Raw genomic sequence first — 57671 nt, 5'->3', positions numbered from 1 at the left:
GCAGTACCTTTGTCTTGGTTAACTACCTGCATGATTGGCTTACGTGCACTTGCGCTGTCATCACGTGATACTTGAACTTTATCAGTCAGTGACGCGATATCGTCAGCAAGCGCTTGTAGCTTAGTTGCGGTTTCGCTGCCATCAAGGCTAAGAACAAGTTGAACATCTGTTTTTAGGTTTTCTAGGTATGCTTTAAGCTGCTGCTTCATCGCTTGGTCTAACATAATCGTGCCTTCCCGAATTTGTATAAAATCTGTTTCGTGATGCGCTCTTTTGCGCTGATGGAGTTAGTTTGCCGTGATCGCTAAGATTGGTAAATTCGAACGTTTCTATCACTTTGGTAGGTAAAACCTATCAGAGAGATTTATCCAAACTTAGGGATAAAAACAAAAAGCCACACCGAATAACGATGTGGCTTTACAGTTAGGGCGGTACACCGAGCCCTTTAGGAGCGCGGACTCAATGTACCTTTAACTAGGTTCTAATTAATTAGAGCTTAGATTTTACCTACTAGGTCTAGAGATGGTGCTAGAGTCTCTTCACCTTCTTTCCATTTAGCTGGGCAAACTTCACCTGGGTTGTTTGCAACGTACTGTGCAGCTTTTACTTTACGTAGTAGGTCTTCAGCGTCACGACCGATACCTTCAGCAGTGATTTCCATCGCTTGGATAACACCTTGTGGGTCGATTAGGAACGTAGCACGGTCTGCTAGGCCTTGACCTTCACGCATTACGTTGAAGTTGTTAGTGATAGTGCCTGTTTGGTCGCCTACCATGAAGTATTCAATAGTGCCGATCTTGTCTGAAGTATCGTGCCACGCTTTGTGTGAGAAGTGAGTATCTGTTGATACTGAGTAAACTTCTACACCACGAGACTGAAGCTCTGCGTATTTTTCTTGTAGGTCAACAAGCTCTGTTGGACATACGAAAGTAAAATCAGCTGGGTAGAAGAAGAATACTGCCCACTTACCTTTCACATCTTGCTCTGTGATTTCTACGAATTCGCCGTTTTTGAATGCTGTTGCGTTGAATGGTTTGATTTCTGTGTTGATCATGATTTTACTCTCTTTCTAATCTAGTGTTTGTGAACGCTGCCTTGCGTCGATGGAGATATATTGCCCCGACAGGCTTAATAGGTAAATTTGAACGTTTCTATTGCTCTGATAGGAGATAACTATCAAGGTTAATAGGAGGCAGTTATCAAACAGAAAAAGAGCAATGGTGTATTAGAGGTGCGCTGTAGCAGTTTAAACACGGTTACGCTAAAGTGAGTCCCACTATTGACCGCAACCTCCCTACTCCAACAGTTATGATTTCGGTTCCGCTAAACAGCTTTGTTCACCGCGTTGCAGATAAAGCGCAAGTCATTCAGCTTATGACGGAGCAAGGCTGCCAGATAAAGCGCATTCGTCGCTCTAGACATTGGTTACTCAGCGGAGAAGAAGAGGCGTTACGGCAACTAAAGAGCCAGTTAACCACCGAAGATACGCGATGGATTGTAACCGCGATCGATAAAACACTGCCGACACCTGTGGTTGACCTTGCGGCTCTGATTGCGGATTCACCCAATATCACGCTAAACCAATTGGTCGCCCAATCTGGCTGCACGGTTTCTGAGGCAAGACTTGCCATCGATGAGTTTGAAGATTTGTAGTTTTCAAGCATAAAAAACGCCAGTCACTCGACTGGCGTTTTTGTTAGAAGTACAGATTCGTCCGCGTTAAAAACCAAATTGATAGGTGGTTTTATAGCGATACTCTTCACCCGGAAGCAGAATACAACTTGGCTGCTGCCATTCAGGGTGATTAGGCGAGTCAGGCAAAAACTGAGTCTCTAACGCGAGCCCTGAATAGTCTGCGTACTCTTGACCGTCTCTCGCGGGCGTTCCTGCCAACCAATTCCCTGTGTAGAGCTGCATTGCTGGCTTATCGGTCATCACCGACAAGCTCACTTGCTGGTCTTGACTAACTAGAGTGGCTACAGGGCTTTGAGTATCACGCTTCGGGTCAAGCCAGTAGCTGTGATCATAGCCTTTCGCTGGCTGCTGTTGCTCATCCGCAAGAAGATCTTGGTTAACACTCTTAGCATGTCGAAAATCGAACCCGGTTCCTTGTACCGTCTCTAACTCACCAAGAGGAATACCGATCTCACTGGTTGGTAAGTAATAATCAGCATTGATAGTCAGTTGGTGATAACGCGCATCTAACTCGCCAGCCGCACCATTAAGATTAAAATAGGCGTGATTAGTCAAGTTCACTGGCGTGGCTTGATCGGTATGAGCGATATATTCGATATCGAATTTACCATCATCATTTAGCTGATAACGAACTGATACCTCGACATTGCCTGGGAAACCTTGGTCACCATCGGCTGAATGCAAACTAAACATCACGCTACTGGTACTTTGTTCGACGATGTTCCAACGTAATTTATCAAACCCTGAAACACCGCCATGCAAGCAGTTACCCGCTTGGTTAGTCACTAGTTGATAGTCACGGCCATTGATATGGAAACGACCATTGGCAATACGGTTTGCATAACGACCAACTGTTACCCCCATGTAACTTTGTTGGCACTCGAAGTCAGACATGGACCCTACACCCAATACAACTTCACGATGCTCCCCGCATGCCAAGGGTAGCCGACAACTGAGCCAACTAGCCCCGATGTCCATCAACACAATGCTAACCCCCGATGCATTGGTCAATTCCACAACCTGAGCAGGCTTACCATCGTAGGCTGGCTGCTCAGTCATTGTTTGAAAAAGAGGATGAGTCATTGCGTTCATTACTCCACAATGCCTGCGCCATCTTTTGCTTGGCAGACGTAAATGGACTCTTTCAGCCCTGTTGCTGCTTGATACTTTTCTTCGACAGCTGCTTTCACCTTCTCGACTAGCGCCGGCGGCATCACAGAAACAATACAGCCACCAAAACCACCACCTGTCATACGCACGCCGCCTTGTTCGCCGATCACCTGTTTGACGATATCAACTAGGGTATCAATCTCAGGCACGGTGATTTCAAAATCATCACGCATTGAAGCATGAGACAGAGCCATTAATTCACCCATACGCTGCATATCATGCTTACGCAGTGCCTCTGCAGCTTCAACCGTACGATCATTTTCGCTGATCACGTGACGAGCACGTTTAGCGACCATCGCATCTAACTCATTAACTTTATTATTGAACTGCTCAATAGTGACATCACGCAATGCTTTTACGCCAAAGATGCGAGCCGCTTCTTCACATTGCTCGCGGCGAGTGTTGTATTCACTGTCAACCAAACCACGTTTCTTGTTTGAGTTGATGATAACAACGGCCATATCCTCAGGCATGGATACAGCCGTCGTTTCCAAACTGCGACAATCTAAAAGCATTGCATGATTCTCTTGCCCTTCTGCTGAAATCATCTGATCCATGATTCCACAGTTACAGCCAACAAATTCATTTTCCGCTTGCTGACCATTTAGTGCGATTTCCGCTTGGCTGATTTCTAAGTTGAACAGTACTTTAAAGGTTTGACCAATCACGACTTCCAACGCAGCGGATGAGCTTAAACCGGCGCCTTGAGGTACATTACCGCTTACTGCGATATCGGCACCACTAAACTGATAGCCGCGGGCAAGAAGGCACTTCACGACACCGCGAATGTAGTTCGCCCACATTTTGTCTTGCTGGAAGGTGATTTCTTCCGTGATGTCGAACTGATCGATTTCATTAGCGTAATCTACCGACACAACGCGCACGATGTTGTCATCACGCTTAGTCGCAGCTACAACTGTCTGATAGTTAATGGCACATGGTAGGACAAAACCATCGTTGTAATCGGTGTGCTCACCAATCAGGTTAACTCGACCCGGCGCTTGAATGATGTGGCTCGGCGCGTAGCCCAGCACCTGTGCAAAAGAAGTTTTAACGTTTTGGATTAGATCAGACATAGGTAATTCTCAGCTTCAATTTTTAGTTAGATTCCCAACTCGTTCGTTCCTCACTCTCGAGAATGACACTTCACTAATAATTAAGTTTGTCATTCCAGAATCGAGGAACGAGATGTCAGGAATCTCGAATTTGTAATTATTCGCTCTCAGAGCAATGACAGAGGTTATTGTTCTTTGTAATGCACATCGCTCAAGTCACGCAGACGCTGCGCCGCTTGTTCTGCGGTTAGGTCACGTTGAGATTCAGCCAACATTTCATAACCAACCATAAACTTACGCACTGATGCGCTGCGTAGTAGTGGTGGGTAGAACAACGCGTGCAGCTGCCAATGTTCTATATCAGTACCTTGCTCAAAGAACGGCGCGTAGTGCCAACCCATTGAGTAAGGGAAAGAGCATTGGAATAGGTTGTCGTAACGGCTAGTCAGCTTTTTGATTGCAACAGCAAGGTCATCACGTTGCTCATCCGTCAGTTCACTCATGCGGCGAATATGCGTTTTTGGCAAGAGCATGGTTTCGAATGGCCACGCAGCCCAATAAGGAACTACGGCAATCCAATGCTCAGTTTCCACTACTGTCCGTGAGCCGTCTTTCATCTCTGCTTGAACATAGTCGACAAGAAGATTTGAGCCTTGCTGTTCAAAGTACTCTTTGAGACACTTTTCTTTGCGCTCAATTTCGTTCGGTAAGAAGCTGTTAGCCCAGATTTGACCGTGTGGATGAGGTTGTGAGCACCCCATGGTCTCACCCTTATTTTCAAACGCTTGAACCCAAACGTAGTCTTTACCTAGCTCTTCAATTTGCTCGTCCCAGGTATCAATCACACCGCGGATCTGTTCAACCGGCAGCTCTGGTAGCGTTTTACTGTGGTCTGGAGAAAAGCAGATCACGCGACTTAAACCACGTACCCCTTCAGTTCTAAACAAAGGATTGTCTGATTGTGGTGCTTCTGGCGAGTCGGGCATCAGTGCCGCGAAGTCGTTTTTAAATACGTAAGTACCTTGGTAATCAGGGTTTACATCACCAGAAATACGCTCATTAGTTGGACAAAGGAAACACTTGTCGTCATAACTTGGTAACTCATCAATGGCTGGTTTCTCGTCAGCACCGCTCCAAGGGCGTTTTGCGCGGTGAGGAGATACCAGAATCCACTGACCTGTTAGTGGGTTATAACGGCGGTGCGGGTGATCTACTGGGTTAAATACAACATTCGACATCTTAGTTACTCAACTTTTTGCTTTGGTGCGATACCAAAATTCATCAATCTGCTTCAAGAGATTCCCTACTCCGCTCGTCCCTCGCTCTAGGGAATGACAATGTGTGCATTTCACTCTAAGTTGTCATTCCAGAGCCAAGTTACAAGATATCTGGAATCTCAAATTCATTAGTATCCGTGCGGGTTGTTTGACTGCCACTTCCACGTATCTGCCGTCATTTCCGCAACGCTGCGAGTGGCCTTCCAACCAAGGTCTCGCTCCGCTTTATCTGTGCTTGCCCAGCATTCGGCAATATCCCCAGGGCGACGCGGACACATTTCGTAGGCAATAGGTGCACCGCAAGCTTTACCAAAGGCATCGACCATTTCTAAAACAGTTGAGCCTTTGCCTGTGCCTAAGTTGTAAATATGCAGGCCAGCCTTTTCACCCACGGTCTTTAGTGCCGCAATATGCCCATCGGCAAGATCCATTACGTGGATATAATCGCGAACTCCGGTACCATCAGGAGTTGGGTAATCATTACCAAATACAGATAAAGACTCACGGCGACCTACCGCGACTTGAGCAATAAACGGCATCAGGTTATTGGGAATACCTTGCGGATCTTCGCCCATGGTGCCTGATGGGTGTGCGCCGACCGGATTGAAGTAGCGCAGTAAGGTAATGCTCCAATCGTTTTCTGCATTGAATAAATCGCTCAAGCACTCTTCGACCATGTACTTGCTGCGACCATATGGGTTGGTCGTTTGGCCCGTCGGTGAATCTTCTGTAATCGGCACAACCTCTGGATCGCCATACACGGTAGCGGAAGAACTAAAGACAATACTTTTCACCCCGGCTTTACGCATCGAGCGTGCTAGCACTAAAGTGCCGTTGACATTGTTATCGTAATATTCGAGAGGTTTAGCGACAGATTCCCCTACCGCTTTTAACCCAGCAAAATGAATGACCGCTTTAATCTCATGTAGATTGAACACCTCATCTAAGAAGGTTTCGTCACGAATGTCGCCTAAGTAAAATAGTGGCTTTGTCCCTGTTAGCGCTTCGATACGATCTAACACCGCGTCTTTTGCATTACATAAGTTATCAATGATGATCGGCTCCATCCCCGCCTCGATCATCTGCACGCAGGTATGACTGCCGATGTATCCCATTCCGCCTGTAACAAGAACTTTCACGTATCGATCTCCTACTCAAAAAGTATTTTTATGATCATTTCAGTGCCGCGTATTCACACCACTCTCTCAATGACAAAAAGTCTATCAGCCACGGCAGGGGAAGATCCGTGATCAATTTCTCGTTATGTAAACGTTTCCACAAAATTCTCACGCTCAGGCGATTTAAAGCTTATAAATGACATCGGTTTAGTAAAACAAACTTTAAAGCACTCAAAAAGCTCATAATTTCACCAATAAAGGCTCAATTGCGAGGAAAAACGGTTCATTGATACGGATTTTTACTAAAAAATGGTGATTACTGCGTTGGATTGATTACAATGAGAGGCAATAAAATAATGCCCAGTTTTAGAGCACGTATAGGGATATAAGAATTAATGGCAACACTTAAAGATATTGCAGGTGAGGCAGGCGTTTCTTTAGCGACGGTATCACGTGTACTGAACGACGATCCGACTCTCAGTGTAAAAGAAGAGACAAAGCATCGAATCCTAGAGATTGCCGAAAAGCTCGAATACAAAACCAGCAGCTCAAAAAAAGCCACCTTAGCGCGAAAGCAAAACCACCACTTCTTGGCACTGTACAACTACAAGCAAGAAGCAGAAGTTAACGATCCATACTACTTGTCGATTCGTCACGGTATTGAAACTCAGTGTGACAAGCTAGGTATTGAACTGACCAACTGCTATGACAACGATATTCAGTTGGGCGACAGTAAGATCTCTGGTGTGCTCTTGGTTGGTCGCAGTAACCCTAGGACATTAACTGACGTTAAAAAGCTGACCGATAACATTTGCTATGTTGACTTCAGTGACAACGACTCAATCTACGATTCTGTCGACATTGACCTCTCTCGTATCAGCAAAGAGATCACTGACTTTTTCATTAATCAGGGCTATCAACGTATCGGATTTATTGGTGGTCAAGATGCAGTTAACACACCTGACATTCGTGAGGTTGCCTTTGCTGAATATGGTCAGCTAAAAGGGGTTGTATCACTCGGTGATATCTATCGTGGTGAATTCACTAGCTCATCAGGCTATGACTTAGCAAAGGAAATGCTATCTAAACCTGATTATCCAAGCGCACTATTTATCGCCTCTGATTCGATTGCTATCGGTGTGCTTAGAGCGATTCACGAACACGGTTTAAATATCCCACAAGATATCTCTTTGATTAGTGTTAATGATATTCCAACGGCTAAATTTACCTTCCCGTCTTTATCTACAGTGCGTATCCACTCTGAAATGATGGGTGTCCAAGGGGTGAATTTATTGGTTGAAAAATCACGTGATGGGCGAGCTCTGCCATTACAAGTTTACGTTCCAAGTAAATTAAAGTTACGTGATACAACCAAACACTAAAAACTGACTAAATTAATAACATAAGGCACTGATTACAGTGCCTTTTTATTTCCCTCCTCACATCTTTTCCTAGATAAACCACTATTACTCACCTCTTTTCCTGTTCACTTATCACTCTTTTAATTAGATCACACCTTTCACTCGTAGGCTGCTTCAAAGCGTGATCAAGTTAAAGTAAAACGTTTTCACTAATTTTATTTAGTAAAACTTTTACTAATATATTTCCCAGATGCTCATAGAGCTGCATTTTGATTAGAACGTCGGCATCGCTAGCCGAGGGAGAATAAACGTGAACAACTGGGAAAACTTCCTTCATCTACATGAGAACCGTATGGCACCACGTGCTTACTTCTTCTCATACGACTCAGTTAAGACTGCCCAAACATTCCAGCGTGAGCTAAGTAGCCACTTTATGCTGTTGAGCGGCCAATGGAACTTCAACTTCTTCACTAACCCAATGTTGGTTCCTGAAGAGTTTTACTCACAAAAAATGGAACAGTGGGGACAAATTACTGTTCCTAATATGTGGCAAATGGAAGGCCACGGTGACCTTCAATACACAGACGAAGGTTTCCCATTCCCAATTGACGTCCCTTTTGTCCCATCGGATAACCCTACTGGTGCGTACCAACGTACTTTTACTCTGGGTGAAAACTGGAACGACAAGCAAACCATCATCAAATTTGACGGTGTCGAGACTTACTTTGAAGTGTATGTAAACGGCGAATACGTTGGCTTTAGTAAAGGCAGCCGCCTAACCGCAGAATTCGATATCTCTAAACATGTCCTGCAAGGTGACAACCTTCTTTCTGTGCGCGTAATGCAGTGGGCTGATTCTACTTACATTGAAGACCAAGATATGTGGTGGACTGCGGGTATTTTCCGTGATGTTTACCTCGTTGGTAAAGAGCAAGTTCACGTCCAAGACCTGACAGTTCGCACTGATTTCGCCGACGATTACCTTGCAGCAACCCTTTCTTGCCAAGTAGAACTTGAAAACTTAACCAGCTTACAAGCTTCGGGCTATGCCCTTGATTACGCCCTAATGGATAAAGGTCAGGTTGTTGCAAAAGGCTCATGTAGCAACCTGACTATCGACGACAAAGCGCAGACTCGCTTTGAGATTGAAATGGACAGCCCAGTTCACTGGACAGCAGAAAACCCATACCTTTACCAACTGGTTGTAACGTTAAAAGACAACCTAGGTAAAACTCTTGAAGTGATCCCACAACGCGTTGGTTTCCGCGATATTAAAGTTCGCGACGGCCTGTTCTACATCAACAACCAATATGTGATGCTACATGGGGTAAACCGCCACGATAACGATCATCTTAAAGGTCGCGCTGTCGGCATGGATCGCGTTGAAAAAGATATCGTGCTGATGAAACAACACAACATCAACTCAGTACGTACTGCGCACTACCCTAATGATCCTCGCTTCTACGAACTGTGTGACATTTATGGCCTATTCGTCATGGCGGAAACCGATGTCGAAACTCATGGTTTCGCTAACGTTGGCGATCTAAGCCGCATCACTAATGATGCAGCGTGGGAAGCCGTCTTCGTCGACCGCGCCGAGCGTCACGTTCATGCACAGAAAAACCATCCTTCGATCATCATGTGGTCATTAGGTAACGAGTCTGGCTACGGCTGTAATATCCGCTCTATGTACGATGCGACGAAAGCGATCGACGATACGCGCCTAGTGCACTACGAAGAAGATCGTGACGCAGAAGTAGTTGATGTAATTTCAACTATGTATTCACGTGCTCAGCTGATGAATCACTTTGGTGAGTTCCCACATGAAAAACCGCGCATCATCTGTGAATATGCACACGCGATGGGCAATGGCCCTGGCGGTCTAACTGAATACCAAAATGTGTTCTACAAGCATGATTCTATTCAGGGGCACTACGTTTGGGAATGGTGTGACCATGGCATTCTTGCTCGTGATGAGAAGGGCGAAAGCTTCTACAAATACGGCGGTGACTACGGTGATTATCCGAACAACTACAACTTCTGTATGGATGGTTTGATCTACCCAGATCAAACTCCGGGCCCAGGTCTAAAAGAATACAAACAAGTGATCGCACCGGTGAAAATCCGCGCGATTGATGAGCAAGCGGGTAAATTCATCGTTGAGAACAAACTATGGTTTACCAACCTCAATGATTACACCATCACTGCTGATATTCGTGCAGAAGGTGAAACACTCCGCACGGTTCAGTTCAAAGTAGCAGAGCTTGCAGCCAACTCTGAGCGTGAAATTGAAATCGCGATTCCTGAGCTTGATGAGCGTGAAGTCTTCATCAACTTCACGGTACGCAAAGATTCTCGCACGCTTTACAGCGCAGCGAACCACGACATTGCGCTGTACCAATACCAGCTAAAAGAAAACACTGCGACTGAGGCTGCGTTTAGCAACCATAACGTTACGCCTCTGAACGTAGAAGAGAGCCGTCTAGATTACCTAATCTCAGGTAACAACTTCGCGCTTAACTTCTCGAAGGTAAACGGCAAGCTGACCTCTTGGATTGTGAATGGCGAAGAGCTGATTAAGTCACAGCCGAAGCTGAACTTCTTCAAACCAATGATCGACAACCACAAACAAGAGCATGAAGGTCTGTGGGAGCCAGCGCACCTGCAAATCATGCAAGAGCACTTCCGCACACTAAATGTTGAGCAAGTAGATGGCAAAGTCGAGATCACGACCACCAGCATTATTGCTCCACCAGTGTTTGATTTCGGCATGCGCTGTGAATACCGCTACCAAATCAATGCTGAAGGGCAATTGAATGTTGAGCTTAGCGGCGAGCGTTACGGTGACTACCCTCATGTCATTCCAGTAATTGGCTTAGACCTGGGCATCAACGGTGACTTCGACCAAGTGAAATACTATGGCCGTGGTCCTGAAGAGAACTACCAAGACAGCAAACAAGCCAACATGATTGATGTTTACCAAAGCACAGTTGCTGACATGTTTGAGAACTACCCGTTCCCACAAAACAACGGTAACCGCCAACATGTTCGCTGGGCCGCACTTACCAACCGCAACGGCACCGGTTTATTGGTTAAACCTCAACAAGAAATCAACTTCAGCGCTTGGTTCTACACCAACCAAAACCTACACCAAGCACAGCATACGATTGAGCTAGAAAAGAGTGGTTACATCACGCTCAACCTCGACCACAAATTGATGGGGCTAGGTTCTAACTCTTGGGGTAGCGAAGTGCTTGATTCATACCGCGTCTACATGGACGAGTTCCGCTATGGACTAACCCTAATGCCACTTCAAGCGGGTGACTGCAGTGCTCAAATGATGGCGCAACACCGCTTCGAACAAGGTTTCTTTACTTCAACTACAGCAAATGAGGCTTAACCCATGATCGTGTTAGAGAGCTTAGAGCAATTCAAAGTGGTTTACCGCGATGGCCGTAAATGGAACCGCTGCGTGGAAGCAATCGGCAACATCGCCAACATCAAAGATGGCGTGATGCATTCGATTGGAGACTCACTGGTGTACATGATTGAAGACGGCACTGCTCGTCATAGAGAAACCTTTGAAGGTAATCGTCGCTACTTCGATGTGCATTACTACCTAGAAGGTCGTGAAACCGTAGAGTTTGCTGACAAATCTCAACTAGAGCTTGTCGATGCTTACAGCGATGAAACCGACCGTGAATACTTAACTGGTAACGGCGAAATGCGTGAACTGCATGAAGGCCAAGTGGCGATTTTCGACAACAGCAAAGCTTACCGTTTCCATGGTGATAACCGCGTACGCAAGGTCGTTCTGAAAGTCACCATTGAAGACGGTTACTTCCTAAATAAATAAACACAACACACTGGGTCAGTATTGCTGACCCAGCCAATAACTACTACAACCGGAGGCATCAAGGTCACAAAAGCATTCATCGGCTCTGGATTCTATCGCGGCTTCGCATACTATGCGCGCAGGATGACAGAACGCTCAATAGCACTGTGACTTGATGTTCGAAGGGAATTGACGTGATTCATCGGAGGACACTATGTCTGAATCTATGCGCGGTAAGTTAGGCAAATTCGCCCTACTTTCCATGACATTTGCAGCGGTATTCAACGTTCGCAACATCGTAAATAACAATATCGAACTGGGTTTAAGCTCGGCACCTATCTTTTTGCTTGCAACCCTTGTCTACTTCATCCCGTTCGTTTTTATCATTGCGGAGTTTGTTTCAGCAAACAAAAACTCAGAGTCAGGAATGTATGACTGGTTGAAGAAGCCGCTTGGCTCTAAAGCCGCATACCTTGGCTCATTCCTATACTGGTTCGTAAACCTTTTCTGGTTCGTATCACTACTACCTAACGTCATTGCTTACGCCTCATACGCAATGCTTGGCTACGAATACGCCTTCTCACCTATGGTAACGTCGGCAATCTCTATCGCTCTGTTTGCGGCGGCAACTCATATCTCAACCAAAGGCGCATCTTGGTTAGGTAAGATCTCTGAAATTGTTGCTTACGGCGTATTTGCCCTATTCGCGATCTACGTTATTGGCGCTCTAATGGCACTAGGTGGTAACCATGAGCCAGTACAGCCAATCACACTTGAAGCCATGTCACCAACCATCAACTGGGCAACGCTAGGTATCATGTGTTGGATCTTCCAAGCGGCTGGCGGTGCTGAAACTGCAGCGGCTTACCTAAATGATGTTAAGGGTGGCCACAAGTCGTTCATCAAGGTCATCATCGGCGCTGGTATTGCCATCGGTGCAATGTACGCCGTTGGCTCACTACTTGTGAACGTATTCGTCGCACGTGAAGACCTAACCTACGCTGGTGGTATGGTTGAAATCTTTACTGGTATGGCGCAGTACTTCAACATCTCTGAATCACTGGTTGGCCGCTTCGTAGGTATCATTCTATTCGTTGCGATGTTCGGCTCAATGATGATGTGGACAGCAGCACCAGTAAAAATCCACTTCTCTGAAATTCCAAAAGGCGTATACGGCGAGAAAACAACGGAGCTTAACGAACACGGCGTTCCTGTTCGCGCAGCTTGGTGGCAATTCGCGTTCGTATTCGTCATGCTTATCGTTAACGGTTTCGGTTCAGAATCAGTCCAAGACATGATGAACACGGCAATTAACCTGACTGCGGGTACCGCCATGCTACCGCCAATCTTCATCATGGTTGCGTACTTTGTCTTCCGTCTGAAACATGATGAGACGCCACGTGATTTCCGCATGGGTACACGCAAGCAAGGCATGGGTGTGGTATCAGTACTGATCACTATCTTCGTCGTCAGTATGACAGCATCGGCATTCCCAACCGGCGTAGACCTAGTTAGAGCCTTCTTCATCAATGTATTTATGACTGCGGTATTCTCTGGTCTAGCTTGGTGGTGGATCTCTCGCTTTGAGAAGAAACAGGCAAACAAAGAAGTTAAGTTACAGGCAGCTAAACAAGCTTAATGTCTATTGACCTAGCAACTCGCTTATAAACCATTAATAAAACAAAAAGCCCTTACCATTTTGGTAAGGGCTTTTTAATGTCACGTTAAGCGCAATATTGACTCATAGGCAAGCGAGTCGCTGCTTCATCCGCAATGGCTTGGTTCTAGATAATGTTCCATCCAGTTAACTTGTCTTCATTCGGCGCGCCTTTTTTAAAATCATATTGGGACATGAAAACACTACCAGACATGACCTCAACTACCGCTTCCTGAGGGATCCCCTTCTGCTTTGCCCACTCGCGCTGAGTTCGATAAGGTCGATGGATTCTCGCGCGATCAAAGACATCATTGACGTCAAAAAAATCACTGGCTCTCATGCCTCCAAGACTGGTATCTATCTTATATAAGTTAGTGTTTAGCACTTGTTGAGCAAAAACAGGATCGAGAGTACTCAACATCCCATAGCTTCCTGTTGAGACAAACTGGCTATGTTCCTTCACATTCATTCCTGGATTTGGGCGGTGAGCCGCAAAGGAATTCTTAACATGCTCGATCACCGTCACATCACCGCTATCATTCCAGGGCTGAAAACCTGTTCGTTTGATCTCCTCAGGAGTACGTCTATCCCATCGATATACGTAGCGAGGTAGCGACTTGCCTCTGGCTTTACGCGCAACTATCCGTTTTATTCGGCCAAAATCATCTGTAAATAGCATTTTTTCCCCGTAAATAACTAAGCAAATTTTTCGATATTATTGATTTTTATTATATTTCGGCATCTTAACCTTTATTTTATAAATTCCATAGTCTTCAGTAGTGCTAAATATGACCTCGTTGACTTTTTCGACTATCCATATTCTCTGTGTCACTCAACGCTAATTAACAAATCGAAGACCAACCATTCCTGCAAGGAATCTCACTAATCTCGTTCCAATCTAAAACAAACTGACAGGTAAAGTTTTACTAAATACAGATCACAACTTAACTAGCAATAGATTATAAACACCGCCGCATGACGATAAGATAGCGCCATCTAGTCGATAAAGCCGATCATTAGCCAATAGAGCACACCCCCAATAGAATCAGCCAGATCGCCTAGGATTATTCATCCATACTTAAGAAGTGATTGAAATGAGATTACATTTTACTAAAACTCTTTTATCGGGGTTAATTTTTGCTGCTATTAATGTCCATGCTGCGGAAAACGAAGCGAACCATAGCGAGACACAAACTCCCAAGTCAGATACTGAACTAAGTGTCGATTTTTATGGAGAACTTGGCGTGGGTGGCCACGTTGCCTTAGAAGGTGATAACAAAGGCCGCTACTCCGACGGTACTTACATTGAAGGCGGTCTTGCCCTTCAATACGGAAATTGGTTTGGCCTTGCGTATATGGAAGGTTGGACAGTACAAGCCGATGATGAAGGTAATGCGTGGGCGACAGGCCACGGCTGGGGCGGCTTTGAAGGTGGCTTCAACCGTTTTTACGCAGGCTACCGCACAGATGGCAACACAGAATTTATGCTCGGCCGCATGGACTCATCTTTAGATGATATTCAATGGTGGGGTGACTCAACCGTTGAATACGGCTATGTAATTTCCAATACCCGCGATGTGTTCTTCGGCGCAAAGATCCAAAATCTAGAAGGTAAATTCCGCTACAGCATTTCGGCTGCGCCAGAATCTGATTTCTCAGAAGATGATTCTTGGGTCAATTTCGGCAAATACGATCGTTTTGCCGATCAATGGGTCGACAAAAACGCCATGGTCAACGGCTATGTTCAGTATGACCTAACTCAAGACCTAACCCTATTAGGCGGCGCAGAAGTTCGCAATAACGATGGTGGCGAGCTGTTGCTGATTGGTGCGGAATACAAAAACGTCGCGGCTCGCGTATGGCACGACACAGATAAAGGCAACCAAGTTTCTGATGGCAGTGAATCAGGCTTTATGACCAGTACATGGTATGAAGCAGCGCCTGGCGTCTACCTATCTGCAGCCTACAACTACGCCAACTTCCAATCTGACAAAGCTGAAGACGAAATCACCTCTTACATCAACGCCGGAGTTTGGTGGGAATACGGCAACGGCACTTGGGCAACCGCCTTTGATAGCCGCTTCGCAGTCGGTGACGACAACGTGACTGGCGATGCACAAGTTTTCGCAATGCAATACTACTACTGGTAAACCGAGGATTAACCACATGACTTTACGTAAAACGCTTATCGCTTTAGCCGTTGGCTCTGTCGCTACTTTTTCTGGTTTCAGCTTTGCATCTTCTGCTGACATGCCACTACAAGCGGATCAATTTAAAAATGTAATTGATCGTACCGGCTCTCCAGAATACATGCGCGACTATGATTTCGATGACCACCAACGTTTTAATCCATTCTTTGACAAAGGCGCATGGCATGGTCATCTGCTGCCTGACTCTAATGAAGGTATGGGTGGCTTCCCGGGCACGGCCCTACTGACCGAAGAATACATCAACTTTATGGCCAACAACTTTGACCGCTTAAGTGTGTTTAAAGATGGCAAGAAAGTGGAATTTACTATGGAAGCTTACAGTCTTCCGGGCGCTTTGGTACAAAAGCTCACTTCAGACGATGTAACGGTTGAGATGACACTTCGTTTTGCCACCAACCGCACCTCACTACTGGAAACCAAAATAAGCTCTGATAGCCCTGTTGAGTTAGTTTGGGATGGCGAACTGCTTGAGAAATACCACGCGAAAGAAGGCAAGCCTCAATCAGACAAGACCATTGATGAAAAGTACCCTGAGTACAATCGAACTCTGCAAACAACAGACAATGGCCTAACCGTCACCTTTGGCAAGGTTCGTTCAACTTGGGATCTACTGACCTCGGGTGAGTCTGAATACCAAATCCACAAATCGATCAAAGCAGACACTAAGATTGATGGTCACCGCTTTGTATCCAAAGCAAAGATTGATGGCTCCACAACTATCTACACCACTTATAGCCATGTACTGACTGCTGAAGAGAACAAAGCAGAACAAGCTAAAATCAGCGATATTCTTGCCAATCCACAAACATATCTACATGCCTCACAACAACGCTGGGAAAACTACCTCGAAAAAGGCCTAACCAACCCGCACGCGACACCAGAGCAAGAGCGTGTTGCGGTAAAATCGATGGAAACATTGAATGGCAACTGGCGTGGCGTCGCAGGTGCGATGAAGTTTGACTCTGTTACCCCGTCAGTTACCGCGCGTTGGTTCTCCGGTAACCAAACTTGGCCATGGGATACGTGGAAACAAGCTTACGCGATGGCGCACTTTAACCCTGATGTCGCTAAAGACAATATTCGCGCTATGTTTGCTTACCAGATCCAAGCCGATGATGCCGTGCGCCCTTGGGATGAAGGCTATGTGCCAGACCTGCTAGCGTACAACCTTAGCCCTGAACGCGGCGGGGACGGTGGTAACTGGAACGAGCGCAACACCAAGCCAAGCCTGGCCGCTTGGGCGGTAATGGAAGTCTACAAGACAACCGGTGATAAAGCGTGGATTGAAGAGATGTATCCAAAGCTAGTCGCATACCATAACTGGTGGTTACGTAACCGTGACAACAATGGCAACGGTGTTCCAGAGTACGGCGCAGCGGTCGATAAAGCCCATAACACACCAGAGGGTGAGATGTACTTTACCGTAGTTCGTGGCGACAAGCATGAGACTGTCATCGGCAAGAAAGCACTGGCTAAGGTGATGGAAGAAGGTAACTACGATTACATCGAAAGCCCAGCGCAAACCGCCGCCTCTTGGGAATCAGGACGTGACGACGCCGCTGTGTTTGGTTTTATCGACAAAGATCAGCTCGATGCTTATGTCGCTAACGGTGGCAAACGCAGTGACTGGGATGTTGAGTTCGCCCAAAACCGCTCTGAAGACGGGACGCTATTAGGTTACTCGCTCCTACAAGAGTCGGTTGACCAAGCAAGCTACATGTACAGCGATAACCAGTACCTTTCTCAAATGGCTGAGATGCTAGGTAAAAAAGACGAAGCCAAAGAGTTTCACGCCAAAGCCGATCACTTAGCGAACTACATCAATACCTGTATGTTCGATGAGAGTACCGGTTTCTTCTACGATATCCGTATTGAAGATAAACCACTAGCAAACGGCTGTGCAGGTAAACCAATTGTAGAACGCGGTATGGGACCTGAAGGCTGGTCACCACTGTTTAATGGTGCTGCGACGCAAGCTCACGCTGATTCTGTAGTGAAAGTGATGAAAGACACCAAACAGTTCAATACTCACGTACCACTAGGTACAGCTGCGTTATCTAACCCAGCGTTTGGCCCAGATATCTACTGGCGTGGCCGCGTTTGGGTTGACCAATTCTACTTCGGCCTAAAAGGGATGGACCGTTACGGATACCGTGAAGATGCTATCGAGATGGCAACGGCGTTCTTTAGCAATGCAGATGGTCTAGTACAAGATGGCCCAATTCGTGAGAACTACAATCCACTGACTGGCGCTCAGCAAGGTGCACCTAACTTCTCATGGAGTGCCGCTCACCTATACATGCTGTACAACGACTTCTTTACTGATGGTAAGTGAGCAAAAAACTAAAGCATAATTAGATTAAGGGGGACCTCATGAGCCCCCTTATTATTTGGTCAATGGATTAGCTTTAGTTGTTACCGCACTACTTTATTGTCGAAATTCAAACTATCTCTAGAAAGTCACCTAAACTGATTAAAGGTTAATATAAACAGCTAGATACTATATGAAGGAACACACTTCTCCATTCACGGCTTTACTCATGTTGAGCTTAGTTGGGTTAATTGTGTTTTCGTTCAACCTTTTTATACCTAGGCAGGAACTACTTCTGCTCTACGACAGCAAACGTCTCTTTATCATTTTCGTACTGTCGCTTTCTATGCTTATTTCTTGCTTTTTTTCTAGACATACCGCCACTGCTATCAGTAATGAATACCAAAGCCTGAAAACGCATAATCGTATTTTGCTACTCACCTTTATAACCTTCACACTCATAGCCACGACTATAGGGAAATACCAACCAGCAGCAGCACTGCAATTGTTGTACGTACTAGGGCTTTCCATTCTCCTTGTGCAGTTTAAACAAATCATCTACTCACAAAAGCTCAGAGTGTTGCAATACTTTATGTGGATTAGCGTGTTTCTACTATGTAGTGTTTTGGCTGGCTACTGGACTTGGTTAGCCCATGGTTTACCAGTTAATATCCACTCCATGTTTGGTTTCGCCAATGCGCGGTTTATAAATCAAATACATGTTTGGTTAGTCATCCCCACCGCCTATTTAGCTCTAATTCGAATACGCCGAAACCAGAGTTCATGGTTACTGCGTTTGTTATTGGTTTTGTGCTTTACCGTCATTGTGGCAACAGATGCAAGAGGAGAGGCGATTTCAGTGATTGGCGCTTTCTTGTTAATGATGCTCTTTGACCGCTCCAATCGCCGTCTGTGGTGGCGATTACTATGGCAAGGTGTCATTGCAGGTATCGCAATCAAACTGCTCTTTTTATCCCCTATTCCGAGCTTTATTTTAGATATCCCTGCAGAGTGGCACACAATTCGAACTGGCAGTTCTGGACGAGTTCAAATATGGTTTGAGACTTGGGAAATGAGTTCATTCTGGGGGCTAGGTGCTGACGCATTTGTTTGTGATAGCGATACATTTGGTCGCCCACATAATTTCCTATTGAACATACTGGTTCATTGGGGCGCAATTCCTGCGTTAGCCTTTATTGGCGCTGGCTTATCCATTGTGAGTCAGCTCACCAGAGTCAAGAAACGTTCAACACTGGTATTCGGTGTTTCACTTTTGTCTGGATTAGCTTATAGCTTAGTATCCGGCGTTTTAGATTCGCCTCTCAGTCAGTTAATTGCAGCTATATCTTTTGCTCTCTACTGGGCTCATGTTGCTCGAGATCAACAAACGAATCGACTCACCCAAACACCGACCCTCGCTCATCGAATCATTTTATGTGGGATAGCTATTTTAGTATTGTGCTCTATCAGCTATAGAGCCTACGAGCGATTCGAAAACTATCCCGCTGTCGAGGAGGGAGATGTACCGAAGACACAATTCTGGCTTGGCTATAACTGTCTAGAACGCCCATGGGAACCTTAAGCTTTAGCGGTCACTTTACAACGCTTGATACTAAATTCCGTAACCAGCGATTCTTTTCCTCATGCTGAAAAGCCTTGAGGTAGATTAGATTAATATCAAAGTCAGACACTTCTACAGGTGGTGTTACTGCTTTCAGAGCATGATTGTACATCTCCATCTCAGCGAAGCGTTTCGGTACAATGCATGCCAATTCCCGACCTATCAACAACCGACGAATAGTCAAAAAATTTCGCGACGCGACTCCTACCCGCCTTTCATAACCGTGCTTAGCGAGTTCCTTATCTACCTTAGTCTGCAAACTACCGTCAGGGCTTACTAAAGCGTGCTCAATACTGACAAACTCGGCCAGTGAAACAGGTTCAGAAAATCGCACGACTTCTGGGTCAAAAAGACATAAGTGCTGCTCTGTGTAGAGATGTTCGGATGAGAAGCGGCGATTCAAACTATCAATGCTACCAATGACCACATCAATTTGTTCTTTGTCGACTATCTCATGGTAATTACCTCGATTAACATTGTAGAAACTAACTTGTGCATACGGCGCTTGACGCTTAAGCTCGTCAAATAAAGCAGGAGCAAATAACTGCTCCGCATAATCCGTCAAACCTATCTTGCAGACACCGTGATAATCCTTTTCTGAGAATTGTCTCTTCTGCAATAAATCATTCTTAATCGATGAAAGTAACGTGTTAATGATTGGAGCCAGCTCATGTGCTCTTTGCGTAGGTTCCATTTTAACCCCAACTCTTTCAAAAAGAGGATCATCGAACAAAGTGCGCATGCGCTGAAGTGTATGACTCATTGCTGATTGGCTAATAAAACACTTTTCAGCAGCAAGGCTAACACTGCTGTTTTCGTACAAAGCTTGAAATGCCACCAGCAAATTCAAGTCGACCCCTTTCCAGTTAAACTCTTTCACCATCCCATCCTATTTAATTCATAATATTTATTAAAACTATTAATTTGAGTCATTTTAGTTGATTCATTACATTATGGGCAGTATTTGTTAATCGAGTAACGTGACCATGTTGTCCATTTTTAAAACCTTTTTCTTATTAGGCTGGATTAGCTTTGGCGGCCCGGCAGCGCATATTGGCTACTTTCGGAATACCTTTGTTGAAAAACTAAAGTGGCTTGATGATAAAGAATACGCGCAAATTGTTGCGTTGAGTCAGTTCTTACCGGGACCTGGCTCAAGCCAAGTCGGCTTTGCTTTAGGTTATAAACGCGGTGGCTTAACTGGCGCCTGTATGGCGTTTATCGGCTTTACGCTACCATCAGTCCTGATTATGCTAGCTCTGGCAATTTTGAGCAGCCAAGTGACCGAAACCACACTGTTTCAAAACATCGTCCACGGATTAAAGCTACTAGCCGTTATTGTTGTCGCTGACGCAGCATGGGGAATGTACAAAAACTTCTGTAAAGAGAAGCTTTCGGTGAGCTTATGTCTTGTTACCGCCGTAGCGCTACTTATTGTGCCAAGCATTAGCACTCAGATTATAGTGTTGCTGTTTGCTGCTCTTATTGGAATGAAATTTTTTGGCGAAAAACAGCAGGACTACACAGGCAAATTTGAACCGTCGATTTTACCTTTGGCTTTGTTTGCTCTGCTGTTGATTGGTCTGCCTTTTGCTGCTGCCACTTTGCCAGTGTTAGGGCTGTTTAACGACTTTTTTCAAGCCGGTAGCCTTGTGTTTGGTGGCGGCCATGTTGTACTTCCGCTGTTACAAAACATTGTCGGCGACCAACTGAGTCAAGATGCCTTTTTAACTGGCTACGCAGCTGCTCAAGCCGTTCCAGGCCCAATGTTTACCTTTGCTACCTATATTGGCTACGAGCTCATGCCTCAGTCACCAATTGTTGGTGCGCTTGTGGCGACAATTGCAGTATTCCTACCGGGGTTCTTGCTATTACTTGGGGTTTTGAAGAACTGGCAATCACTGGCTAAGAACCCAAAAGTATCTGGGGCAGTAAATGGTGTAAACGCAGCTGTTGTTGGCCTCTTGGTCGCAGCATTGTACCAGCCAGTCTTTACTAGCGCAGTCACCAGCGCATGGGACATTTCTTTCGTCCTAATTGGTTTTTACCTTCTAAAGCAGCTAAAGCTTCCTATCATTTGGATGGTCGTGTTTTTTATGGCTGTTGGTATTGCTGGCGGTCACATCGCTTAATAACAAAACGCAATAGATCAAATTCAACACATAAAAAAGGGAGAGCATACGTTCTCCCTTTTTACTATTAGTTATCTGATGTTTCGCCTTCTCTAACTAAAGCTAACGCTCGCTCTAAATTCTCATTTGCCACTTTGTAGTAAGTGCTTTTGGTATCAATCGCTTGTTGAAGATAAGGAATAGCTTGATCCGGTTTGCCTTGTAGGATCAAAAAGTAGCCGACATTGTTGAGCGCTTCTGGCTTATCCATATGACGAGAGAACACATTTATTGCTCGAGTAATTTCGCCTTTTCCCAAGTAAATTAACGCTAGGTTATTAAGCGCTTTATCATTACCAGGATCTTTATCCAACGCCTCTAAAGTGAATCTTTGTGCTTTACGGTAATCACCAGACATGTAAAACGAATAACCAACATTGGTTAGTGTTTTTGCCGAATTCGGTTCAATACTAAGGGCCTGTTTATAGAATGCCTGAGCAAGTGAATGATCTTTTCCTAAATCAGCAATCACTCCCATTCCCATGTATGCAAACTCTGGAGACTGATTATCGCTTTTTAGCTCAGCGACATCTTTAGAAGACTCTAGGTCTTTACTTACCAAAGTCTCACTATTACCAAATCGAATTTGATCCGCATTGATCGCACGTAAAAAGTAACTCTTTCCTTGATTGATATCTCCATTCTTACTGTAAATGGAACCTAGCTGCTCTAACACTTGAACATTATTCGGATTCTCTTCTAGTGCCAATGAATAAGCCTTATCCGCTAGCGGTAGATTGCTACGAGCTTGGTGAATTCGGCCAATATTGTACAAAGAGCGATCTCTAAATTGACCATTTTCAAAAGAAAGTGATCGGATGTATTCATATAACGCGAGATCCACATTCCCTGCACTGAGTGCCGTATCACCGCGCATTATTGCTTCTTTTTCTGTTTTCGGCGGTTCTTCAGAAGAAAGCGTATCTATCGGCTTCCCATCATATAAGGAGGTATCAAGACTTGGTTCCTGCGACGCGCACGCCGCTAATAACAGCGCACTTAGAGTAACGGTGACAACTTTTAATCCTTTCATAACCTGTCCTTAATTTCCCATAGTCGAGGTGAATAGCAACATTGAGGGCCCAATCGCAACAATAAAAAAGCAAGGCCAAATAAAAATCAACAGTGGAAAAATCATTTTCGTTGGAATCTTAGCTGCAATTTCTTCGATTTCCTGATTGCGTTTATCACGATAGTCTTCAGTGTATTCACGTAGCGTCTGAGACAAGCTCCCACCAATACGTGACGCATGCGCAAGCATAGTGACAAGGCCTGCAATTTCTGACAAACCAGTGCGCTTAATCAAATCATTAAAGGCATCTGACATCTCAACACCAGCACTAATTTTGACGCACACCGTATCTAACTCATCCGCAAAATCCGGGTGTGAAATTGTCAACTCATCAGCGACACGTCTCAATGCCGCATTAAAACCTAAACCTGATTCAGTACATACCACCAGCAAATCTAGTGCATCTGGAATACCACTGCGAATTCTTGACTGTCTTTTATCCACCATCATACTCAAGACAACGTTTGGGCAATATAGACCAAAAGCGACACTACCGATCATCGCAATATTGCGCATCGACATCTCAGGAGCAAAAAAATAGATACCCGCCGCCATCAGAAAACCGACGACCATTGAGACTCCTTTCATCGCATAAAAAAACGTCAGTGCACTGGCATCGTGATAGCCAGCGTGCATCAACTTCACGCGAATGCTCTCACTCTCTTTCGAGTTGGATGATTTCATCGCTGGAGCTAAGGATTCTAAGGACTTCTCTAGCCGGCTACCTTTTTTTAGCGTATCCGCACGTGTTGCATCCTTTAAGCGGGCTAAGCGACTTTTTAGCGGCGATTTAGAGCTCAAAAGTAACAGTGAAATGGTAAATATAATCAACACTGTCGCTATCAATACAATAACTAGGAAAAACGCCTGCTCATCAATCTCAAAAGATGCGACCAAATCAAATATTGAGTCCATATCACACCTCGAAATTGATGATTTTTCGAATCCACAATGAGCCTATAAATAGACTCACCACTCCACCACTCACTAGCTTCATCCCTCTAGGGTCAGTATAAAGCGGTTCAACATAACCAGGGTTAATCACGCTAAGGAATAGGAATAACACGAATGGAGAAAGTACTAAGATCCAAGCTGACAAGCGACTCTCTGCTGAGAGTGTTTTTATCTTTCGCTGTAATTTAAACCTCGAGCGTAATACTTTAGACACCTTCTCTAAGTTCTCAGACAAATTCCCCCCGGTTTCCTTTTGCAAAATCACCGCACTGGAAAACGCTAACATAGAGACCGTCGGTGTGCGCTCTGCCATCTGCATGATTGCCATGCGCATGTCGTATCCATAATTGAGAAGGTTAAACATGTTTTTAAACTCCACACCAATTGGCGCAGGCATTTCTAAACCGACTTCATTAAATGCTTGTGTCACGGGCTGACCAGCTTGAAGCATACGGCGCATGATGTCTAAGGCTTCCGGGAGTTGCTCTTCAAACGCAGCTAAGCGATCTGAAATTTTCTTACCTAGCCAAAAATACAAGCAAACCCATACACCAACAATTGCCGCTAACCCGATATAAAAAGGCTGACCAATAAGCAACACCGTTAAAAAACCACACAACGATAAACTGCTAGTCACAAGAAGCGTTTGGGTTAAACTCCAGTCGTAGCCGGAAAGCTCAATCAATTTTTTCAGTGATGAGAAGGCTTCAATTTTCACCAACCTTCTATCCCATGGAGTTAAACTTTTTAAATAGTGCTCTTGAAGTAGCGAAAGTGCCTCTTCATCCAGTTTGGATTGAGATTCTTTCAGTCGCTCAGAGAGTTCTTTATGCTTAGCTTTACTACCGGCAGCAGGAAGAATTAACGCCTGTGAAATAAACACCACGGCGAAAAATAACAAAATAAAAAAGAGCGTTGCATCCTGCTGCATAATCCCCTCCTTTATGAGAGTGACTCATTAAAAATTTCAAATGGCAGATGAAGTCCTTTTTTCGACAGGTGGTCATGGCATTGCGGCACGACACCCGTGGCGGTAAAGTAACCCATCACATTACCTTCTTCATCCATTCCTTTTCGGTGAAACTTAAAGATCTCAGACATGGTAATAATCTCGCCTTCCATGCCATTTATCTCACAAATACTCACCATTCTCCGTTTACCATCCTCTTGGCGCTCCATCTGTACAACTAAATGAATCGCTGAGGCAATTTGAGAGCGGAGGTTTTTCGCTGACATATTCCAACCAGCCATTGCAAACATATTCTCTACCCTAGAGAGAGCATCACGTGGCGTATTAGCGTGAATAGTCGCCAACGAACCATCATGACCGGTATTCATTGCTGCCAACATATCAACAGCTTCTGCTCCACGCACCTCACCCAGTACAATTCTGTCTGGACGCATACGCAGCGAGTTTTTGACCAAGTCACGTTGAGTGATTTCACCTTTGCCTTCAAGGTTCGCGGGGCGGGTTTCAAGCCTAACGACATGGGGTTGCTGAAGTTGCAGCTCCGCCGAGTCTTCTATCGTGACAATTCGGTCATCTGAAGGAATAAAGTTAGAGAAGATATTTAGGGTCGTGGTTTTTCCTGAGCCCGTACCGCCTGAAATAAGCACATTCATCGCCCCAGTAACGGCGGCTTCAACAAATTTAGCCATCTCTGGAGAGAGCGAGTTAAAATTCAGCAAGTTATCCATGTTGAGCTTTTCAACGGCAAAACGACGAATCGACACTGAAGAACCATCAAGTGCTAGCGGCGGAATAATTGCATTCACACGTGAGCCGTCAATAAGGCGAGCATCTACCATAGGTGAAGCTTCATCAACACGTCGACCAACTTGGCTAACAATACGGTCAAGGATATTCCGTAAATGACGTTCATCAAGAAACGTATAAGGCGTCAGTTCAAGTTTACCTCTTCGTTCAACAAATACATGCTTGGGTCCATTAACCAATATGTCGGACACCGTCGCATCATTGAGTAGTGGCTCTAGTGGCCCCAAACCAAAAACTTCGTCTTCGATTTGTTGAATCACGCGCTTACGCCCATCAGCACTCAGAGCGTGGGTTTGATCATCGGCCATTAATTGAATAATGGCATCATGGAGCTCTTTCTTCGCTCGTTCATTGTCTAAACTAGCCAAAAGCCCTAAGTCCAATGTTTCAAGAAGCCTTTGGTGGTAATAGTGTTTGACCGAAAGCTCTAGTTCAAGCTGCTTCTTCGCCTCTTCGACCGCATGCCCCTTTGCTTCAGCCTCTAGACGTTTACGCTCCTGAAAAGATCCAGCGGCTTCGTTGGGTATTTTAACATTAGAGGGAGCAGTCGATGCGACTGAGGCTGCTTGCTGCTCTTGTTCTTTATCGGCTTCGGCGACTTTCTGTTGAAGTTCTGGGTTTATATTTTTCCTTTTGAAGAACATGAAAGCTCCCTCATTATTTCAGACTCGCTACGAGAACATTCTCTTAAACCAACCTTTCTTCTCTTCAGGTTCAGGAAGTAAAGAATCCGCTAAACTTTGTACTGATTTGGACATGGAGCTATTTTTCTTAGCTTGAATAAATGGCCGTCCTAAATTAGCGCTTTCAATCGCCACTTTAAATTCATTGGGTACAATATGAATCTTGATGCTACCAACCGTGTCTTTAATATCTTTTAGCTTAATGGACTGACGCTTTTCATACCTATTTACAATTACCTCCATTTGATCCTTAGCGATACCAAATTCAAACGTCAACGCTTTGAGCACTTGAGTGGTATTTTTTACCGCTACCAAGCTTTGCTGTGTGACTAAGAAGACTTTAGTCGCGGGCGAAATTACCGAACCAAATTGACGGTCTAATCCTCGAGACAAGTCAATGATGACGAATGGATATCGCTCACGTAAGACTGGAATCAGCTTATTAAGTTGATTCACTTTCTCGAAGTTCTCGTGACTGTTCTCCCTTTTAAAGCCAAGGATATGTAAACCCGTATCGTGTTTAGTCACTAAGCTGCCTAACGAGACATCATCGAGATCAGCGACATTGGCAATCGCATCTGCAATCCCATACGTACATTGCACATTAAGATAATCTTCAATCACTCCAAATTGCATATCAAGATCAACCAGCAGTACATCATCAGGCTGACGCTTAGCAAGCGTGATAGCTGTATTCAGCGCAATAAGCGACGCCCCAGCCCCACCTTTGGTATTCATGAATACGATTAACTCGCCTAAATTACGAGTCGCGACTTTCTCTTCCGCAATATTGCGTAATAAAGGAATAAGCTCATCAAGCACTGCTTTATCAGATATAAAATCCATTGCTCCAATACGTAAAGCAATTTTCAACGCACCATTGTCGTTTTCATTTCCAAATACAATCAATGAAGCTTCATGAGCAGACTCCTGGGACTCTGGCGCTTCATATTGCTGTAGCTCAACAATTTTCTGCGCCCAATTAGGCCCAGTTTCGACAAAAATCAAATCAGGCGGTGAAAAATGGGCTAAATTGGCAACAACTAAACCATGAAATGAGATCATCTCAAAGTTCACGCTCTGACACTTAGACAGCTCGTGGCTAATGTGAAGGTGAAACGCATCAGATGAGTAAAAAACCCAAATAGTTAAATTGGTCTTCAATCTAATAGGACTATCTCCATTCGGTGTTAGCTTAACCGCCTCTCCCATATACTTTCTCCTAGCAATCCATGCTAATCGAGTTAAGGACACTTAGGTCTATAGCCTTTAACCTAGTGAATCCGGTTAAGACTTTGAAAACTGACCGACTACCTCATCAAGCCCTTCACATACAATTACATGATTTCTTCTATATTTTTCATTTTGATATGTTTAATTGTAGGAAATACCAAGCAATATGTCAGAATTACAACCTAGCGATTTGTCCGTTGGCAAATTAGCCCTTTAGATACAAGGGCTCCCCTCTTTTCCCTTCAATATCATTGCCCAAATTGTTCCAATATTTGACTATCTGTACCGGCCAGCTCTGAGTCTTTCTTACCTGTATAAGTTTGATAAACCCCTTCCATTCGCTCACCACTCCCTGCTGGGATTACGTCTAGATTGTCTATCGTAGCGTTAGGGTTGTAAGTTTGCTCAGTTTTCAGCTTAGCGACATGAGAACCTAACTCTTCTGCATTGTTAACACACCCCACCAACAATAGAGACAAGGTGGGCAGCGCAGCTATCCTAATGACTTTGTTCATGTTGCCTCCTACAAGCTATGTCCAAATGTGCCTTCAGTGCCACCTTTTGAGTTGTCTACGAATGAACCGACTTCCTGTTCAGATTTCTGTTCACTCGCTGGTGCAATGTAAGCACCACGTCCCAATAGGTAGTACTCAAAATCATTTGGTTCAACAAATGACTCTGTTGGTAAGGTAATACGCCTACGATCAATGGGTTTCGCAAGCCTTGGAGTAACAAGGATGACAAGTTCAGTTTCACCAGAAATGTACTCTTGGCTATTGAACATTTGCCCCAAGACAGGGATGTCACTGAAACCAGGCATTTCTTCAACTACATCTCGGACATTCTCACTAAGTAAACCGGCTATACCGATAGTCTGGCCATCGGCGAGTTCAAGGGTTGATGAAGCACTACGACGAGTAATTGGAGGGATAACGTATGTACCGTTAGTTGCGCCAGGATTCAATGTCAATGTGGTGGATGTTGCTAGTTCACTAACATCAACAGCTAAATTAAGATTGATTTTTTTATCGGACAACACAGTTGGGATGAACTTAAGGCCAACACCATACTCTTTGTACTCGATAGTGATACCATCTTCACTCGGCACAGGAATAGGAAACTCACCACCAGCTAGAAACTCGGCTTTCGCACCACTTAATGCGGTCAGGTTTGGCTCCGCTAGAACTTTTGCCGTACCATTTTGTTTGGCAATATCTAAAGCGAAAGTAAACAAAGTATTACTATCAATGAAGGTGCCAAGCAAGCCTGTACTCTCAACTCCTGGTGCATTAAAAATCGGCCCGATGACATTATTTACATCATCTATCACGCCGCCAGCTGAGGTTCCTCCCCAACTGAACTCACCACCGCTAGTTTGGAAGAAATGAAAATTTGCATCAAACTTCCTCACCAATGTACGCTGAACTTCAGCAACGGTCACTTCCAACATAACTTGTTGAGCACCACCAATCGTGAGTAAATTAATGACCCCAGTACTGTTGACTTGATTACTCAATGAAGACTTTCCTTTGTCGGCTTCTTTCCCTGCAGAGTATGTTTCAGCTACTCTCAAAGCGATATTCATGACTGATTGAGAGCTCACCTGGCCACTAAGAATTAAACGATGTTGGGCGCTATGAACCTTTATCTCTTCATCAGGAAGAAACTCAAAAAGTTTGGCTTTAAGACTGTTGAGATCATGAGTCACTTCAATGTTGATCGATTCAATCAATTGGCCTCTACTGTCCCAAGCCATCAAGTTAGTTGAACCAAGCTTCTTACCAATCAAAAAGACTTCATCCGACTTCAACATAACAATATCGAGCACATCCGGATCACCTAAAGACACTCGCTTCGCTTTACCTGCAAGCGTTACGTGGGTCGATTTATGATGAGGAACTGTCACTATCTTTCCTGATTGTGTCGCTGCAAAACTGATACCACTGCTCAATAACAAAATGATCATTGCAGATATTATATTTCTCATAGCTCACCTCAATCCTTGACTCGGATATTGCTAGACTGTGTACCTTTGATAATCGTTACACTTGGTGCAACATATCTCTTAACGACTTTCTCTTCTTCATGCGGATTTCTCAGTGTTAATTGGATATTGCCGCGACTTTGAGCAGAAAGCAGCTTCTCGGCTTGTCTCGGCGTTACTTCAAGGGTCACCGCACGAACAATTACAGGCTTATTCTCCTTACTCCTTGCCGTCTGATCGACCGCAAGTACTTTGATCTCTTTTAAAACCGTTGAGGTTGAAGCGGAGTTTTTGCCATATTTAACCGTGTTGAGAATATCGACCTTATTACCAGGTAATAGAAAACCCGCTACACCGATGACATCATTGACTCGTATTGTAACTGCACGCTTATTTTCAGGTATTAATGAGGCCAAGGTAGAGCCTTCTCCAGAGGAAGATAGCCTATTGGGATGAATAATTTCCCCCGGATAAATAGTCGTTGCTGCGACTTGACCTACAAGTTCCTCAGCCTTGGTAAATTGCAGTTCATCACGCCAGTCTTTTTCTAACAACCGACTCGTCACATGCTGCTCTTCAATCACGCTTCCCGCAAAGATCTCTTGTGCTGCGACAATCACCGGTTCACGCTCTACGACTTCAACCTCAACCTGTGGTTGTAACTGCCTGTCCATCCATTGCTTAGCAAAGAATACAGCCCCTAAACCAAATACAATGGAGAGTAGTAATAATAATATGACTTGATTCCGACTCATCGAGCACCTCCTCCCTTGCCATCAGCAGTAAAGTATACTTCCCACGCACGGTTGACGATTTCAGGAGAGATAACAGGCTCGACTTCTTCAAAGACGATGATATCTCGGCTGATCCCTACAATATCTTTAGGAAGACACGGGTAAAAGCCCACGTCATGCTGACGATGTAAGTCAAATAAGGTATTGAAACATCCCTCTGCGAGAGACAAATTTTTAGAACTAGAAATAATATTCCAGAGCTCTCTATACTCTTGCTCTAGAAGAGGCCCAAATTGGATCTTGTAGCCTAATCGACGCAAAAAAGCAGGGTCACTGATCTTTTCCGGATCCAAATTCGTAGAAAAAGCCAGTGTCAAAATGAAAGGAATTGAGATTTGCTGTCCGTTGGGTAAATTCAAGTAATCGTAAAAGTACTCCATTGGTACAATCCAGCGATTGAGAAGGGTATCGACAGGCATAGGTTGTCGTCCCAAATCATCGATAATGAAGATACCGTTATTCGCCATCATTTGTAGCGGCGCCATCCAAACTTTGTTGTGTTCACTATGATTAACCTCAAGCATCTCCATTGTGAGCTCACCACCCACTTGAATACTCGGTCGTTCACACAATGCCCAGCGGCGATCAAAATGCTCTTTGAAAGTGATCGATTGAATATCATCACTACGCACTTTCTTATGGTGCTGGGGAGAAAAGACTTTGATGATATTGCCCATAGCAAAGACTGCATACGGGATATATACCGAAGTATTCAAAGAGTTAAGTATTTTAGTCGCTACAAATGTCTTACCTGACCCCGCACTCCCGTAAAGCAACAATGCTCGTCCAGAATTAATCGCAGGCCCTAAGACACCGACCATTCTTTGTGCGCCTAATACATCGGAAAGTGCATACTCCACATCGTCACGATTGACCATTTGCGCACGCACATCTTGAGCCTGCACCATTTCTGCATATTGAGTGAGCGAAACAGGAACAGGGCCAAGGTACGCATCTTTCACAAACGCCGCATCCGCTTCTTGTAGACCAGATTCTGATAAACCGTAACGAACATGACCTGTAGATTGAACTGAAAACGTAGAAGACGCAGCCTGAAACACTTCGACTAATGATTTGGATCTTAACCCCGCAATGACATCCTCTATCAGATGACTGTTAATACAGAGAAGTTTGGTTAACTGGAGAATATCGGACTTAGGGTAGGCGGCAATATGTTTAATAACTAGGTTTTCAACAACCGCTTTAGGAACACCCAACTCATCAAACGATGTAGGAACTGGTGGCTCTGGAGCTTGCGGTGTAAGCTCGGTTCTATGCCGAACCGCTGAGTTTGCCTGAACCATGTTGACTCCTTGTCACTAATTCAGAAAGTAAAAATAGAGAGCTAAACCGATCACAACAACAGGGGCAAAAGGCATCCGATAGTGCTGTTCAATTTGTTTAGGCGTCCGTAGCACCTTCGTACCACTTGATCCAAACTGAGCTAGCATTGAATACTTATTAACTATTGTTCTAAGTTGATCTGGTGAATCCGCCAGCCTTAATACCGCATAAAAAAGACCGACAATAACGCTCGACACTGCAATCCAATAAACTGAGCCGAGTATATGTTCGCTTCCAACCCAAAAGCCGATTACACCCAAAAGTTTAACGTCCCCTGGGGCCATGACTCTTAAAAAGTAAAGAAGCAATGCGACAATAAAGCAAGTAATACCAGTGATAAGTGAATAAAAGAGAAGAGAAAAATCTTGATCGATTATAGTTATATCGACAAAGATCAAAACAAATATAACCAATAAGAGGTAGTTGGGAATTCTATGCTCTTTCGCATCAGAAACTGCTACAGCAAACAATACCACCCATACAATAATATCCATCTAGCAGTCCTTGCATATACTAATCACTATTCCTTAGTTAAATATAGTTGCAAATTCATTAGTTAGTATTCCCCTAAATGCAATAAATAGCCCAGCAAAACCCACTACTATTAACCCCGCCCCCACGACATATTCCACTACAGTAAGGCCATCTTCATCTCTAAAGAAACTGAATACACCATCCATACAGTACTCCTACATAGCTCAAGCCCATGAACATATTCATGGGCTTGTATTGTTAAACTATCTAAGTGTTAATACTAGTTAACTATTAAACACATTTGCTAGCTCATTTGTTAGAGTGTTAGAAAATGTTCCGAAAATCCCAGCTAATCCCGCTACCAGTAAACCTGCACCAACAACGTACTCAACGACTGTCAATCCTTCTTCGTCCTTCATAAATTTCGAAATATTCTTAATTAGCGTACTCATGATTGTCTCCTTCCAAAGTTCAGTAAGCTGTAACGCTTATTGATAATTTAGAGGGAATTAGTGAAGAGATGTTAGGATTATTATGTCTACATTTAGCACTTTTTTGCCATCAAGGATGCGCACTAAAACACAAGAAAGTATGATTAAAAGTCAAAAAAATGCTTCCTCATAGCTGAAAATTAAATAACCACAGTGTATAAATCACCTAGCAACATATATTTACATCAAATACAAACTCGCAATCCTTAAAAGCAAAAACAACTTAACAAAGTCTTATAATTGATACTTGACATCAATAAGATCAAGCGTAATTGTGATGAGTATCAATATTTTCACTGTGTGAATTAGAAATCCACTCAATACTCAACTTGGTCAATAAAACAAACTCGTACTAAGCTCAACGGTAATACCTCCCTCGCAACAAGAACAAAGACAATGAAAGGTAATAACATTGGATGTACTACATAAAGGCTATTGGATAGGACAGTCTGTCACTTACGTCTCAAAAGATATCGTGAGGGACATTGAGCGCTACTTCCATATACTGGATTATGGGTATGATGTATCAGTATTGAGTGAGCCCGACATCCACTTTTGTTTTTTCTTTTATGAAGAGCCATTTAGCTCACTGTTTCTCACTGCCGCAAAACTATGCCAAAACCTTGATAAACATATTATTATCATCCATAAGCATGTACTTCCCGCTGAAATAGAAAACTTAGACATTGTTTTTTCAACATTTAGCCTTAGTGAAGGGGACGCGCGCTTATGGTCAGATGAACTGAATAAACAGGTCTACTACCACTTTACGAAACACCAAGAGATCCTTGATATTAATAGACTCACCAACCAGCATAGTCATAAGCATATCAGTAAGGATCTGGTCGAAATGCTGAGATATATAGAGAAGAACCTATCGCGCACAATAAGAGAAGAAGATGTGGCTGAATACTGTCACTATTCAGTGACCTATTTTTCCAAATTCTTTCATAAGACTATCGGCGTCAGCTTTCGTGATTACCTAACCCTCAAAAGAATTAATTTAGCCAAACAGCTACTTACAAACTATCGTAAAGAAAAGATCTCCTTTATCGCTTTTCAGTGCGGCTACAACGATGTCTCATACTTTTCTCGTATCTTCAAAAAGAAAACCGGAATTACTCCAGCGGTTTACCGCCAACTTCACTAACTGCACAGCAGTCACAAGATGATTGGAAACTCGTGATATTTGCTTCCCTACAGTTTAACTCACATGCTAGAGTTAACATTCCATTAACAAGAAAAATAACTATAATTTTGCCAATAACACGGAGTTAGAGAATGATTCAGCCTAACGAGTTAAGCAAACCAACCTGTGCTCTCCCACCACCAAACGAGATGATCTTAAAATGGGCAGCGGAGCGTCCCAATGAGGTTTATCTTAAACAAATTATCAACCGTAAGTTTGTTGAGTACACATTTAGTGATGTGGCTGAACAAGCATTAAAGCTAGTTAGCGCACTGAATGAACTCGGTGTTCAACCTGGCGATAAAGTCGCTTTGGTTTCAAAAAACTGTGCCGAGTGGTTTATCTGCGACCTTGCCATGATGCTTGGCGACTTCGTCAGTGTACCTATTTTCCCGACCGCTGGGGCAGATACAATTGAATACTGCTTAACGCATAGTGAAAGTAAAGTACTCATTGGCGGTAAACTTGACGATGCAGCAGCGACGCAACAAGTCATCGATGATAAGCCAGACCTGATTACTATCTCACTATCGTATGACACTGCACCAAACTGTAAGTATCAGTTCAACCAGTTGATCGATGCTCACGAGCCAAGCACTCATCGCCCAGAGCATTACGATGATAAATTGATGTCATTGGTTTACACGTCTGGTACTTCCGGTCTACCAAAAGGCGCAATGCTTACATATGGCGCATTTAGCTGGTCAGTTCAAAAGTTGATTGAGCATATCGGTATCCAAGAAAATGATCGCCTATTTTCTTACTTACCACTGGCTCACATCACGGAGCGAGTTTACATCTTTGGTTCTTCGATTATGGGCGGCGTTCAAACTGCCTTTCCAGAATCTCTAGATACCTTTATCGAAGATGTGAAAATGCAAAGGCCGACGCTGTTTATTTCAGTACCTCGCCTATGGACACTGTTTCAGCAGCGTATTCAAGACAAGCTGCCGCAGAAAAAACTCAATATCTTACTAAAGATCCCATTTGTTAATTCATTGATTAAGAAGAAATTAGCCGATGGTTTAGGCCTTGACCAAGCGCGAGTGCTCGGCTGTGGTTCGGCGCCAGTGTCACCCGCACTACTCGACTGGTACCACAGTGTTGGGTTAAATATTACCGAAGCATGGGGAATGACAGAGTCATTTGCTTATAGCACGCTAAACTACCCTTTCCGAGCAGATAAGATTGGCAGTGTCGGTAATGCGGGACCAGGTATTGAGCTGAAAATCGCCGATGACGAAGAGATCATGGTACGTGGTAAAGGTCTATTCTCTGGCTACTACAAAAATGATATCGCAACTCAGGAGTCATTTGATTCAGAAGGATGGCTGCACACTGGCGATATTGGCTTCATTGATAACGACGGCTACCTAACTATCCAAGGCCGTAAAAAGGACACGTTCAAAACCGCTAAAGGTAAGTTTGTTGCTCCAGTGCCTATCGAGAAAAAACTCTTTGAGTACAGCCGTGTCGAGATGATGTGTTTGATTGGCCTAGGCCTACCTGCACCTATACTTCTTGTTGTGCCACACGACTTTCCTAACTTTGATCGTAAGAGATACGCAAGGACTACAGAAAAGGTGGTTGCTCGAATGAACGCTGAGCTTGAGTCTCATGAGCAGATCAAAGGAGTATTGATGATCAAAGAACCGTGGAGTATTGAGAACGGCATTCTTACACCAACACTAAAAATCAAGCGTCATGTACTTGAGCAGAAGTATCATGATGTTGGCCAAAGCTGGCCAAAAGGAAAATTGGTGATTTGGGAAGACTGACTTTGTCGTACAAATCGATGTAATAACTAAGGGAGAGCTAGACTCTCCTTTTGTTCATCATGATTACAACAAATACCTTAGTTCTTTGAGGAGTTATAGCTTAAATAGTGCAAGATCTTAGCTTCTACTCGAAGCCTACTGATGTTATCGAGAATAAAGCCAGAAAAGAGACAGGAAATAGCAATCACACCAAGAGCACTAGAGAGGACAGCCGTAGGCAAGCGCTCGACAAGACCTGTTCTCCAAAATTCAGCGACAACTGGCAAGCCTAAGCTCAAACAAAGCAATATAGATATTGCAGCGATGGTCGAAAAGAATTGAAGCGGTTTTACATCCCTTAGCAAGAAAAAAATAAAATTGAGAATTTTTGCACCATCACTAAAGGTTTTTAACTTGCTAGAGGTTCCTTCTGGTCTGCTTTTGTAATTGGTAGGAACTTCTTTAATAGACATACTATGATGAAGTGCATGTACTGTTAACTCAGTTTCAATTTCAAACCCATGGCTAAATATCGGTATTGTTTTCACAAACCTCTTACTCATTACTCGATAGCCTGAAAACACATCATTTAACTTGGTGCCAAAAAACATGCTTATCAGTTTAGTAAACAGCTTATTGCCTAGAATATGTCCTTTAGGATATGCGTCTAAAGAGATCGTCCGTGTTCCAACAACCATATCTAGATTGTTTGAAATCAGCTCTTTAAGCAATATAGGGGCTGCGGCTGCGTCATAAGTGTTATCACCGTCTGCCATTATATAGACATCAGCATCAACGTCAGAGAACATTCTGCGCACAACCTTCCCTTTACCTTGCCGCTCTTCTTTATATACATGAGCACCAGAATTTATCGCTTCAGTAACCGTTCCATCAGTTGAGTTGTTATCATAAACATAAACAGTCGCATTAGGTAAGGCGGCTTTAAACGCGATAACAGTTTCACCTACCGCGCCTTCTTCGTTATAGCAAGGGAGTAATATCGCGATCTTTAGTTCATTACTCATAGACTCTCCTTGTCCACTTTATACAGCCTTATGCCGTGTTCACTTGTATTAACCAGATTCATCCATTCAGGAGCGTTTTCCCTTTTTAACCTATTAATGAATCCATCGGCAGCGCTGTTGTTTGAAATGGCTAAACTCGCGCCATCTTCTCCAAACATGACAAAATCGACGCTTTTACTCATTAGCTGTGATTTTACATAAGACATATCATTCGAAGAAAGGACCTCGATAACGAACGTATTCCCATCTATGTTCCTGTGGTATGGCGCCGAGATGATCTTATTCTGCGTCAACACAAGTGCAGGAGCGCCGTAGGGTATCGGCGCTAATATCACCGCATTTTTAATCTTCATATCGGAAAGCAACTCGACTTTAGAAAGCATAGCCACTTTTTTCTTATTCTCGCTTTGATTCTCCCCTGAAAGTGGCAGTCCCTTAAAAAAAAGAAGAGCCATAAACCAAGGCATAAAAGCCACCATAAACACGATTCGTAAAAATTGATTAGGAAATCGATTCATTAAATAAACACAAAACGCCGATTGAATAGGTATTGAGAAGAGAAATGAGGCAAATATCATTCTAGATTGCCAGAATAGAGGCATGATTAAGCTAAGAAGGAGTGCAAAATAGAGAGTAATCACTTTGCTGTCGTTCTTAAGAAAAAATGGCGCTATCAATGCAGGAATCATAAAGATCACAAAGTTTTTCTCAGAAAAAAAACTAAACTCACGTATGTAATCAAGCATCGGCTTAGCTTCCGTAACATGATTCAGCCAATATAGCTTCAACAGCTCTGGGTAATTGTGGAAAACACCTTTAATCAAATATGGAAACGTGAATAACACAGGAAGAAAAACAGTAGATAATGCAATCAAGCGTATGACTTTATTACTCTTACGATAATTACATCGAGTAAATAGCCTTAACGATGCAAAACAATAAGCAGCCCCAGATGCGAGTACACAAAGGTATACAATAGAAATAGCGTCGTAATGCACCTCGAAATACTCATTCAGGGGTCGATTTAAAAGGATAAATATTGAGACTAGTGCGGTTGAGCTAAGACAAGTAATGCCTGCATATTTCAACGTATGAAGGCGACTAAAGTAACCTTGAAAAACCATGATGATCATTATGATCGCTATAATGGGAAGATTCTCCATTCCAACCCAAAACGAGAGTGCTATTAACCCACCTTGAATCGCTGCCTTTGCATATTGCCGCCTATCTTCTCGCTCAAAAGGCACCAATGCGATAACCCATGCTAATAAACAAAGCTGAATATTGTGGTGATCTATTGCTCCAGGATGGAACTTACTCACTACAGGAGAGAGCAAGACCATAACCATCGCAAGCTTAGAAGCATCGTCACCAGACAGTTTTCTCGTAATACAGCCAATCGCAGCCACTATTCCTACTAAATACAAAGCTGGAACAAAGGTTATAGTCAAAGCATTTGCGACGCTGCTGCTAAAGTAGCTATCGGTAATCAGGTAAAAGAATGCCAACGGAATATCAGGCACTCTAGACCAGTGCATGATGAGACCGGCATCTGGATTAAAGGCTTCAATTGGCTTCAAGTACCAATTTCCATTCTCAATCCATGACTTAAACTGGTAATAGCGCATATAGTCGTCATTATCTGACAACTCTAGAATATTTAGAGTCTCCCAATGGATAAACGCTTGCATCGCACTAAACGTAAACGCGAGAAGTAAAGCACTAACCCAAACGAAAAAAACACTGTTAGATTTCTGTCCTTTCACCTAAATTCATCCATGAATTAAACCAGCTACTGAATTTTAGTATGGTACAAAGATCGTTGATTTGTTTATGATTTTAATTTTTTGTTCTAAGAATCCTATCGCTAATATAATCATGAACAGCGCTTCACTTCTAATGTATATTTCTAATTCACGCAGGCGATAGAGGTAAATGCGGAGTAATAACGGTAGTATTAACTACTATTCGATTTCAAAATACTGATAAGGCGAGGGCCACACATGGATGCACGGCTGCACCACTTACCGGGATTACGCTACTTTGAAGTAGCTGCTAGACTAAATAGCTATAGCAGGGCAGCAGAAGAGCTATTTATAAGCCAAGCAGCGGTAAGCCAGAAGATCCGACAACTTGAAGATGGTTTAGGTTGTAAACTCTTTGTCCGTGAAGGGCGAGAGATGCGCCTTACCGAGCAAGGTAAAACCTTGTTCAAGCATGTATCCACTGGCTTTGAAAGTATTGTTAGTGGTTTAAACCAAATTCAAAGTGAACCTGTCGAAGGGCTTCTATGCGTCAGTTCCACGCCTTCATTTGCTTCTCGATGGCTGCTGCCTAGGTTATGGAAGTTCTCCACTCAGCATCCTAATATCCCAATTCGTATTATCACCAGTTGTGATGCACCTAACCTCAAACAAGGTGATGCCGACCTTGCAATCTGGCAAGGCCAAGAGCTCGAGTTAAACAACAATCTAAAGCTACATAAAGAGTTCCTATTCGAAGAAACCATCTACCCATTCTGCTCACCAAACCTGGCTGAAACCATTGAATTATCAAGCCCAGAGCAATTACTGAAGACTTGGCTCATTCATTATGAATCTGGCGGCTATCCTTGGCAAAGCTGGTTCGCTCAAGCGGGGGTGGCTATGAACAAAGAATCGGTTCAATGGATGGATGTCAGTACGTTCGATCATGCGATGAACGCGGTTATGGCAGGTCATGGCGCCTGTTTAGCTTCAGACTCACTCGCTAATGATTATGTTGAACGGGGGTTACTCATCAAACCTTTTGAGATTGGTATGACACCTGGCATTCAATTCAACCTCTTTTATGATGATGAGTCCCCTCGTCGTCAACGCATTGCGGCCTTTACTAATTGGCTTCATAGCGAAATTGCTGAGTAACATTACCACTCATTAGTTATCCCAGAAGTGACGAATGCTTTCTTGATGAGCCTGATCTTTAGTGAGACCCACATCCTTTAGTAGATGCTCTGGTAACTCGCTCAGCTGTTTACGAGTGGAAAAATTGCGCCACCAGCACTTCAGCTTAGTTAAGATTTTTTTATCCCAAAAGCTTGGACCAGATAATCTTTCTTTACAGCCATACTCTAAAGTTTCCATAGTTAATCTCCTTCCTTGCATTTAATAACTAAATAATTAACCATTAACCTATCTTGCTCAAACGATACAAATTGACCTTCAGTTAAGGAAAACTAAAGTGAAAGATCGACTTCCACCTTTGCAAGGAATCTACTACTTCTATACTGCGGCAAAACTGGGCAGCTTTAAGTTAGCCGCTCAAGAACTGTTCGTGACGGCTGCTGCTATTAGTCAACAGGTTCGTCAGCTTGAAGACTTTTTAGGGGCAGAGCTATTCCTCAGGCAGCACCGAAAAGTGACGCTAACCATGGAAGGGGAAATCCTGTTCGATCAGGCTCAAAGAGGGTTTGAGCACTTACACCGAGGCATACGACAAATAAACCAAGACCCGAACCCGAGTCAATTGTCTATTTCAACACTGCCTTCCTTTGCTCAGCACTGGCTGGTACCTAGAATTGGCCACTTTCGACAGCAAAACCCTGACTTAGAGCTTATGATCGAACCTACCAGTGAGCTAGCCGATTTCCAGAACTCTAATCTCGATGTGTGTATTCGATACGGACCTGGCGACTATGCGAACATTGCCTCGCAATTACTCATTGAAGAGCTGCTCTACCCGGTTTGTCATCCCATTTATCAGGAACAACACAGTATCTATGAGTTAAGTGATCTTACTGGAGCGGATTTAATCGAAGATTACTGGCGTGATCTAGATTGGGGAATATGGCTTAATAATGTCGGTCATAAAGCTTCAAAACCCACTCTAAAATACAATGGCTCCCATTTTGTCTTAGAAGGTGCGCTCGCAGTACAAGGGGTTGCTTTAGCTAAGCACACGTTGGCTCAGCGCTATATTGAGGAAGGTAAACTCGTAAGGATCGGTAACCTAGCGCAAAGAACCGACTACAATTATTTCCTATGCGCACCTAGAGCCTATTTTAAAAGAGAGAAGATCAAACGCTTCTGTGAATGGATTTTTGCTCAAGCTGAAGAGTATAGAAACCTCGATGAATTAGGTTTAGAGATTATTGATGGTCGCAGCCGTAGGTGAGTTAGGTATCTATCAAAACGAGTCGAAGACTTTAGATTCCTTACTCGCTCCTTCGTTACTCTATCGAGTGACCTTAATAGTGAACTTTCTCTCTCGAAAAGCGGAACTCCTTTATTCTTCCAAAAAAAAGCCCCAGTCTCACGACTGGGGCTTTCAAAGCTATCTAGCTAACGTAAAGAATTACTTCTTAGCGTTACGCTCTTTAACTTCTGCGATTACTTGCTCAGCAACGTTTGCTGGACATGGTGCGTATTGACCGAACTCCATAGAGAACTGACCACGACCAGAAGTGATAGTACGTAGGTGACCGATGTAACCAAACATTTCTGATAGAGGAACGTCAGCTTTAATACGAACGCCTGTAGTACCAGCTTGTTGGTCTTTGATCATACCACGACGACGGTTAAGGTCACCGATTACATCACCAACGTTGTCTTCTGGAGTGAATACGTCAACGTTCATGATTGGCTCAAGAAGTTGTGCACCCGCTTTAGGCATAGACTGACGGAATGCGCCTTTAGCAGCGATTTCGTAAGCGATAGCTGAAGAGTCAACTGCGTGGAAACCACCGTCGAATAGCTCAACTTCTACGTCTAGAGTTGGGAAACCAGCTAGAACACCAGTATTCATCATACCAGCAAAGCCTTTCTCAACTGCTGGCCAGAATTCTTTAGGTACGTTACCACCAACAACTGTTGATTTGAACGTGAAGCCTGAGTTTGGCTCACCTGGCTTGATGCGGTAGTCGATCTTACCAAACTGACCAGAACCACCAGATTGCTTCTTGTGCGTGTAGCTATCTTCAACTGCTTGAGTGATAGTTTCACGGTAAGCTACCTGTGGAGCACCTACTTCTAGCTCAACGCCGTAAGTACGCTTAAGGATATCTACCTTGATGTCTAGGTGAAGTTCACCCATACCTTTCAGGATAGTTTCGCCAGACTCTTCGTCAGTCTCAACTTGGAATGATGGATCTTCTGCAACCATCTTACCAATAGCGATACCCATCTTCTCAGAACCGCCTTTATCTTTTGGAGATACAGCGATTGAGATTACTGGTTCTGGGAAGATCATAGCTTCAAGAGTACATTCATGCTTAGGATCACATAGAGTGTGACCAGTCTGAACGTTCTTCATACCTACGATAGCGATGATGTCACCAGCTTGCGCTTCAGTAAGTTCGTTACGCTCGTCCGCTTGCATTTCACACATACGGCCGATACGTTCAGTCTTACCAGTCGCTGAGTTAAGGATAGTGTCACCCTTCTTCAGACGGCCAGAGTAGATACGAACGAATGTTAGTGCACCAAAACGGTCATCCATAATCTTGAATGCTAGCGCTTTTAGTGGCTCGTCTTCAGATACAGTCGCAACTTCACCAGTCGCTTCACCAGTTTCTGGATCAGTTAGAGGCTGAGGATCAACTTCGTTTGGAGCTGGTAGGTAATCTACAACAGCGTCAAGGATAAGTTGCATGCCTTTGTTCTTGAACGCAGAACCACAGAATGTTGGGAAGAACGCTAGGTCACGAGTACCTTTACGGATACACTCTTTTAGCTGCTCGATAGATGGCTCTTCGCCTTCCATGTACGCTTCCATTAGCTCGTCGTCTTGCTCTACAGCAGTCTCAACTAGCTCTTCACGGTACTGTTCTAGGTCATCAACCATGTCCGCTGGAACATCTTGAATTTCGTAGTTTTCTGGTAGACCTGTGTCGTCCCAAACGTAAGCTTTACGGTTTAGTACGTCAACAACACCAACGAAATCGTCTTCACGACCGATTGGCAGAGTCATTACTAGTGGGTTAGCACCTAGTACGTTACGTACTTGATCAACAACGTTGAAGAAGTCTGCACCCATACGGTCTAGTTTGTTTACGAAGATCAGACGAGCAACTTCTGAATCGTTCGCGTAACGCCAGTTTGTTTCTGACTGAGGCTCAACACCACCAGAACCACAGAATACACCGATACCACCGTCAAGTACTTTAAGTGAACGGTATACTTCAACTGTGAAGTCAACGTGTCCCGGAGTATCGATAACGTTTAGGCGGTGGCCATTCCACTCACAAGTTACCGCTGCTGATTGGATTGTAATACCGCGCTCAGCTTCCTGTTCCATGAAGTCAGTTGTAGACTCACCGTCGTGTACTTCACCAGTTTTGTGGATTTTACCAGTAAGCTTAAGAATACGCTCAGTGGTGGTAGTTTTACCCGCATCAACGTGCGCGAAAATACCAATGTTTCTGTACTTTGATAAATCTGCCATTGTCTTACTCTGTTTATAAGGTATAAATTGCGCGCAGAGTATATCACAATCTGTCAAGACTGATACCCTTGGCGTGCTCTGTATGTAAAAAAACTTTTCACACCAATACTAGCGTTAATTTGGCGTATTCACGACAAATTAACCTTTGGTGAGAGTATTTTTTAAGAATAAAAATGCTGCTTATATCAGATAAGCAGCACTGATTTCATTGCTTATTGCCAGCGCTATTAACGTGGGCAAATTTCCGACTCTGGGAAGAAGAACTCGATTTCACGAGCTGCTGATTCCGGACTGTCTGAACCGTGTACTGAATTATAGCGCATGCTCACTGCGTAATCAGCTCGAATCGTTCCACATGCCGCTTCTTCAGGGTTAGTTTTACCCATTAGTTCACGATAACGAGCAATCGCGTCTTCGCCTTCAAGCACCTGAACCATAATAGGGCCAGACGTCATAAACTCTTTTAGCGCAGGGAAAAACGGCTTGCCTTCATGCTCAGCATAGAAGCCGCTGGCCTGCTCTTCAGTCAGTCGAACCATCTTCGCTGCGATGATTTGTAAACCTGCTTTTTCAATACGGTGATAGATTTCACCAATTAAATTACGCTCTACTGCATCGGGCTTAACAATAGAAAAAGTTCTTTCTAGAGGCATAGGGTATCCTTCCATTTATCATTGTTTTAATAGAAGAGGCTCTTCGGCCTCTTATTGCTATTTATTTGCTTGCTGGAGAATCAGCCCAGCTAAACTACGTACACCAACACCTGTCGCGCCCGCAGCCCATTTATCCGTTGCTGATTTGCGATATGTCGCCGCACAATCAAAGTGCAGCCAACCTTTCTTATAGTCTTCTACAAAGTAAGACAAGAAAGCAGCAGCAGTACTTGCACCAGGTGAGTAATCACCACTACTTATGTTTGATAAATCAGCAAAGTTTGAAGGTAACATGCCACGGTGGAAATCCGCTAGAGGAAGTGGCCATAGACCCTCTTTTTCTTCACGAGCAACAGTGAGAGCTTGATGAGACAGTTCATCATCAAAACTCATCAATGCATGGTAGTCATTACCAAGTGCATTCTTAGCCGCGCCTGTTAATGTCGCGCAATCGATGATGAGCTCTGGATTTTGTTCACTTGCATACATCAGGCCGTCAGCAAGAACTAAACGCCCTTCGGCATCAGTGTTCATGATTTCAACTGTTTTACCATTTTTATAGGTAATGATGTCACCAAGCTTTAGAGCACGGCCAGAAATCATATTCTCAGCACAACATAGGATCAGTTTCACGCGTTTATTCAAACCACGCATGATCGCCAGACCTAGGCCACCAGTAATGGTACCCGAGCCGCCCATATCCGCTTTCATTGCCGTCATAAAACCAGAGGGTTTAATGCTGTAACCACCTGAATCAAAGGTAATACCTTTGCCAACTAGACAGGCGAACACTGGTGCATTTTCATCACCCGTAGGGTTGAAGTCCAACTGTAGCATTGCTGATGTACGGTCAGAGCCTCGCCCTACCGCATAAATACCTTGCCAACCTTCAGCAAGCAGATCTTTATCTTTAACAATGCGAGCCTTAACCGTGCCTTCTGGGGCGACTGATTTTATGAACTCAGCAGCCATCGTCGCTAGCTGACGCGGGGCGACTTCTTCTGCCGGTTTATTGATAATGTCGCGAGTAAAATCCGTTGCTTTAATACGCGCGTTCAGTTCAGCTTGATCGGCTTCTGAAAGTGGCTGCCACTCAAATTGGTTGGCTTTTTTCGGGCCACGGTAACCTTGGTGGAAAGCCCAAATGCTTTCTAAATCCCAGCCTTCTCCGGAAAGAGAAATAGAGGCGATACCTTGGCCATCAAGTTTACGAGCCGCCTTTTGAACTGCGCCAAGATCGTGTCCTTCACCAAGGTGGATAGTTGCACCTTGCTCTGAAAATGAAAGGATCGCTTTCTCGCCCCAATGCGGAGCTGCTGTGTCTTGGCTTAGAAATACTGACATCTGTGTAGACATGGTTTCTCCTTGTCTGTACTGGCGCTGCCTACGCCTTTTTCTATTCGCCCATCGATGTTAACACTTTAATGTTAAATTGATAAAAAAACGGACCATAAGGTCCGTTTTTTTTAGTAAATTTTGTTAACTGGAATGGGTTTCCCACTCGGGTTAATCCATTTCATCCATCCAACATAGGATCACAGCTTCCAAAATCTTTTCATTTGAACGATTTGGCTCATCATCAAACTCTTCTAATTCTGTAATCCACTGGTGAAGATCGGTAAAACGAACGGTTTTAGGATCTGTCTCAGGAAACTTATCGCATAGTTCAATCGCAATATCGCGCGAATCTGTCCATTTCATTGCTTGCCTTCCTTTTTCTCTACTCTGCGGTAGTCATTTATAAAGAATTAGAGTGATTGATTAATGATCTTCTGAAGCGTGGTTTAGCGTATACTTCGGAATTTCAACAACAAGATCTTCGTCAGCGACTCTCGCTTGGCAGCCCAGACGAGACTCAGGCTCAAGACCCCATGCTTTGTCTAGCATGTCATCTTCTAGCTCATCACTCTCTTCTAAAGAGTCAAAACCTTCACGAATCACTACATGGCATGTCGTACACGCACAAGACTTTTCACATGCGTGTTCAATGCCGATACCGTTTTTCAGCGCAACATCAAGAACCGTGTCACCGGAATTCGCTTCCAGTACAGCACCTTCAGGGCATAAATCTTCATGCGGCAATACAATAATCTTAGGCATAACTCTATCTCTTAAATATCATTCACTGATTGACCTGACAACGCAGCTCGAATCGACTTATCCATACGACGAGAAGCAAAGTCTTGACTCGCCTTATCTGTATCTTTGATACCCTGCTCTATCGCATCAGCATCATCGCCATTTCTCAGCTCAATAAGAGCCTCAATCGCTTTTATTAGTTCCTGACGCTCTGACTCTGACAGTAACTCATCACCATCAGCCTGCATTGCGGCGATTAAACCTTCGATAACACGATCCGCTTCAACACGCTGTTCAGCTAATGCACGAGCCAACATATCGTCTTTCGCATAAGTCATGGAGTCACGTAGCATGTTCGCTACTTCATCATCACTTAAGCCGTAAGATGGTTTAACCTGAATTTCAGATTGAATACCAGTACTCTTTTCCATTGCAGTGACTGACAATAAGCCATCCGCATCAACTTGGTAAGTTACTCGAATATGTGCAGCACCCGCTGCCATTGCAGGAATACCCTTGAGTGAGAAGCGCGCGAGTGAGCGGCAGTCATCAACCATTTCACGCTCGCCTTGAACGATGTGTACGCTCATCGCTGTCTGACCATCTTTAAAAGTGGTAAATTCTTGTGCTCGCGCGACTGGAATCGTTGTATTGCGTGGCACAATTTTCTCAACCAGTCCGCCCATGGTTTCAATACCAAGCGACAATGGAATGACATCGAGAAGCAGCATTTCTGAGTCGGGTTTATTACCGACTAGAATATCTGCTTGGATGCCCGCGCCAATCGCGACTACTTCATCTGGATTGATGGTGGTTAATGGCTTGCGACCAAAGAAATCACCGACCATTTCACGAACTAATAGCGTACGTGTAGAACCACCGACCATAACAACTTCAAGTACTTCATCTGCGTCTACATCGGCATCTTTCAGAGCACGACGGCACGACATCAATGTTTTCTTCACCAGTGGTCGAATTAGGTCTTCAAATTCTTCTCTAGAAACCGTGCCTTGCCAGTCGAAAACGTTAACTTCAACACTATCTTGCTCTGAGAAAGAGATTTTGGTGTCCGTTGCAACGTTAAGCAGCACACGAGTTTGCTCAGCGGTTAGTGTTTGCGAAATCCCAGCTTTCTCTAGAATGTAATCTGCTAGCAAGTGGTCAAAGTCATCGCCACCTAATGCAGAGTCACCACCTGTTGCGAGTACTTCAAAAACACCTTTCGATAAACGAAGAATCGAAATATCAAATGTACCGCCACCCAGATCATAAACAGCAATCACGCCTTCCTGACCAGAATCAAGACCGTAGGCGATCGCTGCAGCTGTTGGCTCATTCAGTAGACGAAGAACGTGCATGCCAGCAAGCTTGGCTGCATCTTTCGTTCCTGCGCGTTGAGCATCATCAAAATAAGCTGGAACCGTAATTACAACGCCAGAAAGTTCACCGCCGAGCGTTTTCTCTGCACGCTCACCTAGCGCTTTAAGAATATCAGCAGAGACTTCAATAGGGTTTTTATCACCGGTTACTGTTTGCAACACAGGTAAACCATTCTCGCTTGATTTAAATTGGTATGGCAGGTTTGGATAGCGCTGTTGAATATCATCAAGAGAGCGACCCAATAGACGTTTAACTGAAATGATTGTGTTGGTTGGATCCAATTCCGCTTTTGCTTTTGCGTCATAACCAACCAAGATCTCACCAGAGTAATTGACCACAGACGGCAGAATGCTTTGACCCTGTTCGTCTTTTAACGTTGCCGCATCACCGCTTCTCACTGAAGCTACGAGAGAGTTAGTCGTACCTAAATCAATTCCTGCAGCAAGCTTATGCTCATGAGGGGCCGAGCTTTGACCCGGTTCCGCAATTTGAAGTAGTGCCATGGGTGTTCCTTGTTTGTCACTAGCCGAGGAGCTTGTCTTCCACTAGTTCGATTTCGTTTTTAAGTTTGGCAATAAACTTTAGCTTACGCACTCGATCTGCGGCTTGTTGCCAAGCAGAATCGTTGAGCTCTTGCTCTGTCGCCGCTAGCTGTTGCTTAAACATCTTGCTCACTTTGCTATCAAAATCAAACAAAGCCTCTTCAGGATCTGAGCTAGATGAAATATCTTCCAGTTCTTCACGTAATTCCATTTGCTCCATTAAGAACATTGGATCTTGCATCGTTTGCTGCTCACCACGAATCTCCATGCCATTTTCAGCCAACATATACTCAGCGCGAGAGATAGGATTTTTTAAAACTTGGTATGCATCGTTTATCTCGGCCGCTTTCTGGACCGCTAAGAGACGATCTCGTTCCGAAGCTGTAGCAAAGTTATCTGGATGGGATTTTTTTTGCAGTTCACGGAATTGTGAAGAAAGAAGGCTACCATCCAGCTTAAACTGACTTGGTAGCCCAAATAATTCGAAATAATTCATTAAGAATTCGGTCCTTGGTAATCTACCTATGAGCAAGTAAATGCCCATAGGCGCTCTCAATTAAACGTTGAAGCTCTCACCACAACCACATTCGCTTTTCGCATTAGGGTTATTAAATTCAAACCCTTCATTCAAGCCTTCTTTAACGTAATCAAGCTCTGTACCGTCTAAGTAAACGAGGCTCTTAGGGTCAATAATCACCTTTACGCCTGAGTGCTCAAATACAGAATCTTCTTCGTTCAGCTCATCAACAAACTCAAGGACATAAGCCATTCCCGAACAACCCGTCGTTTTCACACCTAAACGTAAACCGATACCTTTACCTCGGTTATCTAGGAATGTTCTAACGCGACTTGCCGCGGTTTCTGTCATTGTAATGGCCATACTGCACCTTAGTTTGTCTATGTTGGCGAATGAAATGGGAGGTTTAACGCCCCCATTATATACTTATTCTTGGTGTTTTTTCTTGTAATCAGCAACCGCAGCTTTGATTGCATCTTCCGCTAGAATTGAGCAGTGAACTTTCACAGGTGGAAGCTCAAGCTCTTCTGCGATTTCTGCGTTTTTAATCGCCGCTGCCTCATCAATGCTTTTACCCTTAACCCACTCAGTTACGAGTGAACTTGAAGCAATAGCACTGCCACAGCCGTACGTTTTAAACTTAGCATCTTCGATAATACCTTCTGGTGTTACCTTGATCTGCAGCTTCATTACATCGCCACACGCAGGAGCGCCGACCATGCCGCTACCTACTGCTGGGTCTTCTTTATCAAATGAACCAACGTTACGTGGGTTCTCGTAGTGATCAATTACTTTTTCGCTATATGCCATGATATTTTACCTCGAATCCTCTATTAATCTCTGGGAATAACCTGCGATTAGTGGTGTGCCCACTCAACCGTATCTAGGTCGATTCCTTCCTTGTACATATCCCATAGAGGAGACATGTCACGCAGTTTAGTCACTGCTGTACGAATTTGTTCGATTGCGTAGTCAATTTCTTCTTCAGTCGTAAAGCGACCGAAAGAGAAACGAACTGAGCTGTGTGCTAATTCATCATTAAGACCAAGAGCACGAAGTACGTAAGACGGCTCTAAACTTGCTGAGGTACATGCACTACCTGAAGATACCGCAAGGTCTTTAAGAGACATAAGCAGTGACTCACCTTCAACGAAAGCAAAGCTAACATTTAGGTTATGGGGTACACGTTGCTCAAGATCACCATTCACAGTAACTGCTTCTAGATCTATAACACCATCAAGTAGACGATTACGTAGAGCCAGTGCATGGTCAAAGTCTTTTTGCATGTCTTCTTTCGCAATACGGAATGCTTCACCCATACCCACGATTTGGTGAGTAGGTAACGTACCAGAGCGGAAACCACGTTCATGACCGCCACCGTGCATTTGCGCTTCTAGGCGGATACGAGGCTTACGACGAACGTATAGTGCACCAATACCTTTAGGGCCGTAGATCTTATGTGCCGACATAGAGATTAAATCTACTTTCATCTCTTTTACGTCAATCGGTAATTTGCCCGCAGATTGCGCTGCGTCCACATGGAATACGATCTTACGCTCACGACACATTTCGCCGATTGATGAAATATCTTGGATCACACCGATTTCGTTATTCACGTGCATAATCGATACTAGAACCGTATCTTCACGCATTGCGGCTTCAAGCTTTTTAAGGTCAATTAAGCCGTTTGACTCAGGCTCTAGGTAAGTAACTTCAAACCCTTCACGTTCAAGCTGACGACAAGGGTCTAGAACCGCCTTGTGTTCTGTTTTACAAGTGATAACGTGTTTGCCTTTCTTCGAATAGAAGTGAGCAGCACCTTTGATTGCTAGGTTGTCAGACTCAGTTGCACCCGAAGTGAATACGATTTCGCGCGGATCTGCGTTTAGTAGATCTGCAATTTGCTCACGAGCAGTATCAACCGCTTCTTCTGCCTGCCAGCCGTAACGGTGTGAACGTGATGCTGGGTTGCCGAACGTACCGTCCATAGTCATGTACTGAACCATTTTTTCAGCTACACGAGGATCAACAGGACAGGTCGCTGAATAATCTAAATAAATAGGCAGTTTCATTCTCTACTCCAATGTAACAGGCAGCCGCTTAAGTGCGGATGTTTACACCGATGGGCGCGGTGTTAGTCTTTTTATTTGCAAGCCCATTATTTACGGCAAGATCGAAATCTTGTCGATCAGAAATTTCTAAAACTTCGTTGTCTTTCATCAACTCACCAAGAGTGATGTTGTTCAAGAAGTCACTAATGCGTGAACTCAAGTCACGCCACAATGTATGGGTTAAACAGCGAGAGCCGCCTTGGCAATCTCCCTTACCATTACATTTAGTCGCATCAACTGACTCATCTACCGCTGCAATTACAGTTCCAATTGCAATCGAGTAAGCATCTTCACCTAATCGGTAACCACCACCAGGTCCACGCACACTGGCTACTAGACCAGCTTTACGTAATTTTGAAAAAAGCTGCTCTAAGTAAGATAGAGAAATCCCTTGACGCTCAGAAATATCGGCCAAAGGCACAGGGTTCTGTTGCGAATGCAGAGCCACATCTAACATGGCTGTCACTGCGTATCGTCCCTTAGATGTAAGTCTCATATAACACCATATCCACACCGTTTATGTGGTATGAATTTTTTCATACCTGACTGTTTTGGTCAAGTATTTAATTGACTAATTTAGTCAGGTATTTAACCTTTGGTATTTTGTGGTTTAAGGCTAACGAGAAATACGCTTTTCTACTGCAGTTAAAACACCACGCAGAATATTCAGTTCTTGTGCTTCAGGTCGTGCTCGGTTGAATAAGCGACGAAGTTTATTCATCACTTTACCTGGCTGATCTTCACTAATAAATTGGGTATCTTTGGCAACCTTTTCAAGGTGTGCAAAGAACATTTCTAGTTCTTTATGCCTAGGGTATTCCACTTGCTCTGGTGCTTGGTATTGACTCTGCTCATTGTCTAAATAAGCCATACGAATTTCGTAGCTCAATGTCTGTACCGCCATCGCTAAGTTTAACGAGCTATATTCCGGGTTTGCAGGAATACAAACATGGTAATGACACGTCTGCAGCTCATCATTAGTTAGACCTGTTCGTTCACGTCCGAACACCAAAGCAACTGGGCTCTCTTGCCCTTCAGAGACAAACTTCTGGCCACACTCACGCGGTTCTAACATCGGCCATTCAAGCGTGCGAGAACGAGCACTTGAACCAACAACTAACGCACAGTCAGCTACGGCCTCGGTAAGAGTATCAACAACGGTTGCATTTTCTGCTATATCGGCCGCACCCGCCGCCAAAGCGAGAGTCTGTTCATCAACACTACATTGGGGATCAACCAGCACTAGGTTACTCAAGCCCATGACTTTCATTGCGCGCGCCGCAGAGCCGATATTGCCAGAGTGCGAAGTCCCAACAAGGACAACTTTAACGTTGTTAAGCATTGATAAATCCCAAGAGTGTTAATAAAGCTGCAAGATAGTAACATATACCTGAGTAAAATGGTCAGACCCTTTGTTCGTTAAAAACCGAAAGAGCAAAAATTAACCACTTCCATTTAATGATTTATCTGGTATACTGCCGCCCGTTTTTCTGTTCTTTAACATCCGTTGGGAAATTAGTATGCATCCAATGCTTAATATCGCTATTCGTGCTGCACGAAAAGCTGGCAATCATATTGCTAAATCTTTAGAAAATGCTGAGAAGATCGAATCAACTCAGAAAGGCACGAACGACTTTGTTACTAACGTAGACAAAGAAGCGGAAACTATCATCATCGATACTATCCAAGCTTCTTACCCTGAGCACTGTATTGTTGCTGAGGAAAATGGCGTTATCGAAGGTAAAGACAAAGAAGTTCAATGGATCATTGACCCTCTGGATGGCACATCAAACTTTGTTAAAGGTTTGCCACACTTCTCTGTATCAATTGCTGTACGCTTCAAAGGTAAAACTGAAGTTGCATGTGTATACGATCCTATGCAAAACGAACTGTTCACTGCACAACGTGGTGCTGGTGCTCAATTAAACAATGCTCGTATCCGTGTTAAGCAGCTAAAAGACCTACAAGGTACTATTTTAGCAACAGGCTTCCCATTCAAGCAGAAGCAACACTCTGAGTCTTACTTCAAGATCATGTCTTCTCTATTCGTAGATTGTGCTGATTTCCGTCGTACAGGCTCTGCTGCACTTGACCTATGTTACGTTGCTGCTGGCCGCGTTGACGGTTTCTTTGAACTTGGCCTTAAGCCTTGGGACATCGCTGCTGGTGAGCTTATTGCACGTGAAGCTGGTGCTATCATCACTGATTTCGCTGGCGGTACTGACTACATGAAGTCAGGTAACGTTGTTGCTTCTAGTGCGCGCGGCGTTAAAGGCATGCTTAAGCACATCCGTGAAAACGGCAATGAAGCAATGCTTAAATAATTAGCTCCGTCACAGCTGAATATCAAAAGCCCCACTCAATGAGTGGGGCTTTTTTGTATGTCGATACTAAATTCTTATCTGCGCATTCCATCTTCCATAAGATTTATTTAGCTCAAAACACTGTCACGAACGCCGAACAGTTCTAACCCTCTAGCGACTATTTCATTTATAAACCGATTTCAAGACTTTTCATATCGCTGTTTATGTTCAGCTTTAAGTAATAGCCGTTGTTTCTTAAAAGCTCACGCCATATCAACTTCTATACTGAGCACGAGCCTTATGAGCTACCTTTACATGTCTCGTTCAGCATTTCCTTATCAGACATCTTAGAGCTTCGTGTACAACTAGACACTCCCCTCTTCTTTAAGAAGTAAATTACGCTCATACAAATCGGGTTGCAATAGATTGTAAGAAGAGAGAACAGCATTATCAATATAAAACGCACAGAAGCTAACACATTGATAAATAATCAATAATTGATAGGGAGATTAGAAATGACAACCACCTACTGAATATAGGTGGCTTGGCACTGAAAATGAAAAAGGCTCCAGTCTTTCGACTAGAGCCTTAAATATGGCAGGGGTGGAGAGGTTCAAAAGCTTGGTCCAACACGCGCTGTTTTTGGTAAGTCGGGGAATCCGCTGCTCTGCCAATTGAAGACTTCAACATCAAAAAGTAAAAAGGCTCCAGTCTTTCGACTGGAGCCTTAAATATGGCAGGGGTGAAGAGATTCGAAAGCTTCGCCCCAACACGCGCTGTTTTTGGTAAGTCGGGGAATCCGCTGCTCTACCAATTGAATACTTCAACATCAAAAAGCAAAAAGGCTCCAGTCTTTCGACTGGAGCCTTAAATATGGCAGGGGTGGAGAGATTCGAACTCCCAACACGCGGATTTGGAATCCGCTGCTCTGCCAATTGGAGCTACACCCCTGTTGTTCGTGTTTAGTGAGACGACTCTCGAATAAGTGGCGGAGCGGACGGGACTCGAACCCGCGACCCCCGGCGTGACAGGCCGGTATTCTAACCAACTGAACTACCGCTCCGCACTGGTTAGACTCTAGAGTCTAAATTTAAAGCCTGGCGATGTCCTACTCTCACATGGGGAAACCCCACACTACCATCGGCGCTAATTCGTTTCACTTCTGAGTTCGGCATGGAAATCAGGTGGGTCCAAATCGCTATGGTCGCCAAGCAAATTCTTAAAATTCGGAAAGCTGTTTAAGTTCTTAACACATTCAATATTCTTGTATTGAGTCCATCAAAACCCTTTGGGTGTTGTATGGTTAAGCCTCACGGGCAATTAGTACAGGTTAGCTCAATGCCTCGCAGCACTTACACACCCTGCCTATCAACGTTCTAGTCTCGAACAACCCTTTAGGACCCTCAAGGGGTCAGGGAAGACTCATCTCAGGGCTCGCTTCCCGCTTAGATGCTTTCAGCGGTTATCGATTCCGAACTTAGCTACCGGGCAATGCGTCTGGCGACACAACCCGAACACCAGAGGTTCGTCCACTCCGGTCCTCTCGTACTAGGAGCAGCCCCCTTCAATCTTCCAACGCCCACGGCAGATAGGGACCGAACTGTCTCACGACGTTCTAAACCCAGCTCGCGTACCACTTTAAATGGCGAACAGCCATACCCTTGGGACCGACTTCAGCCCCAGGATGTGATGAGCCGACATCGAGGTGCCAAACACCGCCGTCGATATGAACTCTTGGGCGGTATCAGCCTGTTATCCCCGGAGTACCTTTTATCCGTTGAGCGATGGCCCTTCCATACAGAACCACCGGATCACTATGACCTGCTTTCGCACCTGCTCGAATTGTCATTCTCGCAGTCAAGCGGGCTTATGCCATTGCACTAACCACACGATGTCCAACCGTGTTTAGCCCACCTTCGTGCTCCTCCGTTACTCTTTGGGAGGAGACCGCCCCAGTCAAACTACCCACCAGGCACTGTCCACAACCCCGATTCAGGGGTCAATGTTAGAACATCAACACTACAAGGGTGGTATTTCAAGGACGGCTCCAACGATACTGGCGTACCGTCTTCAAAGCCTCCCACCTATCCTACACATGTAGGGTCAATGTTCAGTGCCAAGCTGTAGTAAAGGTTCACGGGGTCTTTCCGTCTAGCCGCGGGTACACTGCATCTTCACAGCGATTTCAATTTCACTGAGTCTCGGGTGGAGACAGCGTGGCCATCATTACGCCATTCGTGCAGGTCGGAACTTACCCGACAAGGAATTTCGCTACCTTAGGACCGTTATAGTTACGGCCGCCGTTTACCGGGGCTTCGATCAAGAGCTTCGACCGAAGTCTAACCCCATCAATTAACCTTCCGGCACCGGGCAGGCGTCACACCGTATACGTCATCTTACGATTTTGCACAGTGCTGTGTTTTTAATAAACAGTTGCAGCCACCTGGTATCTGCGACTCTCGTTAGCTCCATCCGCAAGGGACTTCACCGACAAGAGCGTACCTTCTCCCGAAGTTACGGTACCATTTTGCCTAGTTCCTTCACCCGAGTTCTCTCAAGCGCCTTGGTATTCTCTACCCGACCACCTGTGTCGGTTTGGGGTACGATTCCTTATAATCTGAAGCTTAGAGGCTTTTCCTGGAAGCATGGCATCAATGACTTCACACCCGTAGGTGCTCGACGTCGTGTCTCAGCCTTAAAAAGAGCCGGATTTACCTAACTCTTAAGCCTACGCACTTGAACCTGGACAACCGTCGCCAGGCCCACCTAGCCTTCTCCGTCCCCCCATCGCAATTATAAGAAGTACGGGAATATTAACCCGTTTCCCATCGACTACGCCTTTCGGCCTCGCCTTAGGGGTCGACTTACCCTGCCCCGATTAACGTTGGACAGGAACCCTTGGTCTTCCGGCGAGGGGGTTTTTCACCCCCTTTATCGTTACTCATGTCAGCATTCGCACTTCTGATACCTCCAGCATGCTTTACAACACACCTTCAACGGCTTACAGAACGCTCCCCTACCCAATGTAGTAAACTACATTGCCGCAGCTTCGGTTTATTACTTAGCCCCGTTACATCTTCCGCGCAGGCCGACTCGACTAGTGAGCTATTACGCTTTCTTTAAATGATGGCTGCTTCTAAGCCAACATCCTAGCTGTCTAAGCCTTCCCACATCGTTTCCCACTTAGTAATAATTTGGGACCTTAGCTGGCGGTCTGGGTTGTTTCCCTCTCCACGACGGACGTTAGCACCCGCCGTGTGTCTCCCGGATAGTACTTACTGGTATTCGGAGTTTGCAAAGGGTTGGTAAGTCGGGATGACCCCCTAGCCTTAACAGTGCTCTACCCCCAGTAGTATTCGTCCGAGGCTCTACCTAAATAGATTTCGGGGAGAACCAGCTATCTCCAGGTTTGATTGGCCTTTCACCCCTAGCCACAAGTCATCCGCTAATTTTTCAACATTAGTCGGTTCGGTCCTCCAGTTGATGTTACTCAACCTTCAACCTGCCCATGGCTAGATCACCTGGTTTCGGGTCTATATCCAGCAACTCGACGCCCAGTTAAGACTCGATTTCTCTACGGCTCCCCTAGATGGTTAACCTTGCTACTGAATATAAGTCGCTGACCCATTATACAAAAGGTACGCAGTCACACCACGAAGGTGCTCCTACTGCTTGTACGTACACGGTTTCAGGTTCTATTTCACTCCCCTCACAGGGGTTCTTTTCGCCTTTCCCTCACGGTACTGGTTCACTATCGGTCAGTCAGTAGTATTTAGCCTTGGAGGATGGTCCCCCCATATTCAGACAGGATATCACGTGTCCCGCCCTACTCGATTTCACTGAATGTGCGTTGTCGACTACGGGGCTATCACCCTGTATCGCCGGACTTTCCAGACCGTTCGTCTAACGCATATAAAGCTTAAGGGCTAGTCCAATTTCGCTCGCCGCTACTTTCGGAATCTCGGTTGATTTCTTTTCCTCGGGGTACTTAGATGTTTCAGTTCCCCCGGTTCGCCTCATTAACCTATGTATTCAGTTAATGATACATGCTTATGCACGTGGGTTTCCCCATTCGGAAATCCCAGACTCAAGTGGTTTTTACTACCTAATCTGGGCTTATCGCAAGTTAATACGTCCTTCATCGCCTCTGACTGCCAAGGCATCCACCGTGTACGCTTAGTCACTTAACCATACAACCCCAAAGAGTTTCGCGAAGCGAATCTTGAGGATGTTGTTAAACAACCAAAGTTGTCTGCATTTTTATACATGTGCAGACTCGATTTTGCCGGACTCAATTTTGAATAGTCACTTAACAGTGACATTCCCAAGAACACTTGAATGTGTTGTATTGGTGTTTGTCATAAAGACAAACATTGAGAACTTTACAATCAACAATACATTGTTGATTTGTCAGCTTTCCAAATTGTTAAAGAGCTAATCACTTCCGAAGAAGTAACCATTTTTAAAAACTCTCAAGAGAGAATGTTTAAAGATGGTATCCCGTAGGGGAGTCGAACCCCTGTTACCGCCGTGAAAGGGCGGTGTCCTAGGCCTCTAGACGAACGGGACACTAGATTCTTACTAAGTAAGAATTGGTGGAGCTAATCGGGATCGAACCGATGACCTCTTCGCTGCCAGCGAAGCGCTCTCCCAGCTGAGCTATAGCCCCTCAAAGCTCTAATAAAGACATATCAATCTGTGTGGACACTCATCGTGAGTAATCATCGTATAAGGAGGTGATCCAGCCCCAGGTTCCCCTAGGGCTACCTTGTTACGACTTCACCCCAGTCATGAACCACAAAGTGGTAAGCGTTCTCCCGAAGGTTAAACTACCTACTTCTTTTGCAGCCCACTCCCATGGTGTGACGGGCGGTGTGTACAAGGCCCGGGAACGTATTCACCGTGGCATTCTGATCCACGATTACTAGCGATTCCGACTTCATGGAGTCGAGTTGCAGACTCCAATCCGGACTACGACGCACTTTTTGGGATTCGCTCACTTTCGCAAGTTGGCTGCCCTCTGTATGCGCCATTGTAGCACGTGTGTAGCCCTACTCGTAAGGGCCATGATGACTTGACGTCGTCCCCACCTTCCTCCGGTTTATCACCGGCAGTCTCCCTGGAGTTCCCGACATTACTCGCTGGCAAACAAGGATAAGGGTTGCGCTCGTTGCGGGACTTAACCCAACATTTCACAACACGAGCTGACGACAGCCATGCAGCACCTGTCTCAGAGTTCCCGAAGGCACACCAGAATCTCTTCCGGCTTCTCTGGATGTCAAGAGTAGGTAAGGTTCTTCGCGTTGCATCGAATTAAACCACATGCTCCACCGCTTGTGCGGGCCCCCGTCAATTCATTTGAGTTTTAATCTTGCGACCGTACTCCCCAGGCGGTCTACTTAACGCGT

At 44.5% G+C, this 57671-nt stretch carries 49 protein-coding genes, 4 tRNA genes and 3 rRNA genes (1 of these 56 running past the window's edge); 14 read left to right on the top strand and 42 right to left on the bottom strand.

The window, feature by feature from the left end:
• Both ahpF and ahpC read right to left on the bottom strand, forming a co-directional pair.
• Window positions 1–224, bottom strand: partial view of an alkyl hydroperoxide reductase subunit F gene (gene ahpF / locus VIA_RS10865; RefSeq protein ID WP_004413035.1) — the beginning only. The gene continues 1369 nt to the left of window position 1, outside the view; 224 of the gene's 1593 nt are visible here — the first part of the coding sequence; its start codon is at window positions 222–224; the stop codon falls past the left edge of the window.
• 272 nt (window positions 225–496) lie between these two features.
• Entirely contained in the window at window positions 497–1054 is a 558-nt protein-coding gene (ahpC, locus tag VIA_RS10860; RefSeq protein WP_004413034.1) for an alkyl hydroperoxide reductase subunit C, read from the bottom strand.
• 254 nt (window positions 1055–1308) lie between these two features.
• On the opposite strand from ahpC, the gene VIA_RS10855 reads away from it, so the two are divergent.
• Window positions 1309–1653, top strand: a complete 345-nt coding sequence (locus VIA_RS10855) for a ribosome recycling factor family protein (protein ID WP_004413033.1) — start codon at window positions 1309–1311, stop codon at window positions 1651–1653.
• 66 nt (window positions 1654–1719) lie between these two features.
• Here the strand turns inward: VIA_RS10855 and galM are convergent, their stop codons facing one another.
• From galM to galE, 4 genes are all read right to left on the bottom strand, one after another.
• On the bottom strand, window positions 1720–2778 hold the full coding sequence (galM, locus tag VIA_RS10850; RefSeq protein WP_038211420.1) for a galactose-1-epimerase: 1059 nt from the start codon (window positions 2776–2778) through the stop codon (window positions 1720–1722).
• Between the two features lie 8 nt (window positions 2779–2786).
• Window positions 2787–3941 (bottom strand): galactokinase, encoded by a 1155-nt coding sequence (gene galK / locus VIA_RS10845; RefSeq protein WP_004413031.1) that lies wholly within the window; start codon window positions 3939–3941, stop codon window positions 2787–2789.
• Window positions 3942–4105: 164 nt separating this feature from the next.
• Window positions 4106–5158: a UDP-glucose--hexose-1-phosphate uridylyltransferase gene (locus VIA_RS10840; protein WP_004413030.1), complete on the bottom strand. Its 1053-nt coding sequence runs from the start codon at window positions 5156–5158 to the stop codon at window positions 4106–4108.
• Window positions 5159–5325: 167 nt separating this feature from the next.
• On the bottom strand, window positions 5326–6336 hold the full coding sequence (galE, locus tag VIA_RS10835) for a UDP-glucose 4-epimerase GalE (protein ID WP_004413029.1): 1011 nt from the start codon (window positions 6334–6336) through the stop codon (window positions 5326–5328).
• Window positions 6337–6710: 374 nt separating this feature from the next.
• On the opposite strand from galE, the gene ebgR reads away from it, so the two are divergent.
• From ebgR to VIA_RS10815, 4 genes are all read left to right on the top strand, one after another.
• On the top strand, window positions 6711–7697 hold the full coding sequence (gene ebgR / locus VIA_RS10830) for a transcriptional regulator EbgR (protein WP_004413028.1): 987 nt from the start codon (window positions 6711–6713) through the stop codon (window positions 7695–7697).
• Window positions 7698–7986: 289 nt separating this feature from the next.
• Window positions 7987–11076, top strand: coding sequence for a beta-galactosidase subunit alpha (gene ebgA / locus VIA_RS10825; protein WP_004413027.1), 3090 nt, complete (start codon window positions 7987–7989; stop codon window positions 11074–11076).
• 3 nt (window positions 11077–11079) lie between these two features.
• Window positions 11080–11532 (top strand): beta-galactosidase subunit beta, encoded by a 453-nt coding sequence (locus VIA_RS10820; protein WP_004413026.1) that lies wholly within the window; start codon window positions 11080–11082, stop codon window positions 11530–11532.
• A gap of 193 nt (window positions 11533–11725) precedes the next feature.
• Window positions 11726–13150, top strand: a complete 1425-nt coding sequence (locus VIA_RS10815; RefSeq protein WP_004413025.1) for an amino acid permease — start codon at window positions 11726–11728, stop codon at window positions 13148–13150.
• A gap of 145 nt (window positions 13151–13295) precedes the next feature.
• Here VIA_RS10815 and VIA_RS10810 read toward each other — a convergent pair whose 3' ends face one another.
• Complete coding sequence (locus VIA_RS10810; RefSeq protein WP_004418076.1) at window positions 13296–13847, bottom strand: scabin-related ADP-ribosyltransferase; 552 nt, start codon at window positions 13845–13847, stop codon at window positions 13296–13298.
• Window positions 13848–14262: 415 nt separating this feature from the next.
• Between VIA_RS10810 and ygjJ the strand changes: the two genes are divergently transcribed.
• From ygjJ to VIA_RS10795, 3 genes are all read left to right on the top strand, one after another.
• On the top strand, window positions 14263–15318 hold the full coding sequence (ygjJ, locus tag VIA_RS10805; protein WP_004418078.1) for a protein YgjJ: 1056 nt from the start codon (window positions 14263–14265) through the stop codon (window positions 15316–15318).
• A gap of 16 nt (window positions 15319–15334) precedes the next feature.
• Window positions 15335–17713 (top strand): alpha-glucosidase, encoded by a 2379-nt coding sequence (ygjK, locus tag VIA_RS10800; RefSeq protein ID WP_004413022.1) that lies wholly within the window; start codon window positions 15335–15337, stop codon window positions 17711–17713.
• Between the two features lie 205 nt (window positions 17714–17918).
• The gene (locus VIA_RS10795) at window positions 17919–19271 is read left to right on the top strand and encodes an O-antigen ligase family protein (RefSeq protein WP_004413021.1); all 1353 of its coding nucleotides are present in this window, start codon (window positions 17919–17921) and stop codon (window positions 19269–19271) included.
• A gap of 10 nt (window positions 19272–19281) precedes the next feature.
• Here VIA_RS10795 and VIA_RS10790 read toward each other — a convergent pair whose 3' ends face one another.
• Entirely contained in the window at window positions 19282–20190 is a 909-nt protein-coding gene (locus VIA_RS10790; RefSeq protein WP_412774856.1) for a LysR family transcriptional regulator, read from the bottom strand.
• 106 nt (window positions 20191–20296) lie between these two features.
• Between VIA_RS10790 and chrA the strand changes: the two genes are divergently transcribed.
• Window positions 20297–21442 (top strand): chromate efflux transporter, encoded by a 1146-nt coding sequence (chrA, locus tag VIA_RS10785; RefSeq protein WP_004413019.1) that lies wholly within the window; start codon window positions 20297–20299, stop codon window positions 21440–21442.
• Between the two features lie 67 nt (window positions 21443–21509).
• Here the strand turns inward: chrA and VIA_RS10780 are convergent, their stop codons facing one another.
• From VIA_RS10780 to VIA_RS10730, 12 genes are all read right to left on the bottom strand, one after another.
• Window positions 21510–22514: a tetratricopeptide repeat protein gene (locus VIA_RS10780; RefSeq protein ID WP_004413018.1), complete on the bottom strand. Its 1005-nt coding sequence runs from the start codon at window positions 22512–22514 to the stop codon at window positions 21510–21512.
• A 9-nt stretch (window positions 22515–22523) separates the two neighbouring features.
• Complete coding sequence (locus VIA_RS10775) at window positions 22524–23468, bottom strand: type II secretion system F family protein (protein ID WP_004413017.1); 945 nt, start codon at window positions 23466–23468, stop codon at window positions 22524–22526.
• A 1-nt stretch (window position 23469) separates the two neighbouring features.
• Entirely contained in the window at window positions 23470–24438 is a 969-nt protein-coding gene (locus VIA_RS10770) for a type II secretion system F family protein (RefSeq protein WP_004413016.1), read from the bottom strand.
• Between the two features lie 11 nt (window positions 24439–24449).
• Window positions 24450–25928: a TadA family conjugal transfer-associated ATPase gene (locus tag VIA_RS10765; protein WP_004413015.1), complete on the bottom strand. Its 1479-nt coding sequence runs from the start codon at window positions 25926–25928 to the stop codon at window positions 24450–24452.
• Between the two features lie 27 nt (window positions 25929–25955).
• Entirely contained in the window at window positions 25956–27179 is a 1224-nt protein-coding gene (locus VIA_RS10760; RefSeq protein ID WP_004413014.1) for a CpaE/TadZ family protein, read from the bottom strand.
• A 269-nt stretch (window positions 27180–27448) separates the two neighbouring features.
• Entirely contained in the window at window positions 27449–27715 is a 267-nt protein-coding gene (locus VIA_RS10755; protein WP_004413013.1) for a hypothetical protein, read from the bottom strand.
• A gap of 8 nt (window positions 27716–27723) precedes the next feature.
• The gene (locus VIA_RS10750; protein WP_004418082.1) at window positions 27724–29187 is read right to left on the bottom strand and encodes a type II and III secretion system protein family protein; all 1464 of its coding nucleotides are present in this window, start codon (window positions 29185–29187) and stop codon (window positions 27724–27726) included.
• 8 nt (window positions 29188–29195) lie between these two features.
• The gene (gene cpaB, locus VIA_RS10745; protein ID WP_004413011.1) at window positions 29196–29939 is read right to left on the bottom strand and encodes a Flp pilus assembly protein CpaB; all 744 of its coding nucleotides are present in this window, start codon (window positions 29937–29939) and stop codon (window positions 29196–29198) included.
• Complete coding sequence (locus VIA_RS10740) at window positions 29936–31282, bottom strand: P-loop NTPase family protein (protein ID WP_004413010.1); 1347 nt, start codon at window positions 31280–31282, stop codon at window positions 29936–29938. The genes cpaB and VIA_RS10740 overlap by 4 nt, the downstream gene beginning before the upstream one ends.
• A 15-nt stretch (window positions 31283–31297) precedes the next feature.
• Window positions 31298–31816 carry an A24 family peptidase gene (locus VIA_RS10735; RefSeq protein WP_004418084.1) on the bottom strand — a complete coding sequence of 173 codons (519 nt, stop codon included), beginning with the start codon at window positions 31814–31816 and terminating at the stop codon, window positions 31298–31300.
• Between the two features lie 33 nt (window positions 31817–31849).
• Window positions 31850–32002, bottom strand: coding sequence for a Flp family type IVb pilin (locus tag VIA_RS22355; protein WP_004418086.1), 153 nt, complete (start codon window positions 32000–32002; stop codon window positions 31850–31852).
• Between the two features lie 78 nt (window positions 32003–32080).
• The gene (locus tag VIA_RS10730) at window positions 32081–32248 is read right to left on the bottom strand and encodes a Flp family type IVb pilin (protein ID WP_004413009.1); all 168 of its coding nucleotides are present in this window, start codon (window positions 32246–32248) and stop codon (window positions 32081–32083) included.
• A 451-nt stretch (window positions 32249–32699) separates the two neighbouring features.
• Between VIA_RS10730 and VIA_RS10725 the strand changes: the two genes are divergently transcribed.
• Window positions 32700–33437, top strand: coding sequence for a helix-turn-helix domain-containing protein (locus tag VIA_RS10725; RefSeq protein WP_004413008.1), 738 nt, complete (start codon window positions 32700–32702; stop codon window positions 33435–33437).
• Window positions 33438–33568: 131 nt separating this feature from the next.
• Complete coding sequence (locus VIA_RS10720) at window positions 33569–35254, top strand: AMP-binding protein (protein ID WP_004413007.1); 1686 nt, start codon at window positions 33569–33571, stop codon at window positions 35252–35254.
• Between the two features lie 77 nt (window positions 35255–35331).
• Here VIA_RS10720 and VIA_RS10715 read toward each other — a convergent pair whose 3' ends face one another.
• Both VIA_RS10715 and VIA_RS10710 read right to left on the bottom strand, forming a co-directional pair.
• A complete protein-coding gene (locus VIA_RS10715) occupies window positions 35332–36258 on the bottom strand; it encodes a glycosyltransferase family 2 protein (RefSeq protein WP_004413006.1) in 927 nt (308 codons plus the stop codon).
• Window positions 36255–38024, bottom strand: coding sequence for a hypothetical protein (locus VIA_RS10710; protein ID WP_004413005.1), 1770 nt, complete (start codon window positions 38022–38024; stop codon window positions 36255–36257). The genes VIA_RS10715 and VIA_RS10710 overlap by 4 nt, the downstream gene beginning before the upstream one ends.
• A gap of 237 nt (window positions 38025–38261) precedes the next feature.
• Between VIA_RS10710 and VIA_RS10705 the strand changes: the two genes are divergently transcribed.
• On the top strand, window positions 38262–39161 hold the full coding sequence (locus tag VIA_RS10705; protein ID WP_004413004.1) for a LysR substrate-binding domain-containing protein: 900 nt from the start codon (window positions 38262–38264) through the stop codon (window positions 39159–39161).
• 12 nt (window positions 39162–39173) lie between these two features.
• Here VIA_RS10705 and VIA_RS10700 read toward each other — a convergent pair whose 3' ends face one another.
• Window positions 39174–39380, bottom strand: coding sequence for a DUF1127 domain-containing protein (locus VIA_RS10700; protein WP_004413003.1), 207 nt, complete (start codon window positions 39378–39380; stop codon window positions 39174–39176).
• Between the two features lie 97 nt (window positions 39381–39477).
• Between VIA_RS10700 and VIA_RS10695 the strand changes: the two genes are divergently transcribed.
• The gene (locus tag VIA_RS10695; protein ID WP_004413002.1) at window positions 39478–40410 is read left to right on the top strand and encodes a LysR substrate-binding domain-containing protein; all 933 of its coding nucleotides are present in this window, start codon (window positions 39478–39480) and stop codon (window positions 40408–40410) included.
• A 180-nt stretch (window positions 40411–40590) separates the two neighbouring features.
• On the opposite strand, the gene fusA is transcribed toward VIA_RS10695, so the two are convergent.
• The 12 genes from fusA to trmJ form a co-directional block, all read right to left on the bottom strand.
• Complete coding sequence (fusA, locus tag VIA_RS10690; protein WP_004413001.1) at window positions 40591–42678, bottom strand: elongation factor G; 2088 nt, start codon at window positions 42676–42678, stop codon at window positions 40591–40593.
• Between the two features lie 227 nt (window positions 42679–42905).
• Complete coding sequence (ndk, locus tag VIA_RS10685; protein WP_004413000.1) at window positions 42906–43331, bottom strand: nucleoside-diphosphate kinase; 426 nt, start codon at window positions 43329–43331, stop codon at window positions 42906–42908.
• Window positions 43332–43388: 57 nt separating this feature from the next.
• Entirely contained in the window at window positions 43389–44687 is a 1299-nt protein-coding gene (gene pepB, locus VIA_RS10680; RefSeq protein ID WP_004412999.1) for an aminopeptidase PepB, read from the bottom strand.
• 150 nt (window positions 44688–44837) lie between these two features.
• Window positions 44838–45032 (bottom strand): Fe-S cluster assembly protein IscX, encoded by a 195-nt coding sequence (iscX, locus tag VIA_RS10675; protein WP_004412998.1) that lies wholly within the window; start codon window positions 45030–45032, stop codon window positions 44838–44840.
• Between the two features lie 60 nt (window positions 45033–45092).
• The gene (fdx, locus tag VIA_RS10670) at window positions 45093–45431 is read right to left on the bottom strand and encodes an ISC system 2Fe-2S type ferredoxin (RefSeq protein WP_004412997.1); all 339 of its coding nucleotides are present in this window, start codon (window positions 45429–45431) and stop codon (window positions 45093–45095) included.
• An 11-nt stretch (window positions 45432–45442) separates the two neighbouring features.
• Window positions 45443–47293 (bottom strand): Fe-S protein assembly chaperone HscA, encoded by a 1851-nt coding sequence (gene hscA, locus VIA_RS10665; protein ID WP_004412996.1) that lies wholly within the window; start codon window positions 47291–47293, stop codon window positions 45443–45445.
• 19 nt (window positions 47294–47312) lie between these two features.
• The gene (gene hscB, locus VIA_RS10660) at window positions 47313–47828 is read right to left on the bottom strand and encodes a co-chaperone HscB (protein ID WP_004412995.1); all 516 of its coding nucleotides are present in this window, start codon (window positions 47826–47828) and stop codon (window positions 47313–47315) included.
• Between the two features lie 60 nt (window positions 47829–47888).
• Window positions 47889–48212 carry an iron-sulfur cluster assembly protein IscA gene (gene iscA, locus VIA_RS10655; RefSeq protein WP_004412994.1) on the bottom strand — a complete coding sequence of 108 codons (324 nt, stop codon included), beginning with the start codon at window positions 48210–48212 and terminating at the stop codon, window positions 47889–47891.
• A gap of 63 nt (window positions 48213–48275) precedes the next feature.
• Entirely contained in the window at window positions 48276–48659 is a 384-nt protein-coding gene (gene iscU / locus VIA_RS10650) for a Fe-S cluster assembly scaffold IscU (protein ID WP_004412993.1), read from the bottom strand.
• A 47-nt stretch (window positions 48660–48706) separates the two neighbouring features.
• Entirely contained in the window at window positions 48707–49921 is a 1215-nt protein-coding gene (locus VIA_RS10645) for an IscS subfamily cysteine desulfurase (RefSeq protein ID WP_004412992.1), read from the bottom strand.
• Window positions 49922–49949: 28 nt separating this feature from the next.
• Window positions 49950–50456: a Fe-S cluster assembly transcriptional regulator IscR gene (gene iscR / locus VIA_RS10640; protein WP_004418090.1), complete on the bottom strand. Its 507-nt coding sequence runs from the start codon at window positions 50454–50456 to the stop codon at window positions 49950–49952.
• Between the two features lie 120 nt (window positions 50457–50576).
• Window positions 50577–51302: a tRNA (cytosine(32)/uridine(32)-2'-O)-methyltransferase TrmJ gene (gene trmJ / locus VIA_RS10635; RefSeq protein ID WP_004412990.1), complete on the bottom strand. Its 726-nt coding sequence runs from the start codon at window positions 51300–51302 to the stop codon at window positions 50577–50579.
• 178 nt (window positions 51303–51480) lie between these two features.
• Here trmJ and suhB point away from each other — a divergent pair, with 178 nt between their 5' ends.
• Window positions 51481–52284: an inositol-1-monophosphatase gene (gene suhB / locus VIA_RS10630; protein ID WP_004412989.1), complete on the top strand. Its 804-nt coding sequence runs from the start codon at window positions 51481–51483 to the stop codon at window positions 52282–52284.
• A gap of 853 nt (window positions 52285–53137) precedes the next feature.
• Here the strand turns inward: suhB and VIA_RS10625 are convergent.
• The 7 genes from VIA_RS10625 to VIA_RS10595 form a co-directional block, all read right to left on the bottom strand.
• A tRNA-Trp gene (locus VIA_RS10625) sits at window positions 53138–53214 on the bottom strand.
• A gap of 35 nt (window positions 53215–53249) precedes the next feature.
• A tRNA-Asp gene (locus VIA_RS10620) sits at window positions 53250–53326 on the bottom strand.
• Window positions 53327–53358: 32 nt separating this feature from the next.
• Window positions 53359–53475, bottom strand: a 5S ribosomal RNA gene (gene rrf / locus VIA_RS10615).
• Window positions 53476–53562: 87 nt separating this feature from the next.
• Window positions 53563–56453, bottom strand: a 23S ribosomal RNA gene (locus tag VIA_RS10610).
• Window positions 56454–56756: 303 nt separating this feature from the next.
• A tRNA-Glu gene (locus tag VIA_RS10605) sits at window positions 56757–56832 on the bottom strand.
• A 24-nt stretch (window positions 56833–56856) separates the two neighbouring features.
• A tRNA-Ala gene (locus tag VIA_RS10600) sits at window positions 56857–56932 on the bottom strand.
• A 60-nt stretch (window positions 56933–56992) separates the two neighbouring features.
• Window positions 56993–57671, bottom strand: a 16S ribosomal RNA gene (locus VIA_RS10595); the annotation flags it as partial.

It is taken from the genome of Vibrio orientalis CIP 102891 = ATCC 33934, assembly GCF_000176235.1.
Taxonomy (GTDB): domain Bacteria; phylum Pseudomonadota; class Gammaproteobacteria; order Enterobacterales; family Vibrionaceae; genus Vibrio; species Vibrio orientalis.
The sequence above is the reverse complement of the archived record's forward strand: the minus strand, read 5'-3'. Positions and strand labels throughout refer to the sequence as shown.

What these genes read in the sequence shown, in the direction of transcription:
- VIA_RS10750 (WP_004418082.1), bottom strand. Translation starts at nt 29,187, where the DNA reads ATGAGAAATATAATATCTGCAATGATCATTTTGTTATTGAGCAGTGGT.
- ygjJ (WP_004418078.1), top strand. Translation starts at nt 14,263, where the DNA reads ATGAGATTACATTTTACTAAAACTCTTTTATCGGGGTTAATTTTTGCT.
- galM (WP_038211420.1), bottom strand. Translation starts at nt 2,778, where the DNA reads ATGACTCATCCTCTTTTTCAAACAATGACTGAGCAGCCAGCCTACGAT.
- VIA_RS10775 (WP_004413017.1), bottom strand. Translation starts at nt 23,468, where the DNA reads ATGGACTCAATATTTGATTTGGTCGCATCTTTTGAGATTGATGAGCAG.
- fdx (WP_004412997.1), bottom strand. Translation starts at nt 45,431, where the DNA reads ATGCCTAAGATTATTGTATTGCCGCATGAAGATTTATGCCCTGAAGGT.
- VIA_RS10760 (WP_004413014.1), bottom strand. Translation starts at nt 27,179, where the DNA reads ATGGGAGAGGCGGTTAAGCTAACACCGAATGGAGATAGTCCTATTAGA.
- ebgR (WP_004413028.1), top strand. Translation starts at nt 6,711, where the DNA reads ATGGCAACACTTAAAGATATTGCAGGTGAGGCAGGCGTTTCTTTAGCG.
- VIA_RS10720 (WP_004413007.1), top strand. Translation starts at nt 33,569, where the DNA reads ATGATTCAGCCTAACGAGTTAAGCAAACCAACCTGTGCTCTCCCACCA.
- VIA_RS10735 (WP_004418084.1), bottom strand. Translation starts at nt 31,816, where the DNA reads ATGGATATTATTGTATGGGTGGTATTGTTTGCTGTAGCAGTTTCTGAT.
- VIA_RS10840 (WP_004413030.1), bottom strand. Translation starts at nt 5,158, where the DNA reads ATGTCGAATGTTGTATTTAACCCAGTAGATCACCCGCACCGCCGTTAT.
- VIA_RS10780 (WP_004413018.1), bottom strand. Translation starts at nt 22,514, where the DNA reads ATGAAAGGATTAAAAGTTGTCACCGTTACTCTAAGTGCGCTGTTATTA.
- VIA_RS10755 (WP_004413013.1), bottom strand. Translation starts at nt 27,715, where the DNA reads ATGAACAAAGTCATTAGGATAGCTGCGCTGCCCACCTTGTCTCTATTG.
- VIA_RS10770 (WP_004413016.1), bottom strand. Translation starts at nt 24,438, where the DNA reads ATGCAGCAGGATGCAACGCTCTTTTTTATTTTGTTATTTTTCGCCGTG.
- VIA_RS10810 (WP_004418076.1), bottom strand. Translation starts at nt 13,847, where the DNA reads ATGCTATTTACAGATGATTTTGGCCGAATAAAACGGATAGTTGCGCGT.
- VIA_RS10855 (WP_004413033.1), top strand. Translation starts at nt 1,309, where the DNA reads ATGATTTCGGTTCCGCTAAACAGCTTTGTTCACCGCGTTGCAGATAAA.
- VIA_RS10730 (WP_004413009.1), bottom strand. Translation starts at nt 32,248, where the DNA reads ATGAGTACGCTAATTAAGAATATTTCGAAATTTATGAAGGACGAAGAA.
- VIA_RS10645 (WP_004412992.1), bottom strand. Translation starts at nt 49,921, where the DNA reads ATGAAACTGCCTATTTATTTAGATTATTCAGCGACCTGTCCTGTTGAT.
- VIA_RS10795 (WP_004413021.1), top strand. Translation starts at nt 17,919, where the DNA reads ATGTTGAGCTTAGTTGGGTTAATTGTGTTTTCGTTCAACCTTTTTATA.
- VIA_RS10740 (WP_004413010.1), bottom strand. Translation starts at nt 31,282, where the DNA reads ATGGTTCAGGCAAACTCAGCGGTTCGGCATAGAACCGAGCTTACACCG.
- fusA (WP_004413001.1), bottom strand. Translation starts at nt 42,678, where the DNA reads ATGGCAGATTTATCAAAGTACAGAAACATTGGTATTTTCGCGCACGTT.
- pepB (WP_004412999.1), bottom strand. Translation starts at nt 44,687, where the DNA reads ATGTCTACACAGATGTCAGTATTTCTAAGCCAAGACACAGCAGCTCCG.
- chrA (WP_004413019.1), top strand. Translation starts at nt 20,297, where the DNA reads ATGTTGTCCATTTTTAAAACCTTTTTCTTATTAGGCTGGATTAGCTTT.
- VIA_RS10700 (WP_004413003.1), bottom strand. Translation starts at nt 39,380, where the DNA reads ATGGAAACTTTAGAGTATGGCTGTAAAGAAAGATTATCTGGTCCAAGC.
- hscA (WP_004412996.1), bottom strand. Translation starts at nt 47,293, where the DNA reads ATGGCACTACTTCAAATTGCGGAACCGGGTCAAAGCTCGGCCCCTCAT.
- VIA_RS10715 (WP_004413006.1), bottom strand. Translation starts at nt 36,258, where the DNA reads ATGAGTAATGAACTAAAGATCGCGATATTACTCCCTTGCTATAACGAA.
- ygjK (WP_004413022.1), top strand. Translation starts at nt 15,335, where the DNA reads ATGACTTTACGTAAAACGCTTATCGCTTTAGCCGTTGGCTCTGTCGCT.
- iscR (WP_004418090.1), bottom strand. Translation starts at nt 50,456, where the DNA reads ATGAGACTTACATCTAAGGGACGATACGCAGTGACAGCCATGTTAGAT.
- hscB (WP_004412995.1), bottom strand. Translation starts at nt 47,828, where the DNA reads ATGAATTATTTCGAATTATTTGGGCTACCAAGTCAGTTTAAGCTGGAT.
- VIA_RS10765 (WP_004413015.1), bottom strand. Translation starts at nt 25,928, where the DNA reads ATGTTCTTCAAAAGGAAAAATATAAACCCAGAACTTCAACAGAAAGTC.
- suhB (WP_004412989.1), top strand. Translation starts at nt 51,481, where the DNA reads ATGCATCCAATGCTTAATATCGCTATTCGTGCTGCACGAAAAGCTGGC.
- galK (WP_004413031.1), bottom strand. Translation starts at nt 3,941, where the DNA reads ATGTCTGATCTAATCCAAAACGTTAAAACTTCTTTTGCACAGGTGCTG.
- VIA_RS22355 (WP_004418086.1), bottom strand. Translation starts at nt 32,002, where the DNA reads ATGGATGGTGTATTCAGTTTCTTTAGAGATGAAGATGGCCTTACTGTA.
- iscA (WP_004412994.1), bottom strand. Translation starts at nt 48,212, where the DNA reads ATGGCCATTACAATGACAGAAACCGCGGCAAGTCGCGTTAGAACATTC.
- iscX (WP_004412998.1), bottom strand. Translation starts at nt 45,032, where the DNA reads ATGAAATGGACAGATTCGCGCGATATTGCGATTGAACTATGCGATAAG.
- VIA_RS10820 (WP_004413026.1), top strand. Translation starts at nt 11,080, where the DNA reads ATGATCGTGTTAGAGAGCTTAGAGCAATTCAAAGTGGTTTACCGCGAT.
- cpaB (WP_004413011.1), bottom strand. Translation starts at nt 29,939, where the DNA reads ATGAGTCGGAATCAAGTCATATTATTATTACTACTCTCCATTGTATTT.
- VIA_RS10705 (WP_004413004.1), top strand. Translation starts at nt 38,262, where the DNA reads ATGGATGCACGGCTGCACCACTTACCGGGATTACGCTACTTTGAAGTA.
- trmJ (WP_004412990.1), bottom strand. Translation starts at nt 51,302, where the DNA reads ATGCTTAACAACGTTAAAGTTGTCCTTGTTGGGACTTCGCACTCTGGC.
- ndk (WP_004413000.1), bottom strand. Translation starts at nt 43,331, where the DNA reads ATGCCTCTAGAAAGAACTTTTTCTATTGTTAAGCCCGATGCAGTAGAG.
- ahpC (WP_004413034.1), bottom strand. Translation starts at nt 1,054, where the DNA reads ATGATCAACACAGAAATCAAACCATTCAACGCAACAGCATTCAAAAAC.
- iscU (WP_004412993.1), bottom strand. Translation starts at nt 48,659, where the DNA reads ATGGCATATAGCGAAAAAGTAATTGATCACTACGAGAACCCACGTAAC.
- VIA_RS10815 (WP_004413025.1), top strand. Translation starts at nt 11,726, where the DNA reads ATGTCTGAATCTATGCGCGGTAAGTTAGGCAAATTCGCCCTACTTTCC.